This window comes from Duganella sp. BJB1802 (genome assembly GCF_013369445.1).
Classification (GTDB): Bacteria; Pseudomonadota; Gammaproteobacteria; order Burkholderiales; family Burkholderiaceae_D; genus Rugamonas; species Rugamonas vulcania_A.
Genome location: NZ_JABWEF010000006.1, coordinates 56,236 through 113,438, shown reverse-complemented (window position 1 = coordinate 113,438; position 57,203 = coordinate 56,236). Strand labels below are relative to the sequence as shown.

Annotated in this window: 50 protein-coding genes and 1 pseudogene (2 of these 51 only partly in view); 19 read left to right on the top strand and 32 right to left on the bottom strand. The window is 64.1% G+C overall.

Going from position 1 to position 57,203, the window contains the following annotated elements; translation table 11 throughout:
• Positions 1-457, top strand: a pseudogene (locus tag HUX88_RS11690) (leucine-rich repeat-containing protein kinase family protein); it begins 850 nt to the left of the window's first position.
• 6 nt (positions 458-463) lie between these two features.
• On the opposite strand, the gene HUX88_RS11685 reads toward HUX88_RS11690, so the two are convergent.
• Positions 464-1,381 (bottom strand): LysR family transcriptional regulator, encoded by a 918-nt coding sequence (locus tag HUX88_RS11685; RefSeq protein WP_117015787.1) that lies wholly within the window; start codon positions 1,379-1,381, stop codon positions 464-466.
• Between the two features lie 104 nt (positions 1,382-1,485).
• Between HUX88_RS11685 and HUX88_RS11680 the strand changes: the two genes are divergently transcribed.
• Positions 1,486-2,349 (top strand): MBL fold metallo-hydrolase, encoded by an 864-nt coding sequence (locus HUX88_RS11680; RefSeq protein ID WP_176361894.1) that lies wholly within the window; start codon positions 1,486-1,488, stop codon positions 2,347-2,349.
• A gap of 70 nt (positions 2,350-2,419) precedes the next feature.
• A complete protein-coding gene (locus HUX88_RS11675) occupies positions 2,420-2,797 on the top strand; it encodes a BlaI/MecI/CopY family transcriptional regulator (protein ID WP_117015785.1) in 378 nt (125 codons plus the stop codon).
• Between the two features lie 58 nt (positions 2,798-2,855).
• On the opposite strand, the gene HUX88_RS11670 is transcribed toward HUX88_RS11675, so the two are convergent.
• Entirely contained in the window at positions 2,856-3,065 is a 210-nt protein-coding gene (locus HUX88_RS11670; protein WP_176361893.1) for a hypothetical protein, read from the bottom strand.
• A gap of 140 nt (positions 3,066-3,205) precedes the next feature.
• Here HUX88_RS11670 and HUX88_RS11665 point away from each other — a divergent pair, with 140 nt between their 5' ends.
• Positions 3,206-3,628: a hypothetical protein gene (locus HUX88_RS11665; RefSeq protein ID WP_117015783.1), complete on the top strand. Its 423-nt coding sequence runs from the start codon at positions 3,206-3,208 to the stop codon at positions 3,626-3,628.
• 13 nt (positions 3,629-3,641) lie between these two features.
• On the top strand, positions 3,642-5,486 hold the full coding sequence (locus HUX88_RS11660; RefSeq protein WP_176361892.1) for a DUF3857 and transglutaminase domain-containing protein: 1,845 nt from the start codon (positions 3,642-3,644) through the stop codon (positions 5,484-5,486).
• Positions 5,487-5,532: 46 nt separating this feature from the next.
• On the opposite strand, the gene gltA is transcribed toward HUX88_RS11660, so the two are convergent.
• The 7 genes from gltA to HUX88_RS11625 all read right to left on the bottom strand — a co-directional run bounded on the left by gltA (position 5,533) and on the right by HUX88_RS11625 (position 11,565).
• Positions 5,533-6,834 (bottom strand): citrate synthase, encoded by a 1,302-nt coding sequence (gene gltA / locus HUX88_RS11655; protein ID WP_117015781.1) that lies wholly within the window; start codon positions 6,832-6,834, stop codon positions 5,533-5,535.
• A 62-nt stretch (positions 6,835-6,896) separates the two neighbouring features.
• On the bottom strand, positions 6,897-7,178 hold the full coding sequence (locus tag HUX88_RS11650; protein ID WP_117015780.1) for a succinate dehydrogenase assembly factor 2: 282 nt from the start codon (positions 7,176-7,178) through the stop codon (positions 6,897-6,899).
• 58 nt (positions 7,179-7,236) lie between these two features.
• Complete coding sequence (locus HUX88_RS11645) at positions 7,237-7,947, bottom strand: succinate dehydrogenase iron-sulfur subunit (protein WP_090314620.1); 711 nt, start codon at positions 7,945-7,947, stop codon at positions 7,237-7,239.
• Between the two features lie 10 nt (positions 7,948-7,957).
• Complete coding sequence (sdhA, locus tag HUX88_RS11640) at positions 7,958-9,736, bottom strand: succinate dehydrogenase flavoprotein subunit (protein WP_161095038.1); 1,779 nt, start codon at positions 9,734-9,736, stop codon at positions 7,958-7,960.
• A gap of 2 nt (positions 9,737-9,738) precedes the next feature.
• A complete protein-coding gene (gene sdhD, locus HUX88_RS11635; protein ID WP_161083430.1) occupies positions 9,739-10,104 on the bottom strand; it encodes a succinate dehydrogenase, hydrophobic membrane anchor protein in 366 nt (121 codons plus the stop codon).
• Between the two features lies 1 nt (position 10,105).
• The gene (sdhC, locus tag HUX88_RS11630; protein WP_176361891.1) at positions 10,106-10,528 is read right to left on the bottom strand and encodes a succinate dehydrogenase, cytochrome b556 subunit; all 423 of its coding nucleotides are present in this window, start codon (positions 10,526-10,528) and stop codon (positions 10,106-10,108) included.
• Between the two features lie 227 nt (positions 10,529-10,755).
• Positions 10,756-11,565: a GntR family transcriptional regulator gene (locus HUX88_RS11625; protein WP_117015776.1), complete on the bottom strand. Its 810-nt coding sequence runs from the start codon at positions 11,563-11,565 to the stop codon at positions 10,756-10,758.
• A gap of 236 nt (positions 11,566-11,801) precedes the next feature.
• Here HUX88_RS11625 and HUX88_RS11620 point away from each other — a divergent pair, with 236 nt between their 5' ends.
• From HUX88_RS11620 to HUX88_RS11600, 5 genes are all read left to right on the top strand, one after another.
• Positions 11,802-12,794, top strand: a complete 993-nt coding sequence (locus tag HUX88_RS11620) for a malate dehydrogenase (protein WP_161091419.1) — start codon at positions 11,802-11,804, stop codon at positions 12,792-12,794.
• 100 nt (positions 12,795-12,894) lie between these two features.
• Positions 12,895-13,899, top strand: coding sequence for a CoA ester lyase (locus tag HUX88_RS11615; protein ID WP_117015774.1), 1,005 nt, complete (start codon positions 12,895-12,897; stop codon positions 13,897-13,899).
• Positions 13,899-14,405, top strand: a complete 507-nt coding sequence (locus tag HUX88_RS11610; protein WP_176361991.1) for a hypothetical protein — start codon at positions 13,899-13,901, stop codon at positions 14,403-14,405. The genes HUX88_RS11615 and HUX88_RS11610 overlap by 1 nt, the downstream gene beginning before the upstream one ends.
• An 85-nt stretch (positions 14,406-14,490) precedes the next feature.
• Positions 14,491-17,199 (top strand): aconitate hydratase AcnA, encoded by a 2,709-nt coding sequence (gene acnA, locus HUX88_RS11605; RefSeq protein ID WP_176361890.1) that lies wholly within the window; start codon positions 14,491-14,493, stop codon positions 17,197-17,199.
• Positions 17,200-17,343: 144 nt separating this feature from the next.
• On the top strand, positions 17,344-18,612 hold the full coding sequence (locus tag HUX88_RS11600) for a DUF2863 family protein (RefSeq protein WP_176361889.1): 1,269 nt from the start codon (positions 17,344-17,346) through the stop codon (positions 18,610-18,612).
• A gap of 33 nt (positions 18,613-18,645) precedes the next feature.
• Here the strand turns inward: HUX88_RS11600 and HUX88_RS11595 are convergent, their stop codons facing one another.
• Genes HUX88_RS11595 through HUX88_RS11580 form a run of 4 tightly spaced genes read right to left on the bottom strand, consistent with a single transcriptional unit; the run spans position 18,646 to position 22,077 of the window.
• Positions 18,646-18,933, bottom strand: a complete 288-nt coding sequence (locus HUX88_RS11595; RefSeq protein ID WP_176361888.1) for a hypothetical protein — start codon at positions 18,931-18,933, stop codon at positions 18,646-18,648.
• 28 nt (positions 18,934-18,961) lie between these two features.
• Positions 18,962-19,426 carry a CYTH domain-containing protein gene (locus HUX88_RS11590; RefSeq protein ID WP_176361887.1) on the bottom strand — a complete coding sequence of 155 codons (465 nt, stop codon included), beginning with the start codon at positions 19,424-19,426 and terminating at the stop codon, positions 18,962-18,964.
• Between the two features lies 1 nt (position 19,427).
• Positions 19,428-20,552, bottom strand: a complete 1,125-nt coding sequence (locus tag HUX88_RS11585; RefSeq protein ID WP_176361886.1) for a carboxypeptidase family protein — start codon at positions 20,550-20,552, stop codon at positions 19,428-19,430.
• A 31-nt stretch (positions 20,553-20,583) separates the two neighbouring features.
• Positions 20,584-22,077: an acetyl-CoA hydrolase/transferase family protein gene (locus HUX88_RS11580; RefSeq protein ID WP_117015768.1), complete on the bottom strand. Its 1,494-nt coding sequence runs from the start codon at positions 22,075-22,077 to the stop codon at positions 20,584-20,586.
• 93 nt (positions 22,078-22,170) lie between these two features.
• Here HUX88_RS11580 and HUX88_RS11575 point away from each other — a divergent pair, with 93 nt between their 5' ends.
• On the top strand, positions 22,171-23,052 hold the full coding sequence (locus HUX88_RS11575) for a LysR substrate-binding domain-containing protein (protein WP_176361885.1): 882 nt from the start codon (positions 22,171-22,173) through the stop codon (positions 23,050-23,052).
• A gap of 13 nt (positions 23,053-23,065) precedes the next feature.
• On the opposite strand, the gene HUX88_RS11570 is transcribed toward HUX88_RS11575, so the two are convergent.
• From HUX88_RS11570 to cphA (HUX88_RS11550), 5 genes are all read right to left on the bottom strand, one after another.
• A complete protein-coding gene (locus tag HUX88_RS11570; protein ID WP_147330560.1) occupies positions 23,066-24,661 on the bottom strand; it encodes a sialidase family protein in 1,596 nt (531 codons plus the stop codon).
• An 88-nt stretch (positions 24,662-24,749) separates the two neighbouring features.
• Positions 24,750-25,814, bottom strand: a complete 1,065-nt coding sequence (locus HUX88_RS11565; protein ID WP_117015765.1) for a patatin-like phospholipase family protein — start codon at positions 25,812-25,814, stop codon at positions 24,750-24,752.
• Between the two features lie 118 nt (positions 25,815-25,932).
• Positions 25,933-27,396, bottom strand: a complete 1,464-nt coding sequence (locus tag HUX88_RS11560; RefSeq protein WP_176361884.1) for a catalase — start codon at positions 27,394-27,396, stop codon at positions 25,933-25,935.
• Positions 27,397-27,604: 208 nt separating this feature from the next.
• On the bottom strand, positions 27,605-30,175 hold the full coding sequence (gene cphA / locus HUX88_RS11555) for a cyanophycin synthetase (protein ID WP_176361883.1): 2,571 nt from the start codon (positions 30,173-30,175) through the stop codon (positions 27,605-27,607).
• Between the two features lie 26 nt (positions 30,176-30,201).
• A complete protein-coding gene (gene cphA / locus HUX88_RS11550) occupies positions 30,202-32,367 on the bottom strand; it encodes a cyanophycin synthetase (protein ID WP_117015762.1) in 2,166 nt (721 codons plus the stop codon).
• A gap of 261 nt (positions 32,368-32,628) precedes the next feature.
• Here cphA (HUX88_RS11550) and HUX88_RS11545 point away from each other — a divergent pair, with 261 nt between their 5' ends.
• Positions 32,629-34,902 (top strand): ABC transporter ATP-binding protein, encoded by a 2,274-nt coding sequence (locus tag HUX88_RS11545; protein ID WP_176361882.1) that lies wholly within the window; start codon positions 32,629-32,631, stop codon positions 34,900-34,902.
• 12 nt (positions 34,903-34,914) lie between these two features.
• Positions 34,915-35,382, top strand: coding sequence for a DUF1854 domain-containing protein (locus HUX88_RS11540; protein WP_161091408.1), 468 nt, complete (start codon positions 34,915-34,917; stop codon positions 35,380-35,382).
• A gap of 9 nt (positions 35,383-35,391) precedes the next feature.
• On the opposite strand, the gene HUX88_RS11535 is transcribed toward HUX88_RS11540, so the two are convergent.
• Positions 35,392-36,015 (bottom strand): 2OG-Fe(II) oxygenase, encoded by a 624-nt coding sequence (locus tag HUX88_RS11535; protein WP_117015760.1) that lies wholly within the window; start codon positions 36,013-36,015, stop codon positions 35,392-35,394.
• Between the two features lie 129 nt (positions 36,016-36,144).
• Between HUX88_RS11535 and HUX88_RS11530 the strand changes: the two genes are divergently transcribed.
• The gene (locus tag HUX88_RS11530) at positions 36,145-36,780 is read left to right on the top strand and encodes a hypothetical protein (protein ID WP_176361881.1); all 636 of its coding nucleotides are present in this window, start codon (positions 36,145-36,147) and stop codon (positions 36,778-36,780) included.
• Between the two features lie 69 nt (positions 36,781-36,849).
• On the opposite strand, the gene HUX88_RS11525 is transcribed toward HUX88_RS11530, so the two are convergent.
• From HUX88_RS11525 to HUX88_RS31825, 8 genes are all read right to left on the bottom strand, one after another.
• Positions 36,850-38,421 (bottom strand): oleate hydratase, encoded by a 1,572-nt coding sequence (locus HUX88_RS11525; RefSeq protein WP_229219300.1) that lies wholly within the window; start codon positions 38,419-38,421, stop codon positions 36,850-36,852.
• A gap of 114 nt (positions 38,422-38,535) precedes the next feature.
• Complete coding sequence (locus HUX88_RS11520; RefSeq protein ID WP_229219299.1) at positions 38,536-39,003, bottom strand: hypothetical protein; 468 nt, start codon at positions 39,001-39,003, stop codon at positions 38,536-38,538.
• A gap of 160 nt (positions 39,004-39,163) precedes the next feature.
• The gene (locus HUX88_RS11515) at positions 39,164-40,453 is read right to left on the bottom strand and encodes a sugar MFS transporter (protein ID WP_176361879.1); all 1,290 of its coding nucleotides are present in this window, start codon (positions 40,451-40,453) and stop codon (positions 39,164-39,166) included.
• A 20-nt stretch (positions 40,454-40,473) separates the two neighbouring features.
• Positions 40,474-43,011 (bottom strand): glycoside hydrolase family 3 N-terminal domain-containing protein, encoded by a 2,538-nt coding sequence (locus HUX88_RS11510; protein ID WP_176361878.1) that lies wholly within the window; start codon positions 43,009-43,011, stop codon positions 40,474-40,476.
• Positions 43,012-43,041: 30 nt separating this feature from the next.
• A complete protein-coding gene (locus HUX88_RS11505) occupies positions 43,042-44,406 on the bottom strand; it encodes a GH1 family beta-glucosidase (protein ID WP_176361877.1) in 1,365 nt (454 codons plus the stop codon).
• An 84-nt stretch (positions 44,407-44,490) separates the two neighbouring features.
• Positions 44,491-45,501, bottom strand: coding sequence for a LacI family DNA-binding transcriptional regulator (locus tag HUX88_RS11500; protein ID WP_117015754.1), 1,011 nt, complete (start codon positions 45,499-45,501; stop codon positions 44,491-44,493).
• 89 nt (positions 45,502-45,590) lie between these two features.
• The gene (locus HUX88_RS11495) at positions 45,591-46,847 is read right to left on the bottom strand and encodes an ABC transporter substrate-binding protein (RefSeq protein WP_117015753.1); all 1,257 of its coding nucleotides are present in this window, start codon (positions 46,845-46,847) and stop codon (positions 45,591-45,593) included.
• A 360-nt stretch (positions 46,848-47,207) separates the two neighbouring features.
• Entirely contained in the window at positions 47,208-47,465 is a 258-nt protein-coding gene (locus HUX88_RS31825) for a hypothetical protein (RefSeq protein ID WP_229219298.1), read from the bottom strand.
• Between the two features lie 251 nt (positions 47,466-47,716).
• Here HUX88_RS31825 and HUX88_RS32225 point away from each other — a divergent pair, with 251 nt between their 5' ends.
• Both HUX88_RS32225 and HUX88_RS32220 read left to right on the top strand, forming a co-directional pair.
• Positions 47,717-47,914 carry a hypothetical protein gene (locus HUX88_RS32225; RefSeq protein WP_229219297.1) on the top strand — a complete coding sequence of 66 codons (198 nt, stop codon included), beginning with the start codon at positions 47,717-47,719 and terminating at the stop codon, positions 47,912-47,914.
• A 316-nt stretch (positions 47,915-48,230) separates the two neighbouring features.
• Complete coding sequence (locus tag HUX88_RS32220) at positions 48,231-48,422, top strand: hypothetical protein (RefSeq protein WP_229219296.1); 192 nt, start codon at positions 48,231-48,233, stop codon at positions 48,420-48,422.
• Positions 48,423-48,645: 223 nt separating this feature from the next.
• Here HUX88_RS32220 and HUX88_RS11485 read toward each other — a convergent pair whose 3' ends face one another.
• The 4 genes from HUX88_RS11485 to HUX88_RS11470 all read right to left on the bottom strand — a co-directional run bounded on the left by HUX88_RS11485 (position 48,646) and on the right by HUX88_RS11470 (position 52,031).
• A complete protein-coding gene (locus tag HUX88_RS11485) occupies positions 48,646-48,858 on the bottom strand; it encodes a hypothetical protein (RefSeq protein ID WP_176361876.1) in 213 nt (70 codons plus the stop codon).
• Positions 48,859-49,073: 215 nt separating this feature from the next.
• The gene (locus HUX88_RS11480) at positions 49,074-49,313 is read right to left on the bottom strand and encodes an FtsX-like permease family protein (RefSeq protein WP_217916302.1); all 240 of its coding nucleotides are present in this window, start codon (positions 49,311-49,313) and stop codon (positions 49,074-49,076) included.
• 425 nt (positions 49,314-49,738) lie between these two features.
• A complete protein-coding gene (locus tag HUX88_RS11475; RefSeq protein ID WP_176361874.1) occupies positions 49,739-51,274 on the bottom strand; it encodes an ABC transporter permease in 1,536 nt (511 codons plus the stop codon).
• The gene (locus tag HUX88_RS11470; protein ID WP_229219295.1) at positions 51,267-52,031 is read right to left on the bottom strand and encodes an ABC transporter ATP-binding protein; all 765 of its coding nucleotides are present in this window, start codon (positions 52,029-52,031) and stop codon (positions 51,267-51,269) included. Before HUX88_RS11470 ends, HUX88_RS11475 begins: the two co-directional genes overlap by 8 nt.
• 468 nt (positions 52,032-52,499) lie before the next feature.
• On the opposite strand from HUX88_RS11470, the gene HUX88_RS11465 reads away from it, so the two are divergent.
• The 3 genes from HUX88_RS11465 to HUX88_RS11455 all read left to right on the top strand — a co-directional run bounded on the left by HUX88_RS11465 (position 52,500) and on the right by HUX88_RS11455 (position 56,424).
• Positions 52,500-53,774: a cytochrome C gene (locus HUX88_RS11465; RefSeq protein WP_176361873.1), complete on the top strand. Its 1,275-nt coding sequence runs from the start codon at positions 52,500-52,502 to the stop codon at positions 53,772-53,774.
• Positions 53,775-53,804: 30 nt separating this feature from the next.
• Positions 53,805-54,083 (top strand): high-potential iron-sulfur protein, encoded by a 279-nt coding sequence (locus HUX88_RS11460; RefSeq protein ID WP_117015746.1) that lies wholly within the window; start codon positions 53,805-53,807, stop codon positions 54,081-54,083.
• A gap of 922 nt (positions 54,084-55,005) precedes the next feature.
• On the top strand, positions 55,006-56,424 hold the full coding sequence (locus HUX88_RS11455; protein ID WP_176361872.1) for a site-specific integrase: 1,419 nt from the start codon (positions 55,006-55,008) through the stop codon (positions 56,422-56,424).
• 126 nt (positions 56,425-56,550) lie between these two features.
• Here HUX88_RS11455 and HUX88_RS11450 read toward each other — a convergent pair whose 3' ends face one another.
• Positions 56,551-57,203, bottom strand: the 3' portion of a protein-coding gene (locus tag HUX88_RS11450; protein WP_176361871.1) for a GGDEF domain-containing protein. Its footprint extends 640 nt past the window's final position; the window shows 653 of its 1,293 coding nt (coding positions 641-1,293); its start codon lies off the right edge, out of view; the stop codon is at positions 56,551-56,553.

Below are 57,203 nucleotides of genomic sequence, written 5' to 3'. Positions count from 1 at the left end.
GCTGATCGATCCCGGCTTCGGCAACCTGGCCGGCCCGCCCAGCCTGGAGAGCTGCACCCGCGACACCTACCCGGACGGCAAGCGCTTCAGCCCGGCGGAATTGTTCGGCATCGCGGGCGGCGTCGCCTCGGCGGCGCGGCACCTGCACGGGCGCGGCATCATGCACGGCGACCTGTACGGACACAACATCCTGCATTGCGGCCGGGGCCGCAGCCTGCTGGGCGACTTCGGCGCCGCCTCGCTGTTCGCGCCGGACGCGCCGCATGCGGCCGGATTGCAGCGGCTGGAAGTCCGCGCCTTCGGCCTTTTGCTGGACGAGCTGATGGCGCGCTGCGAACTGCCGGCCGCGCAGCAAACGGCGCTGGCGGCGCTGCAGGCGGCCTGTGTTGTGGAGGATGCCGCCGCCCGTCCGTCGCTGGCGGAAGTGGAGCGCGGGATCGCCGCGCTCCTGGCCTGACGCCGTTCAGCGCGGCGCCGTGTGCGCCAGCCAGGCCGGGTCGCCGGCGAACCAGTCCAGCAGGAAGTCCAGCATGGCCCGCAGCGCCGGCGACATGTGCTGGCGCGAGGTATAGATGCCGTAGATGCCCATCTGCTGCGGCACAAAGTCCGGCAGCAGCGCCACCAGGCGGCCGTCGGCGATCAGCGGTGCCGCGCTGTACAGCGGCTGCAGCGCGATGCCGGCGCCCTCCTCCGCGGCCTTCAGCAAAATCAGATCCTCGTTGGCCGACAAATTGCCGCTGACCGGCACCGAGACCGCCTCGCCATCGCGATCGGTGAACTGCCACAGGCTCTTGCCGAAGTAGGTGTAGGTCAGGCAGTTATGGCGCGCCAGGTCCTCGGCCGCCAACGGCGTGCCGCGCTCGGCCAGGTAGGACGGCGCGGCGCACACCACCGAATCGCATTGCGCCAGCTGGCGCGCGATCAGATTCGGCTCCAGCGCGTTGGTGATGCGCAGCGCCAGGTCGATGCGCTGCTCGACCAGGTTGACCGCGCGGTTGTTCATCTGCAGGTCGACCGCCGTGCGCGGATAACGCTTCAGGAACGCGGTGACGGCGATCGCCAGCGCCGCCTGCGCCAGCGACTGCGAACAGGTGACGCGCAACAGGCCCTGCGGCGTGTCGGCGTCGGCGCCGCTGGCCACTTCCATCGCCTCGGCCAGTTCCAGCATGCGGCGGCAGCGCGCCAGCGTGAGGTCGCCGGCATCGGTCAGGCTCAGGCGGCGCGTGCTCCGGTGCAGCAGCCGGGCGCCGGCCCACTCCTCCATCTCGGCCAGATAACGCGTCACCATGGCGCGCGACATGTCCAGCGCCTCGGCCGCCGCGATCATGCTGCCCCGCTCGGCGATGCTGACGAAAACCTGTGCCGCCGTGATCCTGTCCATCGATTCATCCGATTTATGCAATTAATAGGCGCAGATTACCCTATTTTTCTATCGGATAAAGAAATTTAAGATGCCGTCATTCCAACTCAACACGAAAGACCATCATGATCAAGCAAAGCCTGTTGTCCGCAGCCCTCGCCGCCACCGTAGCCGGCGCCACCGCCGCCCCGCTGAAACTGGACGTGTTCAATCCGGGCGAGGCCGCCATCTTCCCGGTCGCCTCGGTGATCGTCAGCGGCGCCAAGGATGCGGTGCTGATCGACGCCCAGTTCTCGCGCGGCGAAGCGCTCAAGCTGGTCGAGCAGATCCGCGCCACCGGCAAGCACCTGACCACCGTGTACGTCAGCCACAGCGACCCGGACTTCTACTTCGGCCTGGACGTGATCCACGCCGCCTTCCCTGAGGCCAAGATCGTCGCCACGCCGCAAACCATCGCCGGCATCGAGAAGAAGAAGGATGCCAAGGTGGCGTTCTGGGGCCCGATCCTGAAGGACAACGCGCCGCAAAGCATCATCGTGCCGCAGCCGCTGAACGGCGACACCATCAAGCTGGAAGGCCAGTCGCTGAAGATCGAAGGCCTGAAGGGCCCGACGCCTGAGCGCAGCTACGTGTGGATTCCGTCGATCAAGGCGGTGGTGGGCGGCGTGGTGCTGTTCAACGAGCTGCACGTGTGGACCGCCGATACCCAGACCGCCGAGTCGCGCAAGCAATGGCTGGCGACGCTGGACGGCGTGGCCGCGCTGAAGCCGGCCACCGTCGTGCCGGGCCACTTCAAGGTCGGCGCCGCGCTGACGCCGGACAGCATCGCCTACACCCGCGACTACCTGGTGCGCTTCGAAGCCGAGACCGCCAAGGCCGCCAACTCGGCCGCGCTGATCGCCCGCATGAAGGAGCTCTATCCTAGCGCCGGCCTGAACGGCGCGCTGGACACCAGCGCCAAGGTCGCCAAGGGCGAAATGAAGTGGTAAGACGGTAGAACTAGACAAATGCATCTAGATATTTTATTCTAGATGCATTGTCCCGAAGTCCATCGTCATCATGAGCACAGTCCCACCGAAGCCCACCCCGTCCGAACTGGAAATGCTGCGCCTGTTATGGCAAAGCGGGCCGGCGACCGCCCGGCAAGTGCACGAGGCGGCGGTGGAAACGCGGCCCGACATGAACTACGCGACGGTGCTGCGGTTGCTGCAGGTGATGCACACCAAGGGCCTGCTGACCCGCGACGAAAGCCAGCGCGCCCACGTCTACGCGCCGGCGCAGGAGCAGGATTCGCTGCAAACCAATCTGCTGAAAGAGCTGATCCAGAAAGCCTTCTCCGGCTCGGGCAAGGCGCTGGTGCTGGCCGCGCTGCGCGGCGGCCATGTCAGTAAAAAAGAGCGCGAGGAAATCCAGGCGTTGCTGGACCAGGAAAAATAGCAGGCAGGCTTAACGATTTACCTGCCGCTGATAACGAACCTCCAGAATCACGACATCGTCATTTTCCAGTAGCTTCACGCCGCCATGAATCGCTTTGACCATCCCTCAACATGGCCCGATAACCCTCACCATGATCCAGGTAGAAACGAATCGCGTTTTTAATGGCCTCATCCTGACTAATGCATTCCGCTTCAGCCACTCGCGCAAGCTCCAGCAAGCTGGCGCCATCCATTTCCACAGCGATACTCGCCGAGTTTAAGATATCCATCGCCATCTCCTCCATGCATCGAGCTGTTACCTTAGCATAGACCTTCGGGCACTATTCAATCCGCATCAGACACCACGGTCCGCCATAGGCAATGCTGCAAGTTCAACTACAATGAGGCCCCATTCATCGGAGCCTCATTCATGATCAGTCGTCTCAACCACTGGCCCGAGCGTCCTCATCCGGTCATCGCCGTCACGCTCGCGCTGGCGATTTGCGCCGTGCCCATCCTGCTGCCGCATTTCCGCCTGCAGGATCTGATGGCCAATCTGTTCGCCTACTTCGCCTGCTGCATCGTGGTGTATCCGGTCGCGGCGCTGCTGCGGCGTCGAGTCACCAGCCTGCCATCGATCTGGGCCATCGCCATGGTGCTTTTGCTCGGCGTGTGTCTCTATCACACCAACATCATCGCGGACACCGCCAACCTGCCCTGGCCGCAGCGCCAGCCCATCGTCATCGACAAGTTCCTGTTCAACCTGCCGCAGGTTACGCTCGGTGCGATCATCTGGTGGCTGCTGGTGGTGCGGCCTGACCGGCGCGCTCCGCAACCCGGATCCGACGCATGAAATAAGGACCGCCATGCCGATCAACTTCACCCCGCTCCTGTTACTGGCCGCCGTCATGGCCAGCGGCGGCGCGACTGCGGCGACGCCCTATTCCATCCTGCGCAACGAACACACCTACACCCTGCAGGCCGACGGCCGCTACGCGACCGGCACCGAGATGCTGGTGCGTATCGACGCCGCGTCGGCCCTTGCGGCAAACCGCGAACAGGACATCCCGTTTGACGCAGGCTTGGAACGAATCAAGGTGCTCGACGCCTACGTGGAACGCCCCGACGGCCGGCGGCGCCATGTGCCGGCGCGCGCGCCGCGCATCGTTGGCGCCGGCGAACCAACGGACGACCGCAAGTTTCGCGACCGCCGCCTGCTGCGCATCCCGTTCGACGGCCTGCGCGCAGGCGACAAGCTGTACTACAAAGTCGTCGCCACCCAGTTCAGGCAAGCCAGCCTCATCCCGCAGTTCTTCGGATCGTGGACCACACCGCCACCGGGACCGTACGGCGTCACCATCGACCAGCCCGAGGACATGCACCTGACGACACAAGCGCGCGGCTTCACCGCCGATGCGCAGCGGACCACACCCGGACGCATCATCACGCGCTGGCGCTACGACGGCGGCGACTACCCGCGCATGGAGGTGGGTTCGGTCAACCGTACGGCCTACCGCGACATGCTGGCCGCATCGACCTTCGACAGCTACGCGGCGCTGGCGCGCACCTTCGACCAGGCGGCGTCGCGCCAGAGCACGGCAGGCGAGCAGCTGGCCGCGCTGGCGCGCGCGGTGGCGGCTGGATTGCCGGACCAGCGCAGCAAGGCGCTGGCCATCCACCGCTGGGTACAGCAGCACATCCGCTATCGCGCGCTGTACTTTGGCGAAGGCGCCTGGATACCGTCGCGCGCGGCGGACGCCATCCTGCAAACCGGCTGGGGCGACTGCAAGGACCACGTCATGCTGATGGAAGCGATGTTGACGGCGGTCGGCGTGGCCAGCACGCCCGCCCTGATCGACTGGGGCGGCGACCTGTACACCCTGCCGGAAGTACCGATGATGTATTTCAACCACGTGATCACGTATGTGCCGGAGATCGACCTGTACCTCGACGCCACCAGCAAGGACATCGAAGGCGGCTACCTGCCGATGGACCAGCTGGACAAGGCGACACTGCTCACCCGTACCGGCGCCATCGGCCACACCCCGGCCCACCAGGCGGGGCGGATCGCCAAGCGCTACGAAGTTCGCCTGCGTGACGAAGGCGCGGCCACCTTCACCTATCAGATCGACTACAGCGGCCACCTCGCCGAAGCCAAGCGTACCATCGTCCGCAACGCCAGCGCTGGCGCATCCCGCGCCTGGCTGAAAAACATGCTCACAGCGCGCGGCCTCCTTGGCTCAATCAAGGCCGACTACGGCGATACCGCGACCCGCAGCGGTGACTTCCACATCGGCTACGAGGGCACGATCAAGCGCTTCCTGCCCGATGGCGGAAGCAAGTCCATCGCCGCCAGCAGCGCGCTCTGGGAAGACATCAACAATCTGGTAGCCGGCTACGAGGGCGACAAGAAACGCACGCAGCCTTTCCGTTGCGAGGAAAACGATATTGTGGAAAGCGCCAGCTATCTCTTGCCGGACACGCTGACGCTGGACTCGGTGCCCCAGGACGTCCACATCAGCAATGACTATTTCGACTACAGCGCGCGTTACGTGCGCACCGGCCGGGGCCTGGATATCGAGCGCCATTTGCGCAGCCGGCAATCAGGCAGCCTGCTGTGCACGCCGCAGGACTACATCACGGCCGGCGCCGACATCGACGCCATGTGGCAAGACCTGCAAGGCCAACTGGCGCTGCGGCAGCGGCAATAAAAAAAGCGGGCCGAAGCCCGCTTTCCTTTTTGTCGCGTAGTGCCGATTAACGCTGGTCCAGCGGCTTGACTTCGCGCGTGGTCGAACCGACGAACAGCTGGCGTGGACGGCCGATTTTCTGTTCCGGATCGGCGATCATTTCGTTCCACTGGGCGATCCAGCCGATGGTGCGGGCCATGGCGAAGATACCGGTGAACAGCGACACTGGAATGCCCAGCGCCGATTGCACGATGCCCGAGTAGAAGTCGACGTTCGGGTACAGCTTGCGCGACACGAAGTACTCGTCGTTCAGCGCGATCTTTTCCAGTTCCATCGCCAGCTTGAACAGCGGGTCGTCTTGCAGGCCCAGTTCGTTCAGCACTTCGTAGCAGGTCTCGCGCATCAGTTTTGCACGCGGGTCGAAGTTCTTGTACACGCGGTGACCGAAGCCCATCAGCTTGACGCCGGAGTTCTTGTCTTTCACTTGCGCGATGAACTCAGGGATCTTGTCGACGGTGCCGATTTCCTTGAGCATGTTCAGCGCCGCTTCGTTGGCGCCGCCGTGGGCAGGGCCCCACAGGCAGGCGATACCGGCAGCGATACAGGCGAACGGGTTGGCGCCCGACGAACCGGCCAGACGCACGGTCGAGGTCGACGCGTTCTGCTCGTGGTCCGCGTGCAGGATCAGGATGCGGTCCAGCGCGCGCACCAGCACGTCGTTGACCTTGTATTCTTCGCATGGATTGCCGAACATCATGCGCATGAAGTTGGCGCTGTACGACAGGTCGTTGCGTGGGTACACGAACGGCTGGCCGATCGAGTATTTGTAGGCCATCGCCACCAGCGTAGGCATCTTGGCGATCAGGCGGATGGCCGACACTTCACGGTGCTTGGCATCGTTGATGTCGAGCGAATCGTGGTAGAACGAGGCCAGCGCGCCGACGGTGCCGACCAGCACCGACATCGGGTGCGCGTCGCGACGGAAGCCGCGGAAGAAGAATTGCATCTGCTCGTGGACCATGGTGTGCTTGGTCACGGTCTCGACGAACTGGGCCTTCTCGACCTTGTTCGGCAGTTCGCCGTTCAGCAGCAGGTAGCACGATTCCATGAAATCGGCGTTCACGGCCAGCTGTTCGATCGGGTAGCCGCGGTACAGCAGCTCGCCCTTGTCGCCGTCGATGTAGGTGATCGACGAGTTGCATGCCGCGGTCGACATGAAGCCTGGATCGTAGGTGAACTTGCCGGTGCCGGCGTACAGTTTGCGGATGTCGATCACGTCAGGACCGACGGTGCCTTTGTAGATCGGGAATTCTACCGACGGGCTGCCATCGGAAAACGACAGGGTGGCTTTGTTATCAGAGGTGTTCATGGACTCTTCCTTCTTGGAGAGATGCGACAAATAAAAAAAACGAAACTTTTCCGGCTGTGTCTTTATGCGTGGCGCAGTCGTTGCAGCAGTGCGCGCACATGCGGCAGATCAACTTCGCCCTCCGGCTCCTTGCGGGCCAGTACCAGATCCATCAGGGCATTGTCCGACAAATCGAGGAGCCGCGTGAACGCGTCCACTTCCTCGTCGGTCAATTCGGTTTCATGCGCATCGAGAAAACGGGTCAGGATAATGTCGTTTTCCAGCAGGCCCCGGCGGGAGCGCCACCGCAGGCGCGCTCGGTTGGCGGGGTCGGCCTGATGCGCTGAGCTGTTCGGTTCAGTCATATGGATGTGCTACTTTATATGAAAACGGGCGACGAGGCCGCCGCCCGTGCGGTGCCGCTTAGATCGCGCGGCGGACCATCAATTCCTTGATCTTGCCGATCGCCTTGTTCGGGTTCAGACCCTTGGGGCAAACGTCGACGCAGTTCATGATCGAGTGGCAGCGGAACAGGCGGTACGGATCTTCCAGGTTGTCCAGGCGCGCGCCGGTGGCTTCGTCGCGCGAGTCGGCGATGAAGCGGTAGGCTTGCAGCAGGCCGGCTGGACCGACGAACTTGTCCGGGTTCCACCAGAACGATGGGCACGACGTCGAGCAGCAGGCGCACAGGATGCACTCGTACAGGCCGTCGAGCTCTTCGCGCTCGGTCGGGGATTGCAGGCGTTCTTTTTCAGGACGGATCGAATCGTTGATCAGGTAAGGCTTGATCGAGTCGTACTGCTTGAAGAACTGGGTCATGTCGACGATCAGGTCGCGGATCACCGGCAGGCCTGGCAGCGGACGCAGCACGATAGGCTCGGTCAGCTCGTTCAGGTTGGTGGTGCAGGCCAGGCCGTTCTTGCCGTTGATGTTCATCGCGTCCGAACCGCACACGCCTTCGCGGCACGAGCGGCGCAGGGCCAGCGAGTCGTCGACGTCGGACTTGATGCGCTGCAGTGCGTCGAGCAGCATCTTGTCGGTGTCCTTCAGCTCGACCGTCACGTCCTGCATGTACGGCTTGGCGTCCTGGTCGGGATCGTAACGGTAAATTTTCAGTTTGAGAGTGCGTGCCATGTTCTAGCCCTTAGAAAGTACGTGGTTTCGGTTTGAAGGTATCAACCGTCAATGGCTTGGTAACGACCGCTTTGTATTCCAGTCGGTTGCCTTCCGAGTACCACAGGGTGTGCTTCATCCAGTTGTCGTCGTCGCGCTGCGGGTAATCGTTGTGGGCGTGGGCGCCGCGCGATTCCTTGCGGGCCACGGCCGACGTGATGGTCGCTTTCGCGGTTTCGATCAGGTTGTCCAGCTCCAGCGCTTCGACGCGCGCGGTGTTGAACACCTTGGACTTGTCCTTGAACGAGACGTGCTTGCGGCGCTCGTCGAGCACCATGATTTCCTTGGCGCCCTGGGTCAGCATTTCGTCGGTGCGGAACACGCCGCAGTACTTCTGCATCGTGGCGCGGATGTCGTTGGCGACGCCCTGCACTTTTTCCGAGCCGGTCGAGGTTTCCAGCTTGTTCAGGCGGTCCATGGCGTAGTCGGAGGCGTCCTTCGGCAGCGGCTTGTTTTCCTTCTGCTTCAGGTTCGAGGCCACCACGTGGTTGCCGGCCGCGCGGCCGAAGACCAGCAGGTCCAGCAGCGAGTTGGTGCCCAAGCGGTTGGCGCCGTGCACCGAGACGCAGGCGCATTCGCCGATCGCGTACAGGCCGTTGACGACCTTCTGCGTGCCGTCGCCGTTCGGGGTGACGACCTGGCCGTGGATGTTGGTCGGAATACCGCCCATCTGGTAGTGGATGGTCGGCACGACAGGGATCGGTTCCTTGGTGGCGTCGACGTTGGCGAACTTGTGGCCGATTTCCAGGATCGACGGCAGGCGCTTCTGGATGGTGTCGGCGCCGATGTGGCGCAGGTCCAGCATCACGTGGTCCTTGTTCGGACCGCAGCCGCGGCCTTCCTTGATCTCCTGGTCCATCGAGCGGGACACGAAGTCGCGCGGCGCCAGATCCTTCAGCGTCGGCGCGTAGCGTTCCATGAAGCGCTCGCCTTCGGAGTTGATCAGGATGCCGCCCTCGCCGCGCACACCCTCGGTGATCAGCACGCCGGCGCCGGCCACGCCGGTCGGGTGGAACTGCCAGAATTCCATGTCCTGCAGCGGCAGGCCGGCGCGTGCCGCCATGCCCATGCCGTCGCCGGTGTTGATGAAGGCATTGGTCGAGGCGGCGAAGATGCGGCCTGCGCCGCCGGTGGCGAAGATGGTGGTCTTCGCTTCCAGGATCATCGTTTCGCCGGTTTCCATTTCCAGGGCCACCACGCCAACCACGTCGCCTTCGGCGTCGCGGATGATGTCGAGGGCCATCCACTCGACGAAGAAGTGGGTGCGGGCGCGGACGTTGCGCTGGTACAGCGTGTGCAGCAGTGCGTGGCCGGTGCGGTCGGCCGCGGCGCAGGCGCGCTGCACGGCTTTCTCGCCGAAGTTGGCGGTGTGGCCGCCGAACGGACGCTGGTAGATGGTGCCGTCGGGATTGCGGTCGAACGGCATGCCGAAGTGTTCCAGCTCGTAGACGACCTTCGGTGCTTCGCGGCACATGAATTCGATGGCGTCCTGGTCGCCCAGGTAGTCGCCGCCCTTGACGGTGTCGAACATGTGCCAGAACCAGTTGTCCTCGGCCATGTTGCCCAGCGAGGCGCCGATGCCGCCCTGCGCCGCGACGGTGTGCGAACGGGTCGGGAAGACTTTGGACAGCACCGCCACGTTCAGACCGGCCTCGGCCAGTTGCAGGGATGCGCGCATGCCGGAGCCGCCGGCGCCGACGATTACCGCGTCAAAGCGGCGGGTAGGGATTGCAGATTTGATAGCTGCCACGATTACACACTCCAGAGTATCTGTACCGACCAGGCGGCACAAGCGACCAACCACAGGATGGTGGCGATTTGCAGGGTCAGGCGAAGGCCGACGGCTTTGACGTAGTCCATCCAGATGTCACGCACGCCAACCCAGGCGTGGAAGAACAGGCCGAACAGGGTGACGGCGCTGATCAGCTTGAACCATTGCTGGGCGAACAGGCCGGCCCAGCCTTCATACGTGAAGTTCTGGCCGGTCAGGAAGGAAATCAGCAGGATGGCGGTGTACAGCACCATCATGATGGCGGTCACGCGTTGTGCCAGCCAGTCGCGCATGCCGTAGCCGGCGCCGACGACCAGGCGTTTAGGTCCGATGTTATTGTTTGCCATCTCAGAAAACTCCAAACAGTTTGAGGGCGACGACCGCGGTCAGCGACAGGCTGACGATCAGCACGCCAGCCGACGATTTGCGGGCCGAATCCTTGTCCAGGCCGATGTGGGCATCCATCACCAGGTGGCGTACGCCAGCGCAGAAGTGATGCATATAGCCCCAGACCAGGGCCAGGATGATCAGTTTGACCAGCGGATAGGACACAATCCCCTGGTAGTAGGCGAAGGAGATCTCGGAGCGCAAGCTCTGCTCCAGCAGATAAAGCACGAAAGGCAGCAGCGCAAACATCATGAAGCCGCTGATGCGGTGCAGGATGGATACAATGCTCGCCAAAGGCATGCGGTAGTTGGACAATTCGGTAACATGAATGTTACGGAACTCCGGCCGTTCTTTTTTTGGGGCTTCCCTTACGGCTTCTGACATAACAAGACCTCCTAAGCTTAAACAAAAATATCGAGACTGCGATTTTCGCCGATTTTCGCACTCATAACCAATATCTATTGTTACATATAACCAAAATAGTGTTTGGCAACACTATGCGACGGCTACTTTCCGTAGCTCAACGTATTATCAGCGCAACAATGCTACCGGGGTGTGACGGCGCCCTGTTTTCGCTGCCTGAAGCGGCTTTTTTATGCTTCAGGGTCTCCCTAATTCAACTCATTGTGATAGTGATGGCGCTCCGTGGAGTACAGGCCGCGGCGCAGCTCCACCGCCTTGTCGCCATACGTGAACGACACGCGCTCGGACGCCAGCAACGGCGTATCGGCGGGAATATGCAGCAATTGGGCGTCCTCGGCGCCGGCGCAGACGGCGCGGATCTTTTCCGTCGCGCGTATCATGCGGGTGCCGAATTCGGACTCGAACAGGCCGTACATCGGGCCCTTGTACTCGACCAGGCGCTCGGCGGTCAGGCCCTTGAAGGTCACGCCGGGCAGCCACAGCTCCTCGACGATGGTCGGCACGCCGTCGAACGATTGCACGCGCTTGATAAAGATGACGGCGTCGCCGGACTTCAGGTCGAGCAGGCGCGCCACGTCGGCCGGCGCGCGCATGCGCTTGACCTCGATGAATTTGCTTTCAGGGTAGTGCGGCACGCCCTCGTCGGGCATCAGCCGCAGGAAGCGGAAGTGGGCGCGCGCCTCGTGGTGGGTGGACACGAAAGTGCCCTTGCCCTGCTTGCGCATCACCAGGTTTTCCGCCGCCAGTTCGTCGATGGCCTTGCGCACCGTGCCCTGGCTGACCTTGAAGCGGTTGGCCAGCTCCACTTCGCTGGGGATCAACTCGCCCGGCTTCCACTCGCCCGATTGCAGGCTTTGCGTGATGAGCGCCTTGATTTGCTGGTACAGTGGGGAGAAAGTCGGCGACGGCGCGGCAGCGGCGCCCGCGGACGCCCCGGCAACCCCGCCGGTGCTGACGGCAGTGGAATTGCTGTTCGGATTGGGCGGGACGGAATTCATAGACCAAGATTTCACCACAAATGCCCGGTGCCGTCCAGCAAAAACAAGCAATAACTTATCTGTCTTATATAAGACATAAGATAGGATTGACAGATACCTGCCACACGCCTACACTCCCCGGCGAGACGCTTGCGCTGACGCATATAAGCACTCAATTTGCAGTATGATTACGATTTTCCCGGACCGGCACCGGTCCAGCTTCGAGAACGTTTTAATTCCCACTTTGGAGATTCATCATGGCTAAAACCCCAATGCGTGTTGCTGTCACCGGCGCCGCCGGTCAAATCGGTTACGCTCTGCTGTTCCGCATCGCCAATGGCGACATGCTGGGCAAGGACCAACCAGTCATTCTGCAACTGCTGGAAATCGCCGACGAAAAAGCCCAGAAAGCCCTGAAGGGCGTCATGATGGAAATCGACGACTGCGCGTTCCCGCTGCTGACCGAGATGACCGCCCACTCCGATCCGATGACCGCCTTCAAGGATGTCGACGTCGCCGTGCTGGTTGGCGCCCGTCCACGCGGCCCAGGCATGGAACGCAAGGACCTGCTGGAAGCGAACGCCCAGATCTTCACCGTGCAAGGCAAGGCGCTGGATGCCGTCGCATCGCGCAACGTCAAGGTACTGGTGGTCGGCAACCCAGCCAACACCAACGCCTACATCGCCATGAAATCGGCGCCATCGCTGCCGGCCAAGAACTTCACCGCCATGCTGCGCCTGGACCACAACCGCGCGCTGTCGCAAGTGGCCGCCAAGACCGGCACCGCCGTCAAGGACATCGAGAAGCTGTGCGTATGGGGCAACCACTCGCCGACCATGTACGCCGACTACCGCTTCGCCACCGTGAACGGCAAGGCTGTCAAGGAACTGATCAACGACCAGGAATGGAACGCCAACGTGTTCCTGCCAACCGTCGGCAAGCGCGGCGCGGCGATCATCGAAGCGCGCGGCCTGTCGTCGGCAGCTTCGGCAGCCAACGCAGCGATCGACCACGTGCACGACTGGGTGCTGGGCACCGCCGGCAAGTGGACCACCATGGGCGTTCCTTCGGATGGTTCGTACGGCATCCCTGAAGGCACCATGTTCGGCTTCCCTGTCACCACCGAAAACGGCGAATACAAAATCGTCCAGGGCCTGGAAATCGACGCCTTCTCGCAAGAGCGCATCAACCTGACCCTGAAGGAACTGACCGAAGAGCGCGAAGGCGTCAAGCACCTGCTGCCGGCCTAAGTTCTGACACCACCGCACGTGGAACCGGTTAATCCTGATCCGCCGCACCCGCCGCGCTGCCGAGAGCAGCGCGGCGTCCGTTCCTACTGACCTATCCCGCATGCACCCATCCGAGGTTTTATTCCAGGGCAATCGCCAGCCGCTGCTGCTGCCGGCCTGCGACCATTACGCCGGCTCCGAAAAGCTGATGCGTAAATCGATCGCCCTGCAACAAGAGCTTGGCCCCCTGTTCGACATCACCCTCGATTGCGAAGACGGCGCCAGCGCCGGCAACGAGGAAGCCCACGCCCGCCTGGTGGCGGAGCTGCTGCTGTCGGACGAGAACAAGTTCAACCGCATCGGCGCCCGCGTGCACGATGTCGCCAGCCCGCACTTCGCGCAGGACGTGGCCATCATCTGCGCCGCCGCGCCGCGCCTGGCCTACCTGGTGCTGCCCAAGGTGCACAGCGCCAAGGAGGTGGCGGCCGCCATCAAGGTGATCAACACCCACGCCGCCAAGGCCGGCCGCAAGGACCTGCCGGTGCACGTGCTGATCGAAACCCACGGCGCGCTGCGCGAGGCCTATGACATCGCCGCCCTGCCCCAGGTGCAGTGCCTGTCGTTCGGCATCATGGATTTCGTCTCGTCGCACTACGGCGCCATCCCGGCCGGCGCGATGCGTACGCCCGGCCAGTTCACGCACCCGCTGGTGGTGCGCGCCAAGCTGGAGATCGCCGCCGCCTGCCACGCGCACGGCAAGGTGCCGTCGCACAACGTGACCACCGAGATCAAGGACACGGCGGTCGCCGCCAACGATGCCCAGCGCGCCGCCGCCGAATTCGGCTACACGCGCATGTGGAGCATCCACCCGAACCAGATCAAACCTATTATCAAGACCTTCACGCCGCGCCTGTCCGAGGTCAGCGAGGCGGCCGCCATCCTGCTTGAGGCAGAGGCGGTTCAATGGGGGCCAATTTCCCAAAACGGGCGCTTGCATGACCGTGCAAGCTACAGATACTATTGGACCGTTTTACAGCGCGCCAAGCTGGCCGGGCTGAGCTTGCCCGAGTCCGCCGTCGCGCTGATCAACGGCAGCCCCACCGACCCCACACTGGAAACACCATGATGTCCATCTCCAAACTCCTTATGGCATGCAGCTTCGCGCTGGCTTCCCTGACCCTGGCCACCGGCGCGCAAGCGCAGAACGCCGCCCCAGCCAAGAAAACCGTCAAGAAGGCGGGTAAATCCAAAACCGCCGCCAAGCCGGCCGAGACCAAGGCGCCGGACGAAGACGCCGACGAGCCGGCCGTGGCCGACGCCGCGGTGACCGACTTCGACTGCGAACTGGGCAACAAGATCACCATCTACGCCAACGCCAGCGACGACGACCACATCGCGCTGCGCTGGAAGAAGCGCCTGCACCGCCTGACGCGCGTGGGCACCTCCACCGGCGCGCAGCGCTTTGAAAACAAATTGTACGGCCTGGTCTGGATCGGTATTCCCTCCAAGGCCATGCTGCTGGACTCCAAGCAGAACCGCCAGCTGGCCAACGAGTGCCGCAACGCCGAACAGCTGAAGCCGGTCACCACCAGCGCGACGGAGCCGACCAGCACCAAGATCACGATTCAATAACACGTTCCAAAAGGGGCGCGCCGGCACGGGCGCCAGCACCACGGTTTTAACTTCAATAATAGACGATACCCACGAAGGAGAGGTCATGTCCCGCAACACTCTGAACACGCTTAAGGATTTCAACATTTCCGGCAAAAAGGGCAAGTTCTACTCGCTGCCTGCCCTGGAAAAGAGCCTGGGCGCCAAAATCTCCCGCCTGCCGGTATCGATCCGCGTTGTGCTGGAATCCGTGCTGCGTAACTGCGACGGCAAGAAAGTCACCGAAGAACACGTCAAGCAGCTGGCCAACTGGGGCGCGACCGCCGACCGTACCGACGAGATCCCGTTCGTGGTCGCCCGCGTGGTGCTGCAGGACTTCACCGGCGTGCCGCTGCTGGCCGACCTGGCCGCGATGCGCAACGTCGCCTACAAGATGGGCGTGAACGCCAAGAAGATCGAGCCGCTGGTGCCGGTCGACCTGGTGGTCGACCACTCGGTCACCATCGACCACTTCCGCGAAAAGGGCGCGCTGGACCTGAACATGAAGCTGGAATTCTCGCGCAACAACGAGCGCTACCAGTTCATGAAGTGGGGCATGCAAGCCTTCGACACCTTCGGCGTCGTGCCTCCGGGCTTCGGCATCGTCCACCAGGTCAACCTGGAATACCTGGCGCGCGGCGTGCACAAGACCGCCGACGGCGTGTACTACCCTGACACCCTGGTGGGCACCGACTCGCACACCACCATGATCAACGGCATCGGCGTGGTCGGCTGGGGCGTGGGCGGCATCGAGGCGGAAGCCGGCATGCTGGGCCAGCCAGTCTACTTCCTGACCCCGGACGTGATCGGCGTGAACCTGACCGGCGTGCTGCGCGAAGGCTGCACCGCGACCGACCTGGTGCTGACCATCACCGAACTGCTGCGCAAAGAGAAAGTCGTCGGCAAGTTCGTCGAGTTCTTCGGCGAAGGCACCGAGACGCTGTCGCTGACCGACCGCGCCACCATCGCCAACATGGCGCCTGAATACGGCGCGACCATGGGCTTCTTCCCGGTCGACGACGCCACCGTCGAATACTTCGAAGGCACCGGCCGCACCAAGGATGAAATCGCAGCGTTCGCCGCCTACTTCAAGGCCCAGGGCCTGTACGGCGTGCCGAAGGCCGGCGACATCGACTACACCCGCGTGGTGGAACTGAACCTGACCTCGGTCACGCCTTCGCTGGCCGGCCCTAAGCGTCCACAGGACCGTATCGAAATCGGCAACGTGAAGAACAACTTCACCGAACTGTTCTCGAAACCGACCACCGACAACGGCTTCAACAAAAAAGCCGAAGACCTGAACAAGACCTACACCACCACCAACGGCGTGAACGTGAAGAACGGCGACGTGCTGATCGCCGCGATCACCTCGTGCACCAACACCTCGAACCCGAGCGTGCTGCTGGCCGCCGGCCTGCTGGCCAAGAAGGCTGTGGAAGCCGGCCTGACCGTCGCTCCGCACATCAAGACCTCGCTGGCCCCTGGCTCCCGCGTTGTGACCGAGTACCTGACCGCCGCCGGCCTGCTGCCATACCTGGAGCAACTGGGCTTCGGCGTGACCGCCTACGGTTGCACCACCTGCATCGGTAACGCCGGCGACCTGACCCCGGAACTGAACGCCGCCATCAGCAGCAACGACATCGTCGCCTCGGCCGTGCTGTCCGGTAACCGTAACTTCGAAGCGCGTATTCACCCGAACATCCGCTCGAACTTCCTGGCATCGCCACCGCTGGTCGTGGCCTACGCCATCGCCGGCAACATGACCGTCGACCTGATGACCCAGCCGGTTGGCAAGGGCAAGAACGGCAAGGACGTGTTCCTGGGCGACATCTGGCCGACCTCGAAAGAGATCGCCAAGCTGATGAAGTTCGCGATGAACTCGAAGGTGTTCAAGTCGAACTACGCCGACGTCAAGGGCAACCCAGGCAAGCTGTGGGAACACGTGTCGTCGACCGAAGGCAATGTGTACAACTGGCCAGCGTCGACCTACATCGCCGAGCCACCGTTCTTCGACGGCTTCGAGATGACCCCGAAAGCGGCCGCCACCGGCATCACCGGCGCGCGCGCACTGGGCGTGTTCGGCGATTCGATCACCACCGACCACATCTCCCCTGCCGGCTCCATCAAGGAAGACGGCCCGGCGGGCAAATGGCTGCTGGCCAACGGCGTGATGAAGGCGGACTTCAACTCCTACGGCTCGCGTCGCGGCAACCACGAGATCATGATGCGCGGCACCTTCGCCAACGTGCGTATCAAGAACAAGATGATCCCTGCCAAGGCGGACGGTTCGGCGGTTGAAGGCGGCATCACGATCCACCAGCCATCGGGCGAACAACTGTCGATCTACGACGCGGCAATGAAGTACGTTGCCGAAGGCACGCCAACCATGGTGTTCGGCGGCGAAGAGTACGGCACCGGCTCGTCGCGCGACTGGGCGGCCAAGGGCACCCAGCTGCTGGGCGTGAAGGCTGTGATCGTGCGTTCGTTCGAGCGTATCCACCGCTCGAACCTGGTCGGCATGGGCGTGCTGCCGCTGCAATTCATCGGCAACGACAGCGTTGAATCGCTGGGCATCACCGGCAAGGAAGTCTACGACCTGAAGGGTCTGGAAGGCGAGATCAAGCCACAGCAACTGGCTACCCTGGTCATCCACCGCGAAGGCAAGCCGGCACAGGAAGTGAAAGTGCTGCTGCGTATCGACACCCCGATCGAAGTCGACTACTACAAGCATGGCGGCATCCTGCCGTTCGTGCTGCGCCAGCTGCTGGCCGCGTAATCCGTTAGTTGTTTCACAGAGAACGCCGGCTAGTCCGGCGTTTTTTTATGCACGTTTGCCGAATCAACTACAATACGGTTCATAAGGGTTATCATCTGCATGACTGATCCGCTTTATCCACTTTTATGAGACTCTTATTGCGCTATGCGTCGTCCAAACAAAGATTCATCCCATAAGTTGTCTGCCGAGAGCCAACGCCTCGTCACCTATGCCCTCGCAGTTGGGCAGGCGGCCAGTCGTCTCGAAGAGCGGGCCTGGGAACACAGCCTCGATGCGCAGCTCCAGAAACTCCTCAAGTCCGGCCACCAGGACACCATCGACTCGACCTTGAACAGCCTGTTCAAGGAAGACCTGAACGCGTACGACGTGTTGATGGACGGCGTGGAGGCGGCCAGCGAATCGGGCACCATCACGGTCGAAACCGACGGCGTCGCCAAGCAGTACGACGTGCTGCTGGTGGCCGCGCCCATCCTGGCGTGGACCCGCTTCGCCATCGCCTCGGGCGCGATCCCGGCCGACCTGCTGACCACGCTGTCGGCGCACTTCTCCGCCCACCTGCTGGCCGACGGCACGCGCATGGCCATGTCGCCGACGCTGTTCTCGATCGACCAGCTGCCGCGCAGCCACGTCGAGACCTATGGCAAGGTGCACAAGCTGGCGCAGGCCGCGCTCAAGGGCACGACGCTCAAGGCCGACACCAAGGTGCCGGAGACCGCTCCCTTCCTGGCCGACACCCGCTACCTGATGGTGGCCGTGGTGGCGCCGGCCGGCGGCCCGCTGTTCCGCTGGCAGATGCCAGCCAACCAGGCCAACTTCGTCACCGAGCGCACCAACGCGCTGGAGCAGTGGCGCGCGCAGGTCACGCCGACCATCAACCGCCTGCTGCCGGGTTGCGGCGTGGAGCTGCTGCTGCCGGAGGCCTACTACATGGCCTGCCGCGAGGCGGACAAGCTGATCCGCCCGGTGTCGATCCGCGCCGCCGTGCACTACCTGACGCACACGCTGGCGGTCGAGCCGTCCGAGCTGCGCGCGGTGATCGCCGGCTTCGGCGAGGAAAACGCCGACGGCCAGATCGACGAATACCGCGTGGCCTTCACGCAGCGTTCGTCGCCGGACGTGATCTACGGCGTGGTGTGGCCGCTGTACGGGCAGGAGGACGAGGAAGGCACGCCACCGGAAGGTCCGCTGCAAGGCGGCCCGGGCGGCATCCTGCAGAAGCCGGTGACGCCGGTGGAAGAGATCGTCAGCCACCTGAACGCAGCCGGCATCACGCAGATCAAAAAGCATAGCGAGCGCTACGTGGCCGAGTTCTGCGACGACTGCGGCGCGCCGCTGTTCGCCGACCCGGTCGGCGAACTGGCGCATGCGGAAATGCCCGAGGACGCGCCCACCGGCACCGAGCACTTCCACTAAGCCACCAAGCAAAACGCCCTCGATGAGGGCGTTTTATTTTTGTGGCGCGGGCACGGGTTGCGGCAGATAAATGATGATGGGCTGTTGAGGTTGCGGTTGGGCCTGCACCGGCGCAGGCCGCTCTTCCAGCGACCTGTTGGCGGCAAAATACAGACCGCCGAAGCCAATAAACATGCCAACCATGGAGGCCACCATCCAGCGGTAGCCCTCCGCCGACATCTTGTGCATCTCAGCGCGCAAGACCTCGATATCGGCCTTCGTCGCTAACGTCGGCACGATCGCGTCTATATGCGCCTTGAGCGCTGCTACTTCGCTGTCCATCCTTTCAGATTAGACCAAATCCAGCGATCTACCAAGCCGAATAGGGATGCTTTATCAGGCTCGAATTGAGATAGCGCAAATCGTCGGTGACTTCCTCGCCGACCCAGTCCGGCTTGTCGAACGCCTGGTCTTCCGAGCTCAGTTCGATCTCGGCCACGACCAGTCCCGCGTTCGCGCCGAGGAACTCATCGACTTCCCACACATTGCCGGCGTAGGGGATGCGGCGGCGGTATTTTTCGATCAGCGGCTGCTCGCACAAACGGTCCAGCAACTCGGCCGCGTCGGCCATCGGGATCGGATACTCCCACTCGCCGCGCGTGGCGCCGACGTTGCGGCCCTTGATCGTCATCACCGCCCGGTCGCCCTCGATGCGTACCCGCACCACGCGGTCCTTGTGCGACGACAGATAGCCCTGGCGAAAAAACACCGGCTCGCCAAGGCTCTTCCACGCATCGCCGCGCAAGAGGAACTTGCGCTCGATTTCAACGCCCATCTCAGGCGTCCAGCAACAGCAGGATGGGCTGCAGGATCGCCGCGCCCAGCGCCGCGCTGCGGGCGCCGTTCCAGCCCACGTGCGGATCCGGCAGGTCGGCGTTGTCCTTGAACGGCATCTCCAGCGTCAGCGCCAGGCAGCCGAAGTGGTGGCCGACGTACTTGGAGGCCAGCGTCAGCATGTCCTCCTTGTACTTGCTGGCGGCGTAGCCCACCTTGTCCTGGAAGTCCGGGCTGGCGTCCTTGTAGCGGTTGATGAAGTCCTGCTGCTTGACGCGGCGCTCTTCGCTGAAGTTCTCCAGCATCTCGTTGCCGGCCACGAAGTTGTACGGCAGCGCCTCGTCGCCGTGGATGTCGAAGAACATGTCGATGCCGGTTTCGTGCATCTTCTGCTTCACGTACAGCACTTCCGGGCTGCGCTCGACCGATGGCGTCATCCACTCGCGATTGAGGTTGGCGCCCGAGGCGTTGGTGCGCAGGTTGCCGCGCACCGAGCCGTCCGGATTCATGTTCGGCACGATGTAGAACACGCAGCGCTGCAGCAGCTTGCGGGCGATCGGATTGGCGTCGTCCAGCAGCGAATCGATCAGGCCTTCGATGAACCACTCGGCCATCGACTCGCCCGGATGCTGGCGCGCGATGAACCAGATCTTCTTTTCCGCTTCCGGTTTGCCGATGACGACCAGGTTCATGTCGCGGCCATCGACGGTGCTGCCCAGGTCATGCACGCGGGCCAGCGGATGCTCGGCCACTTCACCCAGCAGGCGCAGATGGCGCTCGAACGAATACGGCTCGAAGTAGGCGTAGTAGATGCTGTCCGTCTCCGGCGTGTGCTTGATCGTCATGACCTGGCCGTCGAAGGCGGTCGGCACGCGGAACCAGTTTTCGGTGTCGTAGCTGGCCACGGCCTGGTAGTCCTCGTAGCCCTTGGCGTAGGTGGCCTGGCCGGCGTTCAGGAAGCGCATCCGCACCTGCTGGCCGCGCGCGCCCTGCAGGCGGAAATGGAACCACTGGTGGATATCGGCATGCGAGTCCTTGCGCAGATTCAGTTCGATGTCCGCCGCGCTGTCCGCGCGCAGCACTTCGATGGCGCCCGAGTCGAAGTTTTGGCTGATTTTGATGGTCATGTTGATCCAGTTTAAATGAATTCCGATGACCCTATTTTACCAGCATGCTCCCTTCGCGTTTGTAGCGGGCATGCCAGGACAAGGCCTGCTCCAGCACATGCGGCGTCTGGCCGCCGCCCTTGAGCGCCTCGGCGTAGTAGGCCCGCAGCTGCGGGCGGTAATCGGGATGGGCGCAGTGCTCGATGATCAGCGGCGCGCGTTCGCGCGGGGCGAGGCCGCGCAGGTCGGCCAGGCCCCATTCGGTCACCAGCACGTCGACGTCATGCTCGGTGTGGTCGACGTGGGCGGCGAACGGCACCACGCTCGATATCGCGCCGTCCTTGGCCACCGACTTGGTGACGAACATCGAGATCTGGGCGTTGCGCGCGAAGTCGCCCGAGCCGCCGATGCCGTTCATCATGTGCGTGCCGCCGACGTGGGTGGAGTTGACGTTGCCGTAGATGTCGAACTCCAGCGCCGTGTTCAGCGCGATGAGGCCCAGGCGCCGCACCACCTCGGGATGGTTGCTGATCTCCTGGGGGCGCAGCACGATGCGCTCGCGATACTGCTCGATGTTGCGGATGAACTTCTCGTGCATCGCCGCCGACAGTGTGATCGACGACGCCGACGCCATCGACAGCTGGCCCGAGTCGAGCAGCTCGATCGCGCTGTCCTGCAGCACTTCGGAATACATGGTCATGTCGCGGAACGGCGAATCGATCAGGCCATGCAGCACGGCGTTGGCGATGGTGCCGATGCCGGCCTGCAGCGGCCGCAGCTCCGGTCCCATGCGGCCCGCCTTCACTTCCCCTTGGAAGAAGGCGATCACGTGGCGCGCGATGGCGTCGGTCTCGTCGTCGGGCGGCAGCGCGTTGGACGGGCTGTCCGGACTGTCGGTGATGACGATGGCGGCGATGCGGTCGGGATGCACCGGGATCGAGGTCCAGCCCATGCGCTGCCACGGCGCCAGCAGCGGGATGGCGCCACGGTGCGGACGCGCACCCGGGATGTAGACGTCATGGAAGCCTTCCAGCGCCAGCGGCGCGCTCAGGTTGATCTCCACGATGATCTTGCCCGCCTGCTGGGCGAAGTTGGCCGAGTTCCCGAGCGACATGGTGGGGATGATGCCGCCGTCCGGCGTGATCGCCACCGCTTCGATGACGGCGATATCGACCGGCTTCAGGTCGCCGGAGCGCAGCTGCTCGGCCGTCTCCGACAGGTGCTGGTCGATGAACATCACCTCGCCCGAGTTGATCTTGCGGCGCAGCGCGGCGTCGGCCTGGAAAGGCATGCGGCGCGCGACCACGCCGGCGTTGGCCATCAAGCCATCGCTGTCGTTGCCCAGCGAGGCGCCGGTCAACAGCGTCAGGTTCAGCGGCTCCTGGCGGGCGCGCTCCACCAATGCCAGCGGCAGCGCCTTGGCGTCGCCGGCGCGGGTGAAGCCGCTCATGCCGACTGTCATGCCGTTCTTGAACAATTGTGCAGCCTGCGCGGCGGTCATTACTTTATCCATCAGCGCCGGGCGGCGTATGCGGTCTTCGTACATTGCGATCTCCTGTTTATTCGAATTTGATTTAGTATAGAATTCGGATATCAGTCGCTGTATGACTTAAATTCTCATCTTCCAGTCGTTTTATTCATGGATCTCAGATCGCTGCGCTACTTCGTCGAGACCGTTCGCCTGAACAGCTTCACGCAGGCGGCGGAGTCGCTGCACGTCACGCAATCGACCATCAGCAAGATGGTGCGCCAGTTGGAGCAGGAAGTCGGCGCCCAGCTGCTGATACGCGAGGGCCGCAAGCTGACGCTGACCGACACCGGCAGCGTGGTCTACGCGCGCGGCGAGGAGATGCTGGCCACCATGCGCCAGTTGACCGAGGAAGTGCGCGACACGCAAGCCGCCCAGAGCGGCCACCTGACGATCGGCATTCCGCCGATGATCAACCTGCTGTTCACACCCGTGCTCAAGGCCTTCCGCCTGCGCCATCCCGACATCGCGCTGAACTTGCGGGAGGACGCCGGCCAGGCCCTGGAGCGCCAGGTGGCGATGGGCGAGCTGGAAATCGGCATGACGGTGCTGCCGGCCGATCCGCAGCTGGCGCTGCAGACGGCGCCCATCGTCAGCTACCCGATCTGGGCGCTGGCCGCGCGCGGCACCTTCCAGAAGCACCGCACCACGCTCAAGCTGAAGGCGCTGGCGGCCATGCCGCTGGTGCTGCTGAAGGACGATTTCGCGCTGACGCGCAGCCTGCGCCATGCCTTCAGCGCGGCCGGCTTCGAGCCGCAGATCGCCGCGCAGAGCGGCCAGTGGGATTGGCTGTTGGCGATGGCGTCGGCCGGCATGGGGGTGGCGCTGCTGCCGGAACCGTTCATCCACCGGCTGGCGATCGGCCGGCTGGACGCGGTGCGGCTGGTGGAGCCGGAGCTGCAATGGCAGGCCGCGCACGTGTGGCGAGGCCCCTACCTGTCGCACGCGGCGCGCGCCTGGCTGGACGTGTGCCGCGACGTGCTGCGCGCCTGAACGAAGCGGAACCTTATTTGGCGCGCTGCTTCAGCAAGGCGTCCAGGTCCAGTGTCGAGTACTCCTGCTGCCAGGTCTTGCCGCTGTCCGCCGAGCTGCGGATGGTGACGAGTCCATTGTAGCCTTCGACGTCCAGCATCAGGCCGGACGGCAGCATCACCGGCATGCTGGAGAAATTATAATCGGCGTAAGGCGCCCAGGTCTGGCCGCCGTCGCTGCTCATCTGCAGCTCGTGCTTGCCGTACACCTGGCCGGTCATCAGCAGGCGGCCGTCGTTCAGGGGAATCATCGGCGACACCAGGACCTTGAGCGGCGACACCATCAGCGTCCAGCTCTGTCCCAGGTTCCGCGAGAAATAAGCGTCGGGGAACTTGCCCAGCAATCCGGCCGGCACCAGGATGGTCTCCGTGCCGTCATGTGCATGCAGGAAGCCGAACAGCTTTCCCTTGCCCGGCGGCTTACGTTCGGTCCATTTCCCCGAGCCGTAGTCCAGCTGGCCCATGCGGCCGTTCGGCATCGCAAAGCCCATGCCGCGCGCGTCGTGCCAGTCCCAGATGCCCGCGTCCTCACGCGACCAGGTGCCAGGCAGGAGTTCCTTGTGCACCGGTTGCCAATCGCCGCCCTCCAGCTGCCGCGCGCGGAAGATGGTCAGGTCGCGGCCCTTCCGGTGCATCACGTACCAGCCGTCCTGGGGATTGCCGCCGATGCGCAGCAGGTTCCCCGGCGGCAGATTGCCGACGTCGACCGGCACCAGGCTATCGCTGCCCGGCGCTTTGCGCAGTATGGTGCTGAACTCGCCCACCGCCACCAGCTCGGTGTCCGGCAGCGCCACAGGCAGCACGCACGACAGCGTTTCGATTTTCGGTGAATTCAGCGTGCTCCACTGCCCTTGCTTCGAACGCAGCAGGACGGCGCCCATGCGGCTGGCGGCCGCCACGCGGCCATCGGGCAATTCGGCGGCGCAGTAGGCCCCGAACGGATGGGCGCGCGCAAATTCTTCGACCTTGTCCCGCTCGCTGCGCGGCCGCGTCCAGCCCGCTGCGGCGCCGGCGCCGAACATCTTGCTGTACTCGGGCGCGAAGCGATTGATCATGTCGGCATTGGAGACGTCATGGGCGCTGCGGCCGAAATCCACGCTGAGATTGGCGCGCGTCACGATCAGGCGCCCCAGATCCGTCGGCTTGCCCGATTCGACTTTGAAGGTGCCCACGATGCCGGCCGAATACACCCGCAACAATTTGTTCGAGCTCGTGTCGATGAGTTCGACGAACTCGTATTCGCCGGGCGGCAGCGCGCCGATGAACAGCGACGTGTCGTGCGCCATGCCGGGCGCGACCCGCTTCATGACCAGGTTCTGGGCCACCAGTTTCAGTCCCCCAGGCTTCTCCCCCTCCTCCAGGCGCCGCAGCTTGATGGTATTAAAGCCGGAAATCTCGTTGGTATTGGCCGTGATGCTGACGGCAACCGGCAGGTCGGTCGATTGCGCGGTCTGCTTCAACGGATCGGACACCGCGGTATTGACGGCGCAGCCGCAGAGCTGCAATACGGCGGCGCCAATGGCCGCGGCGGCCAGCCGACGGGCCGTCACACAAAGAGATGGGGAGTTCATGGGCTTATAAATGTTTTTTAAAAGAAACAATTATAAGCAGCAAATTTAATTTCTTACAAGAATTATTTTATTGGCCATGATTCCGGGGTCACGGCAGCTCGTGGATGGCGATGCCCTCGATCGGATCGATCTCGCGGTCCCACGGGCGCAGGGCGATCATGCGCTGGGTGTCCTCGTAGCCGGCCTGCCAGCGGGCGCGGATGCCGGCGGCGCTGAAGTCGATGTCCTTGGTATGGTCCTCGCCGCCGACGCGCGGCGCCTTCAGCGACACCACGTGCATGGTGGTGCCGCAGCCCCACGAGGCCAGCTCGCGCACCTCGGGCGACATCGCCGCCTCGTCCGACAGGTGCAGCGTCAACTGGCGGATCACGTGGCGCAGCCGGTGCAGCTTGCGCTGCTGCTCGATATTGCTGGCGCGGCTGGCGTATTGGATTTCCTTGTGCTTGTCGAGCACCTGCAGCATGCTTTGCGGCTCGCTGCCGTCCGGGTTCCACACCTGCACCGAGAAGATCACCGAACTGCGGCGCGGCTCGTCGTCCAGCACCGCCTCGATCGGCGTGTTGGAGAAGATGCCGCCATCCCAGTATGGCTCGCCGTCGATGCGTACGGCGGGAAAGGCCGGCGGCAAGGCGCCGGACGCCATCACGTGCGACGCGCCCAGCGCTTCCTTGCGGCTGTCGAAGTAGCGCATGTCGCCGGTGCGCGCGTTGACCGCGCCGACGGTCAGCCGCGTGTGGCGGTCGTTGATGTAGTCGAAATCGACCAGCGTGTCGAGCGTGGTGCGCAGCGGCGCGGTTTGATAGAAGGACGCTTGTTCGATGCCGACCTTGGCGTCGGGATTCCACCACGAGGCGAGATTGGGTTCGAAGAAGGCCGGTATGCCCTGCCCCATCGTCACCGCGTTGGCCAGCGCGCGCGGCATGAAGGAAAAGCCCAGCGCGTTCTGCTCCATGCGGTGCCAGAACTGGCGCAGCCGGTCCATGCGGTAGCGCGGCTCGTTGCCGGCGATGATGGCGCCGTTGATGGCGCCGATGGACGTGCCGATCACCCAGTCCGGCTCGACGCCGGCTTCGTGCATCGCCTGGTAGACGCCCACCTGGTAGGCGCCCAACGCGCCGCCTCCCTGCAGCGCCAGCACGACTTGTCCCGGCATCGAAGGCGACGAGAGTTGGGCGGGTTTGCGATTCAAGTGTGACCTCCGGAAGAATACGGGCTGCGCTGCACTGCACCATCCGATTGTAGTGCAATTCAGCGCGACCCGCAGACTTCCTTTATGCCACCATCACGCCCTTGGCCGCCAGCGCGGCGCGCACGCCGGCGCCGTAGGCCGGGTCGGCCTGGTCGAAGTGGGCCAGCTGGCGGGCGATGATCTCGGCGCTCACCTGGCTCAACGGACCGGCGATGTTGTCGAACAGGTTCTGCTGCTCCTGCGCCGGCATCAGGCGGAACAGATTACCGGCTTGCGTGTAATCGTCTTCCTTGCCGCGGCCGTCGAAGCGGGCCGCGCCGCCTTGCAGCGCCAGCGCCGGTTCGCCGTGGCCCAGGCCCTGCGGATTGCTGCCGTTCGCCTCGGTGGCCGCGTAGTTCTGCGCCGCGCCGCCGTTGGCGATGGCCATCGCGCCGTCGCGCTGCTGGTTGTGGAACGGGCAGCGTGGCGCGTTCACCGGCAGGTGCTGGTGGTTGGTGCCGACGCGGTACAGCTGGGCGTCGTGGTAGGCGAACAGGCGCGCCTGCAGCATCTTGTCCGGCGAGTAGCCCAGGCCGGGCACCACGTTGGCCGGCGACAGCGCGGCCTGTTCCACTTCGGCGTGGTAGTTCAGCGGGTTGCGGTTCAACTCGAACACGCCGACCGGGATCAGCGGGAAGTCCTTGTGCGGCCAGACCTTGGTCAGGTCGAACGGGTTCCAGCCGGTGCGCGCCTCCCATGCGGCCAGTTCGGCCTCGGTCGCCACTTGCAGCTTGACGTCCCACTGCGGGAAGTCGCCTGCGGCGATGGCGCCGAACAGGTCGCGCTGGGCGTAGTCCGGGTCGGTGCCGGCGATGCGGGTGGCTTCGGCGGCGGGCAGGTTCTTGATGCCTTGCTTGGTCTTCAGGTGCCACTTGACGTAGACGCGTTCGCCGGCGGCGTTGATCATGCTGAAGGTGTGGCTGCCGAAACCGTCCATGTGGCGGTAGCCGTCCGGCGTGCCGCGGTCGGAGAACAGCATCGTTACCTGGTGCAGGCTTTCCGGCGTCTTGCTCCAGAAGTCGAACATCATGGTGGGCGATTTCAGGTTGGTCTGCGGATCGCGCTTCTGGGTGTGGATGAAGTCGGGGAACTTGATGCCGTCCTTGATGAAGAACATCGGCGTGTTGTTGCCGACCAGGTCCCAGTTGCCTTCCTCGGTGTAGAAGCGCATGGCGAAACCGCGCGGATCGCGTTCGGTGTCGGCGCTGCCCTTCTCGCCGCCGACGGTGGAGAAGCGCACGAAGGTGTCGGTCTTCTTGCCGACCTCGGAGAACAGCTTGGCCTTGGTGTACTTGGTGATGTCGTGGGTGACGGTGAAGGTGCCGTAGGCGCCCGAACCCTTGGCGTGCACCACGCGCTCGGGGATGCGCTCACGGTTGAAGTGCTGGAGCTTCTCGATCAGGTGGAAGTCTTGCAGCAGCAGCGGGCCGCGCGGGCCGGCGCTGGCGGAGTTCTGGTTGTCGGCGACCGGGATGCCGGAGGCGGTGGTGATAGGTGGCTGGCTCATTGCTATGACTCCTCGTTGTTTGATAGTGAAATCATTCTACCGGCGCAACGTCATAAATAAAATCTATATATATTTATTAAATCAATAGTTATTTACAATGAATACGTGCAAAAAAAATGGGGTCAAGTCTGACATTCGGACACGAGCTCTTCCGTAGCGCCTTGCTACGGAAGAGCTCGTGTCCGAATGTCAGACTTGACCCCAGGGTTTAGGCTTCGGCGATGCGCTTGGCGATGTGGGCCAGCGCTTCTTCCACCTGGTCGACCAGGATCAGGCACAGGTCGCCCTCTTTCAGGCGCGCCAGGGCGGTGTCGATGGCGAGGAACTCGCCGTAGATCTCCTGGATGTGCGTGGTGCGCGGGGCGCCGTTCAGGCCCGAGCGCAACAGACCCACCACTTCGCCGTCCACGCGGCCACGCTGGCAGGCGTCTTCGTACAGGATCACGTCGTCGAAGGCGCGACCGAGGATCTGCGTCTGCTGCGTGATGTCCTGGTCGCGGCGGTCGCCGGCGCCGCTGATCACCACCGCGCGGCGCTTGGCCGGCATGGTCTCCACCGCCTGCACCAGCGCCAGGATGGCGTCCGGGTTGTGGCCGTAGTCGGCGATCAGCGTGGCGCCCTTGTAGTCGAACACGTTGAAGCGGCCGGGCGCGTTGTCGGAATCGTTGGCGAAGGTCTTCAGGCCGAGGCGGATCGCGTCCCAGCTGATGCCCACGCCCCACGCGGCGGCGACCGATGCCATCACGTTCTCCACCTGGAAGCCGATGGCGCCGTTGCGTGTGATCGGCACTTCCGACAATGGAATGCGCTGCAGGTTCTTGCCTTCGGCGGCGACGATATGGCCGTCTTCCACGTACACGGTGCGGCTGCCTTGCGCCAGGTGCGTGGCGATCACCGGGTGGCCGCGTTCCGCGCCGAAGAAGATCACCTTGCCGCGGCAGGTCGCGGCCATGCCGGCGACGATGGGATCGATCGCGTTGAGCACCGCGAAGCCGCTCTCGGAGACGTTCTGCACGATCACGCGCTTCAGCACGGCCAAGTCTTCCACCGTGGTGATGTAGTTCAGGCCGAGGTGGTCGCCGCTGCCGATGTTGGTGACGACAGCCACCTGGCAACGGTCGAAGGCCAGGCCTTCACGCAGCACGCCGCCGCGCGCGGTCTCGAACACGGCCGCGTCGACGTCGGGATGCAGCAGCACGTTGCGCGCGCTGCGCGGGCCGCTGCAGTCGCCGCTGTCGGTCTGGCGGCCTTCGATGTAGACGCCGTCGGTGTTGGTCATGCCGGTGCGCAGGCCGCTGGCCGTGAGCAGGTGGGCGATCAGGCGCACGGTGGTGGTCTTGCCGTTGGTGCCGGTGACGGCGACCACCGGGATGCGGCCGTTCTCGCCCGGCGCGAACATGGTGTTGACGATGGCTTCGCCCACCGCGCGGCCCTTGCCGAACGATGGCGCGATGTGCATGCGCAGGCCGGGCGCGGCGTTCACTTCCACCACGCCGCCGCGCTGGTTCTCGATCGGTTGCAGCACGCCGTCGCAGACCACGTCCACGCCGCAGATATCGAGGCCGATCATCTGCGCCGCTTCCACCGCGCGCGCCGCCACTTCAGGGTGCACGTCGTCGGTGACGTCGGTGGCGGTGCCGCCGGTCGACAGGTTGGCGTTGTTGCGCAGGATGACGCGCTGGCCCTTGGCCGGGATCGAATCGGCGTCCAGGTCTTGCAGCGCCAGGCGCGCCAGCGCGATGTCGTCGAAGCGGATCTTGGTCAGCGAGGTCGAATGGCCGCTGCCGCGGCGCGGGTCGGAATTGACGATGTTGACCAGCTCACGCACGGTGTGCGTGCCGTCGCCCACCACTTGCGGCGGGTCGCGGCGCGCGGCGGCCACCAGCTTGTTGCCGATGACGAGCAGGCGGTAGTCGTGACCCGGCAGGTAGCGCTCGACCATGATGTTGTCGCGGAATTCACGCGCGGTGTGGAAGGCTTTGGCCAGGTGCTCCTTGGTCATCACGTTGACGGTGACGCCCTTGCCCTGGTTGCCGTCCTTCGGCTTGACCACCACCGGCAGGCCGATTTCCTGCGCGGCGGCCCAGGCGTCTTCGACGTCTTCCACCGAGCGGCCGTTGGGCACGGGCACGCCGGCCGCGTGCAGCAGCTTCTTGGTCAGTTCCTTGTCCTGCGCGATCGATTCGCCGATGGCGCTGGTGCTGTCCATCTCGGCGGCCTGGATGCGGCGCTGGCGCGAGCCCCAGCCGAACATCACCATGCTGCCTTCGGTCAGGCGGCGGATCGGGATGTCGCGTGCGACGGCGGCGCTGACGATGGCGCCGGTGCTCGGGCCAAGACGCACGTCTTCATCGAGGTCGCGCAGTTCGTTCAGCGCGCCGGTCAGGTCGAACGGGGTGTCGGCCAGGGCGGCGTTGATCAGGTTGTGCGCCAGCGTGATCGCCAGACGGCCCACCGCTTCCTCGCTGTATTCGACCACGGTCTGGTAGATGCCCTCTTCCAGCGTGGCGGTGGTGCGGCTGAAGGTGACCGGGCAGCCGGCTTGCGCCTGCAGGCTCAGGGCCGCCACTTCCAGCACGCGCGCCAGCGGCACGGCGTCGGTGTAGCCGGTGGTTTGCAGGGCGCCGATGGCGGGGAAGCGGGCGTGCAGGCGCTGCTCGAAGCCGGGCAGCGTGGCGATCGACTGCTCCTCGGACGGGCACGATACGATCACTTCCACCGCCGTGTGGTGGCTCCAAAGATTCGGTCCGCGCAGCGCGCGGGTGCGGATGACTTCCATAACTCTGCTTGTTCTTTCGTGATGTATCAGTGATGAGTTCGCTTCGGATTCGCTTCGAAGGTACGCAGGCCGGCGCCGATCAATTCAGGCGTCAGGCCCAGCGCCCAGCCGGCGGCGATCGCGGCCAGCACGGCTTCCGGCGGCACCAGCGGCGACAGCGGCAGGCTGGCGATGTCCTCGTGGCCCTGCGCCAGCACGATGCGCTCGGCGCGCTGGAACACCACGCGCTTGCCGTCCTGGCGGTGGGCGGCGATGGCGGCCAGGTGCTCGTCGACGCCGTAGAACATCACGTCGCCGTCGCACAGGTCGGCCATGTCGACCACTTGCGGGTCGGCCGCGTTGAGCACCGCCACGCCGCTCGGCAGGATCACGTCGACCTGGGTACGCAGCACGCCGTACAGCTTGTCGAGGCTGGCGATGTGGAACTCGGCCACATCCTCGAAGTCGCTGACGTCGGTCACCACGCCGACCGCGCATTTGTCGTAGGCCAGGCCTTCGGTCAGGATCATGCGGGCGCTTGCTTCGAACACGCCGGCTTCGACGTTCTTGTTGAGCAGCAGGCGTTCGCCGCTTTCCCAGTCGCTGAAGCCGTCGCGCGGCAGCAGGCGGCCGTTGACGAACAGGCCGTCGGCGCAGGACAGGCCGACCTTCTTGCCGCTGATCTGCAGCAGCCAGGCGATCAGGCGCGAGGCCATGGTGGCGCCGTGCTTGCCGGTGATGCCGACGATGGGCATGCGTCCGCCCTCGTCCGGCGCGAACAGGTGGTCGACGATCGCTTCGCCGACGTTGCGCGGTTCGCCGGCGGCCGGCTTGATGTGGGCCAGCAGGCCGGGGCTGGCGTTGACTTCGATGATGGCGCCGCCCTGCTCTTCCAGCGGACGCGAAATGTCTGCGGCCACCACGTCGATGCCGGCGATGTCCAGGCCGACCACGCGCGCGGCCAGCGTGGCCATCGCGGCCACTTGCGGGTGCACCTGGTCGGTGACGTCGGTGGCGACGTTGCCATTCGGCTGGATCAGCACTTTCTGGCCGTCCAGCGGGATCGAGTAGGCGGTCATGCCCTGGCGCTGCAGCTCCAGGATGATCTCGGCGCCGTGCTGCGGCGCGATGGCGTTCAGCGGCGCGTCCTCGGTGGTGCCGCGGCGCGGATCGGTGTTGATCTGGGCGTCGCACAATTCGATGATGTTGGACTTGCCGTCGCCGGTGACCCACAGCGCTTCGCCGGCGGCGGCTGCGACCAGGCGCTTGCCGACCACCAGCAGGCGGTGCTCGTTGCCGGCGATGAAGCGCTCGACGATCACGCTCTTGCTGTCGCCCTTGCGCGCGGCCAGCACATAGGCTGCGGTGACGTCGGCTTCGGTCATCAGGTTGAGCGAGACGCCGCGGCCATGGTTGCCGTCGTACGGCTTGACCACCACCGGCAGGCCGATGTCCTGCGCCGCTTCCCACGCCGCTTCGGCGCTGGTGACCAGCTCACCTTCCGGCACCGGCACGCCGCACGAGGCCAGCAGCGACTTGGTCAAGTCCTTGTCGCTGGCGATGCCTTCGGCGATGGCGCTGGTTTGTTCGGTCTCGGCGGTCCAGATGCGGCGCTGGCGGGCGCCGTGGCCCAGCTGCACCAGGTTGCCGTCGGTCAGGCGGATCGAAGGAATCTTGCGCACGGTGGCGGCGTCGACGATGTTGGCGGTGCTCGGGCCCAGGCACAGCGACTCGACCAGGTCGGTCAGCTCGGCCACGGTGGCGGCCAGGTCGTACGGTTTGTCTTCGATCATCGCCATCAGCAGATCGCGGCCGGCGGCCAGCGCGGCGCGTCCCACCTGCTCCTGGCGGGTGCGGAAGGCCATCTTGTACAAGCCGGTGTTCTCGCCGATCTGGCGCGTCTTGCCGAAGCCGGTCTTCATGCCGGCCAGGTTTTGCAGTTCCAGCACCACGTGTTCGAGGATGTGGCCGGCGTAGGTGCCGTCGCGCAGGCGTTCGAGGAAGCCGCCGTGCTCGCCCACGCCGCAGCGGTGGATGATCAGGCCCGGCAGGATCGCGGTCAGGCGCTCATACAAGCCAGGCAACAAATTCGAGGGGAAATTCTCCAGCTCGCCGATATCCAGCCACGCCTCGATCACCGGGCGATAGGTCCAGATATTGGGTCCGCGCAAATGGGTGACGCGGAGAACTTCTATGTCTTTCTTCTTGGTCATGTTTCTATTCTTGTATCTTTGTTATCAGCCGTGGCCAGCCCGCGCCGTATTTTAACCTCTGTATCACCGCCGGCGGCCAAATTGCATTTGGCCCACCCTGCGCGTGCGTTATACTTGCCGCCAACAAAACACTGGTTTTCCTTGATATCTGTCAAGGATGTGACCAGTGACAGAATACCGTAAATAAAGCGCTTGCATCAGTCGCAACGCCGACTAGTTCCACCTTTGTTCCACCTTTTCGCCACCGGAGTACGCAGCACGATGACAACAGAACAACTTTCCTCCAACACCAGCCAGAGCGAGCTTCCCGAGCGCTGGCGTTCCGAGGTGCAGGCACAACTTTCCCAAGGGGAAAACGCGGTAAGTGCCCTGGAGGTTGACTTGGATGAACAACTTCGTTTTTCCAAGGGCGCAATCGTCGTCACCGAACGCGGCGTGCTGGCGCGCGCGCCGGGCCGCGCGGACTGGCAACATTGGCCTTTCGCTAAGGACCTGGCGCTCAAGCACCACGACCACGCGGGCGTCGGCCATCTGGAGCTGGTCAACAACGGCGGCCGGCTTGGCGCCTGGCGCTTCACGCTGGGCCAGAACCTGCAGGCGATCCGCCTGGTCGAGCAGTTCAACGCGCACCGCGACAGCCATGCGCTGGGCGTGCCGGTGGTGCGCGAGGAAAAGAACGTCTGCCCGAGCTGCAAGGCGCCGCTGGAGCCGGACCAGGAGGAATGCCCGATCTGCACCAAGGTGGTGTACACGCCGCCGTCCACGTGGACCTTGTTCCGCCTGTGGCGCTTCGCCGGTCCGTACAAGCTGCAGCTGGGCTTCGGCTTCGCGCTGATGCTGCTGTCGACCGGCGCGCACATGATTCCACCCTACCTGACCATCCCGCTGATGGACAAGGTGCTGATCCCGTACCAGAACGGCGCGCCGGTCGACACCTCGCTGGTGGCGCTGTACATGTCCGGCCTGGTGGGGTCGGCGGTGCTGGCGTGGATACTTGGCTGGGGCAAGACCTATGTGCTGGCGCTGGTGTCGGAGCGCATCGGCGCCGACCTGCGCACCGAGACCTACGACCACTTGCTGCGGCTGTCGCTGGAATACTTCGGCGGCAAGCGCACCGGCGACTTGATGTCACGCATCGGCAGCGAGAGCGACCGCATCTGCGTGTTCCTGTCGCTGCACCTGCTGGACTTCGCGTCGGACTGCCTGATGATCATCATGACCGGCGTGATCCTGTTCTCGATCGATCCGTGGCTGGCGATCTTCACGCTGCTGCCGTTGCCGTTCATCGCGTGGCTGATCCACGTGGTGCGCGACCGCCTGCGCACCGGCTTCGAGAAGATCGACCGCGTGTGGGGCGAGGTGACCAACGTGCTGGCCGATACCATCCCCGGCATCCGCGTGGTGAAGGCGTTCGCGCAGGAGTCGCGCGAAGCGGCGCGCTTCCGCACCGCCAACAAGCACAATCTGGCGGTCAACGACAAGCTCAATAAAATCTGGTCGCTGTTCTCGCCGACCGTGTCGTTCCTGACGGAGCTTGGGTTGCTGGTGATCTGGGTGTTCGGCATCTACCAGGTGTCCAAGGGCCACATCACGGTCGGCGTGCTGTCGGCCTTCATCGCCTACTCCAGCCGCTTCTACGGCCGCCTCGATTCGATGAGCCGCATCGTTTCGGTGACGCAGAAATCGGCGTCGGCCGCCAAGCGCATCTTCGACATCCTCGACCACGTGTCGTCGGTGCCGGAGCCCGCCAACCCGGTCAAGCTGGCCAAGGTCGATGGCAACATCACCTTGCGCGAAGTGGGCTTCCGCTACGGGAACCGCGCCGTCAACCGCGGCATCTCGCTCGACATCAAGGCCGGCGAGATGATCGGGCTGGTGGGCCATTCGGGTTCGGGCAAGTCGACGCTGGTCAACCTGATCTGCCGCTTCTACGATGTGTCGGAAGGCGCGATCATGCTGGACGGCGTGGACATCCGCTCGTTCGCGGTGTCGGACTACCGCCGCAACATCGGCCTGGTGCTGCAGGAGCCGTTCCTGTTCTTCGGCACCATCGCCGAGAATCTGGCCTACGGCAAGCCGGGGGCCACGCGCGCCGAGATCATCGCCGCCGCCCGCGCCGCGCACGCGCACGAGTTCATCCTGCGCCTGCCGCAGGGTTACGATTCGATGGTGGGCGAGCGCGGACAGGGCTTGTCCGGCGGCGAGCGCCAGCGCATCTCGATCGCGCGCGCGCTGCTGATCGATCCTAAGATCCTGATCCTCGACGAGGCCACGTCCTCGGTCGATTCCGAGACCGAGAAGGAAATCCAGCGCGCGCTGGAGAACCTGGTGCAGGGCCGCACCACGATCGCCATCGCGCACCGCTTGTCGACCTTGCAGAAGGCGGACCGCCTGGTGGTGCTGGACCGCGGCGTGGTGGTGGAGGAAGGCGCGCACGACGACCTGATGGCGCGCGAAGGCGCCTACTTCCGCCTGTACCAGGCGCAGGCCCGCAACGTCGACACGGATCTCGACGACAGCGGCAGCAAAGATTAAGAGAACAAGAACATGACGACGAATTTTAATTTGACACGCAATCCCTTCGGCCGCCTGGTGCTGACCACCGCCGAGGGCGAGGTGCACGAGAGCGTGGCGCCGGTGCGCGCCTTCCCGGTGCAGGCGCCGGACGACGGCATCGCGCTGGTGAGCACCGACGGCAAGGAAGTGGGCTGGATCGACCGCATCGAGGATTTGCCGGCGGCCGTGGGGCAGCTGGTGCGCGAGGAACTGACGGGACGCGAGTTCATGCCGGAGATCGCGCGCATCAACAGCGTGACCAGTTTCGCCACGCCGTGCACATGGTCGGTGGCGACCGATCGCGGCGACACCGAGTTCGTGCTGCGCGGCGAGGAGGACATCCGCCGCCTGACGGTGGACACGCTGCTGATCTCCGACATCCACGGCATCCACTACCTGATCCGCGACGTGCGCGAGCTGGACAAGCACAGCAAGAAAATCCTCGACCGCTTCCTGTAAGCGCGTTTGCTAATGCGGCCGGCGGCGGAACCAGCCGGCCAGCGACAGGCGGTCGTGCGTGGCGGGCAGCACTTCATGCGGCATGTCGGCCGACAGGAACAGCACCAGCCGGCTGCCCATGGGCGCGATGTCGCGGGTGGGCGCGTCCAGCGGATGCAGGCGCAGCGCGCCGCCCTGCTCCGGCAGCCAGTCGGGGTTCAGGTAAATCACCACCGACACCGTGCGCAGGTCGTCGTCGCGGAAGCGGTCCAGGTGCTTGCGGTAGGCGGCGCCGGGCGTGTACAGCGCGTAGTGGCTTTCGTAGCTGTCGAGGCCCAGGAAGAATTCCCGGTTCAGCGCCAGGCGCAGGGTTTCCATCACCAGCAGATAACTGTCACAGGCGGCGGACTGGCCGGCTTCCAGCCACAGGATGCGGTCGCCGCGCACGTCGGCGCGCACCGCCTGCGCGGCGCCGCGGCCGACAGCGGCCAGCGCCAGCGCGCCAGCGGCCGCACCGGCGCGGCATTCGGCGGCCAGGGCCAGCGTCAAGTCATGGGACAGGAACAGGTTCTGCTGAGACCAGCCGTGCAAGGCCAGTCCATCGAGCGTCAGTTGATGCAGGCCGTCTGGCGCGGCGGGGAGTTCGATGGGCATGGGACTCCTAGTGAGCTGCCATGGTAACACCCATATGCGGCGAGCCCGCGTCGAATGCCGAGGCTGCCCCCACCACCAGTCCGCTCCGCACGTTTGACCTACCGCAGCGTGCGCCACTAAAAGCGCCGCATGATTGATGCCGTGCGCCCGCCATCGTGGCGCCGCAAGGCATACAATGAAACTGCCCGAACCAAAATCCCACTTTCCGCTACTTCCGGCGCCCGAGCGCAAACGCAAGCGGCGCAAGCCCGCCCCTGCCCAGCCGCCGGCGCGCGGACCTTTGAAGAAAAGGAAATAGTCATGGATGAGATCAAGGAAGAATTGCAGTTCAATTTGCGCTACGCCCAGCGTCTATGCCAGCGCACAGCCCGGTTTTATCGCCGGATACAGACCACGCTCACTTTCTTCAGTCTGTTGGCCGGCAGCAGCGCGGTCGCGGCGCTGGCCGCCCAGATGCTGATTCCATCCGCCTGGCTGCTGGCCGTGTTCGCGGTGTTCAGCTGCCTCAATCTGGCGATACGGCCAGCCGACAAAATCGCCGCCAACGATGCGGACGTGCGCAAGTATGGCGCGCTGCTGGCAAAACTCAACGTGCTGGACGCGCCAACGCTCCAGCAGATGCTGGACGAGGCGCGCCTGTCCGACACGATCGAAGTGGAACCACTGCGCGCGGTGGCTTATAACGACGTCGTCATGGAAATCGACGAGCCGGACTCGCTGATTGAACTGAGTCCGATGCAAAAGCTGATGGGCGTTCTAGCCTGAATGCCGCCATCGGCCGACGCAGGCAATCATGGACACTCTCCGTGTGGTGGACACGGAGAGCATAGCGTCCTACCGGAATGCCTTCACGAGGGCGTCCAGTTTCACTTTCATGGACTGGTCGTGGTGGCTGACCGGCGGTATTTCGCGCTTGACGTCGAGCAGCTGGTAGACCGCCATCTGCGCCGCGCGCACCGAGTATTCGACGGTGAACACCACGTCCTCCGGCACTTCGACGAACTGGCTGACGAAGGCCAGGTTGCGCGAGTTGGGCGGCACCGGCAGCGGACGGTCGCTCTTAAAGCGCGGCATGAACATGCTGGTGATGTAGGGCATGCGGCATGGGATGCAGTTGGCCTTGGCCATGATCTCCATGTCGAAATTCAGGTGGCCGCACAGCTCGCGCAGGATCTCCTCGCCGGTGCAATCGGCCATGGGCTTGGCGACGAAGTTGCCGACGCGGTCGGGATGCAGCGAGTAGCCCCAGAATACCTGCACGCCTTCCGGCTGGCCGGCGAAGTGCGGCTGGTGCGCCAGCACGATGGACAGCAGCCAGTTCGAGTCCTTGAACGTCACCAGGCCGCCGGTGCCGGCCACGTTGCCGCTGAACTGTTCCATCTTGTCGAAGAACGCCGGGTCCTTCAGCGTGACGGTGAACGACTCCCACCACGATTCCGGGATGCTGGAATTGAAGACGGCCGGGTTGCCGAGCTGCGGACGGTCCACCGCCAGCTTTTCCCACAAGGCCCAGCCCTGGCTGTCGCGCTTGTCCAGCTTGGGCGGGGCGCTGTGCATGCTGCCGAAGCTGGAGGCGTCGGTCATCGAGCCATTCTGGAAGAACACCAGGTCCTGCGGGCCGACGTCGATGATGGTGGTCTCGCCGTTGCGGGTGCAACGCAGCGACGTGGCGGTCAGCGCGCCGCCCTCCTCCGACAGGCCGATGTCTTCGACCTTGCAGTCGCGGATCACCTGCACGCCCTGCTGCTGCAGCCAGTGCTGCAATGGGCGCACGAAGGAGTCGTACTGGTTGTAGACGGTGCGCTTGACGCCGGCCAGCGTTTCAATGCGCGAGAACTCCATCATGAAGCGATGCAGGTAGCGCTTGAATTCCACGGCGCTGTGCCACGGCTGAAAGGCGAAGGTGGTGGCCCACATGTACCAGAATTTGGTGTCGAAGAATTCCGGCGACAGCCAGTCGGTGATGGCGCTGTCGCCCAGTTTTTCCTCGTCGGCTTCGGCCAGCGCCAGCAGCTCGGTGCGGTCCTGCATGCTGAAGCCCATCGACTCGACGTTCACGCGGAAGCGGTTGCGGTCGACCAGGCGGGCCTGCGAGTGCGACTTGTGCATTTTGTTGAAGGCCACCGTTTCGTCGTAGACGCTCTGGCCTTCGTGTTCCAGCGAGGGGATGCTCTTGAACAGGTCCCAGGTGCATTCGTAGTTGTCGGTGGTGAGCATGCGGCCGCCGCGCAGCGTGTAGCCGGTGTCCGCGTTGCCGCCGCCATCGAGGCTGCCGCCAGCCAGCGGCATCGCTTCGAAGATGGTGATGTTGCGGCCGTCGACGCCGGCGTCGCGGATCATGAAGGCGGCTGCGGACAGCGAACCGATACCGCCGCCGACCAGATATGCTTTGATGGTGTTGCTCATGGCACTGTCCTTTGTGTATGTCAGTGCCATGATAGTGCGGATCTTGAGGCGCGATATCCATGCGCCAGATCAAAAAATCAAAAAAGCGGCAACGCTCAGTCGAAGGCGACGTCTTCAAGACGGAAGCGGAATTTTCTGCGTTCGGGCTCTGTCCAGCCTTGGCCGGGGGGCAGGTCGCGGTGTACTGCTGCGGCGTATGCTGGCTCGTTTCCAGTTTTTCTCGCCGGGCATGCGGATGTAGATGTCTTGCCACGCATTGCGTACGCTGTCCGCGTGGCCGCTGGCAAATTGGTTGGGCGAAACGGAGCGGCCTTTGTACATAATGTGATCGCCTTCGACGATCGCGTATTCTTGGTCGTTGCGATAGGCCATGCGCAGCCAGGTGCCCTCAGGCACGAACAGCGTTTTCCATTGGTAGCCGCGCGGTGCCATTTCTGGCGCGGCCGCCGTGGACGCGAGCCACTGGCGAATCGCGGCGTCGACGGCTTCGGCGGGATCGATGGACATGCCGGAATCGCGCAGCCGTTCCATCAGCGCGAACACGGTGGAGGGGGAGACGTTCACACTCATTGTAGCAACCATGCTGTTCTCCTTACTGGAACCTACTGATTTCCACTTCCCGTTACTGAGTTAGACAGCGGGAGCACAGTGAAGTTCAATTCAGTAGATTTCAGCAGATGTTTCAGCAGGTTTGCCAGAAGGAGAATGCGGCTATACCCATGGTGTGTATAGCCGCAGCAAGTTATTTATCCGAGTACATGTCGGCGTATTTCAGGCCGAAGTACAGGATGAAGGTATAGCAGGCCGCCGGCACCAGGAAGGACATCTGCAGGCTCATGGTGTCCGCCAGCAGGCCCTGGCCGAACGGCACCAGCGCGCCGCCGACGATGGCCATGCACAGCACGCCCGAACCCTGGCCGGTCAATGGACCCAGCTTGTTGAGCGCCATCGAGAAGATGGTCGGGAACATGATGGAGTTGAACAGGCCGACCGCCAGCAGCGCCCACATCGCCAGATGGCCGCCGCTGAAGATCGCGGTGAGCACCAGCGCAATCACCGCCGCCGAGTTGAAGGCCAGCGCCTTACCCGGGCTAACGTAGCGCATCACAGCGAAGCCGATGAAGCGGCCCACCATCGCGCCGCCCCAGTAGTAGCTGACGAAGGGCGCGGCGTCGGCGGCCGACAGGCCCGCCACCTTGGCGTCGCCGATGAAGTTGATCAGGAAGCTGCCGATACTGACCTCGCCGCCCACGTACAGGAAGATCGCCACCGCGCCCAGCACCAGATGGCGGTGCTGCAGCACGGCCGACCAGCCGGCGCTTTCGCCGCCCGGTTGTTCGGCGTCGACGATCTTCGGCAGGCGCGCCAGCGCGAACAGCACGGCCAGCGCCAGCAAGGCCGCGGCCAGCACCAGATACGGGCCTTGCACGCTGCCAGCCTGGGTGGCATGGTAGGCCGCCAGTTGTTCGGTGGTGAGCTTGGCCATGTCGGCGGAGCTCATCACGCCGCCGGCCAGGATCAACATGCCGCCCAGCGTGGGCGCCACGGTGGTGCCCAGCGAGTTGAAGGCCTGGGTCAGCGTCAGGCGGCTGGAGGCGGTCTGCGGATCGCCCAGCACCGTCACGTAGGGATTGGCCGCCACCTGCAGCACCGTGATACCGCCCGCCAGCACGAAGAAGGCGATCAGGAACAGCGTGTAGCCGCTGGTCGCCGCTGGATAGAACAGCGCGCAACCGGCGGCCGCGATGGTCAGGCCGGCGACGGCGCCGTTCTGGTAGCCGATCTTCTTGATCAGCATACCGGCCGGCAGCGAGACGATGAAGTACGCGCCGAAGAAGCAGAACTGCACCAGCATGGCCTGGACGTAGGTCAGCGTGTAAACCGCCTTCAGGTGCGGGATCAGCACGTCGTTCATGGAGGTCAGCAAACCCCACATGAAGAACAGGATGGTGACGATGATCAGCGGACCGGTGTTGCCGCCGGTCTGGCTCTGGCCACCCGGCATAGGGACGGCTTGGGAATAGTGTTCCATGCTTTAAGAGTCTCCTGGGTTTATTTAAAGTCGCCGCACGCCAGCGCATCCTTGTCCCTGGCGGCGCCGCCAACGATCTGGATGTTGGCGAACGTCGCTGCGAACGGCGCGTCGGCGGCCACGCTGAACGGCGTGCTCAATGCCGCCAGCGACAGCCCTTTGGCGCTGAAACAGGCCAGCGGGATTTTAACCGTCTGCTTGCCCTTGCCGGCCAGGCGCTGGAACACGGCGCCGGCGTCCAGCTCCACGGTTTCGATGCCGATACTAGCCTTGCCCTGCGGCGCAGCCGACACGATAGCATCAAACTGCAGTGCGCCGTCGGCCGAAGCGAACGCCGGCAGCTTCTGCGCGTGGGCCGCCTGCGCTTCCAGCCTGGCCGCGCCGGTCCAGGTGAGGCGCTTGGCGTCCTGCTGGGTGTTGATCTGCGCGGTTTCGACCTTCACGGTCGGCAGGTTGAACACGGCGTTCAGGTCCGCGCCCAAGGCCACGCGCTGGCCGCCGCTGCTGACGTACAGCGCGTAGGTCGAGCGGTCGGCCGGCGCGTACACCGGCACCGAGGTGGCCTTGCCGCAGCCGCCGGCCGGATAGTTCGCGTCCAGCAGCGGCAAGGCGGGCTTGCCGGCCGCACCCGCGTAGGTCAGGCCGTAGCCGTATTTGAACAGCGGATCGTACGCGGCGTCGCCGACGTTGAGCGGCGACTGGCAGGCCGACTTCGGCCACGAGAACGACAGCTTGCCATGGAAGTCCACGTTGACCTTGCCGTCCGCCTTGCGGAACAACACATCGGACACGCCCTTGCCTTCGGTGCCAGGCAGCCAGGCCGCGACGAAGCTGTCCGACAGGTTGAGCACATCGTTGACGAACAGCGGACGGCCGGACATCAGCACCGTCACCACCGGCTTGCCCTTGCCCGCCACGGCCTGCAGCACGGCCAGGTCCTCGGGATGGCGGCCGGACAGGCGCAGCGTGCCCGATGGGCCGATGTCGCCGTCGCCTTCCGCATACGGCGTCTCGCCGATGACGGCGATGACGGCGTCGAACTTGCCCACGTCGACGTCGGCGGCGTTCTCGCTGAAGGTGACGTTATCCTTGCCGGCGGCTTCCTGGATGCCGGCAAGGATGGTGTCGCTGACCGGGTAGTCGCTGTTCTTGTTGTCGGTGCCCTGCCACGTCAGCGACCAGCCGCCCGACTGGTTGGCCATGTTGTCAGCGCTCTTGCCGACGACGAGGATCTTTTTACCGCGCGCCAGCGGCAGCACGCCGCCGTTGTTCTTCAACAGCACCAGCGATTCGCGCACCGCCTGGCGCGCCAGCGCGCGCGCCTGCAGCAGCTCCTGCTTGCCGGCGTAGACGTTCTGCGACGGCTTCTTGCCGTCGAACAGGCCGGCGCGCAGCTTCACGCGCAGGATGCGGGTGACCGCGTCGTCGATGCGCGACATCGGAATCTCGCCCTTTTCCACCTGCGCGATGGTGTTGGCGATGAAGGTCTTCCAGTGTTCCGGCACCATCACCATGTCGACGCCGGCGTTGATCGAGGCGGCGCAGCTGTCGTTGGCGCAGCCGGGCACTTCGGCGATGGCGTTCCAGTCGCTCACCACCAGGCCGTCGAAGCCCATCTTGGTTTTCAGCGCGTCGGTCAGCAGCTCTTTACTGCCGTGCATCTTGCCGTGGTCCGAGCCGCCCTTGACGTCGTTCCAGCTGTTGAAGGACGCCATCACCGTCTGCACGCCGGCCTGCAGCGCCGGGTAGTAGCCCTGCGCGTGGATGTTGATCATGTCCGCCATCGTGGACTGGTTCTCGCCACGGTCCTTGCCTTCGGCCGTGCCGCCGTCGCCGATGAAGTGCTTGGCGGTGGCGACCACCGTGCCGTCCGATTTCAAATCGCCCTGCAGGCCCTTGACGTAGGCGCCGGCGTAGTCCTTGACGATGGCCGGGTCTTCCGAGAAGGATTCGTAGGTGCGCCCCCAGCGGTCGTCGCGCACCACGGCCAGCGTCGGCGCGAACACCCAGTCGATGCCGGTGGCGCGCACCGCCTTGGCGACCGACCTGGCCATCTCGCCAACCAGCTTGGCGTCGCGCGCGGCGCCCAGGCCTATGTTGTGCGGGAACAGCGTGGCGCCGTACATATTGCTGTTGCCGTGCATGGCGTCGATGCCCCAGATGACCGGGACCCTGACCTTCATGTCGGTGCTCATCGAGGCGTCGTAGTAGGCGTCGGCCAGCTTGACCCAGTCGGCCGCCGTGGCGTACTTGTTCCCCTGCGGCCAGCTGCCGCCGCCGTTCAGCACCGAGCCGACGTAGTATTCGCGCACCTGCTCGGGCGTGATGAACTTGATTTCCGGCTGCGTCATCTGGCCGACCTTCTGCGCCAGCGTCATGCCGGCCACGATCTGCGCGATGCGCGCTTCCATGGCCTTGTCCTGCTTGACGGCGCTGGTGATGTGCGGCCAGTCGGCCAGTGGCTTGGCGGCTGGCGCGGCGGCGGCGATGCCGGCGGCGCCCAGCGCCAGCGTGGCGGCCAGGACGGCGCGACGCAAGATGTGGTTGTGGGTGTTCATTCGGTGCTTGTCTCCGTTGTTGATGTCGTTTTATGCGCCGCGCAGGAAGGCGCTGTACCACTGGCCGCTCTGCTTGAGGATGCGGCGCTGTGTCGGGTAGTCGATGTAGGTCAGGCCGAAGCGGCGCAGATAGCCTTCCGCCCATTCGAAGTTGTCCAGCAGGCTCCAGGCGAAATAGCCCTTGATGTTGCCGCCCGCGCCGATGGCGTCGCGCATGGCGGCCAGGTGGCGGATCAGGTAGTCGCGGCGCGCGGTGTCGTTGACCGCGCCGTCCCCGGTCAACACATCGTCGTAGGACGAGCCGTTTTCGGTCACGTACAAATCGCCGGTCGGGTAGTCGCGCGCCACGCGCTCGAGCAGGTCGACCAGTCCTTGCGGCGACACCTCCCAGCCGAAGTCCGTGCGCTGGCGGTCCTGCGGATAGACGATGGAAGTGCGCAGCGGGTACTGCTCCGGCGCGTCGCGCACCACCTCGGGGAAGTAGTAGTTCACGCCGAGGAAATCCATCGGAACGGCGATCGCCTTCATGTCGCCCGGCAGCACCTGCGGCGCGTCCTCGCCCACCAGCCGCAGCGCCAGTTCCGGATAGCCGCGGCCATACAGCGCGTCGAGGAACCAGCGGTTGCGCAGCGCATCGTGGCGCACCACCGCCTCGCGGTCGGCGGCGCTGTCACTGGCCGCCTTGACCGGATGCAGGCTCAATGCGATGCCGACCTTCGCCCCCGGCACGTTGGCGCGGATCAGCGGCACCGCCAGGCCGTGCGACACCAGCACGTTGTGGCACACCTGCAGCGCCAGCGGCAGGCTCTTGTTGCCCGGCGCGTGCATGCCGTCCCAGTTGCCGTGCATGGCCGTGCACCATGGCTCGTTGTGCGTGATCCAATGCTTCACGCGGTCGCCCAGGTGCTTGCTGATCACGTCCGCGTAGCGCAGGAAGGCGTCGACCGTGGCGCGGTTGGCCCAGCCGCCCTGGTCCTCCAGGTACTGCGGCAGGTCCCAGTGATACAGCGTGCACCACGGCTGCAGGCCGCGCGCCAGCATGCCGTCCACCAGCTTCGAATAAAAGGCCAGCCCCTGCGGGTTCGGCTCCGCGTCCACGCCGTTGAAGATGCGCGGCCAGGCGATCGAGAAGCGGTAGGCGTTCAGTCCCATGGACTGCGCCAGGTCCAGGTCCTCCTCCCAGCGGTGGTAGTGGTCGCAGGCCACCGCGCCGGTCGAGCCGTCGCGCACCTTGCCCGGCGTGGCGCTGAAGGTGTCCCAGATCGACGGCACGCGGCCGTCCACCGCGGCGGCGCCCTCGATCTGGTAGGCCGACGTCGAGACGCCCCACAGGAAGTCGCTGGCAAAGTCGCTACGCTGGATCGCGGTGGGCAGGTCGGTAAGTATCATGGTCATATTTTTAGGTGGAACTTTTTTAGTGGAATCGTTTCCATTGCACTGCAAAAAAAGAGCATGCGGCCAGCGCATACTCCTCGTTCTTTACTGCCTGGGCGCCGCCAGCGACGCGCGCTGGGTGACGTGCAGGCGGTAGTCCCGCTCCACCGGCCGCTGCAGCCCGTAGCAGTGGTTCAGCAGGTAGTTCAAGCCGTTCAAGGTCATCTCGCTCCACGGGATGTGCACGCTCGTCAGGCGCGGCGCGGTGAATTCCGCGCTGTGCGTGTCGTCGTAGCCCAGCACCGAGACCTGCTCCGGCACCGCCACCCCGGCCTGCTGGAAGCAGGACAGGGCCCCCACCGCCATCTCGTCGTTGGCGCAGAACACCGCCGTGAATTCATACCCCGACGCCATCAGCTGCTCGGCGCAGGCCCAGCCGCCCTCCGGCGAAAACTGTCCATCCTCCATCCACACCGAGGCCGGATCGATGCCGGCCGCCGCCAGCTCGGCCAGGAAGCCGGCGATGCGCTGCTGGTTGTCCGGCGCGCTGGCGCGGCCCGCGATCACGGCGATCCGCCGGTGGCCCTGTTCCAGCAGGGTGCGCGCCGCCAGCCGGCCGCCGGCCTCGTGGTCGACGGTGAAGCACTGCCCGGCGATGCCGGCGAAGCCGTGGTTGATCACCACCACCCGCGACTGGAACGGCCCCAGCGCCGCAAAATCCTCGTCCTCCAGCGCGTTGCTCATCACGATCAGGCCATCGCTGCCGCGCTCGATCAGGAAGTTGATGCCCTCGATCGCCTGCTGCCGCGCGTCGCCCTCGCCCACGCCGAAGGCCACCACCATGTTCAGGCCGGCCGCCCGCAGCGCGGTGTAGATCGACTGCAGGATGGGCGTGTAGAACGTCCCGCTCAGGTAGGGGATGTACACGCCTATCATCTGCGAGCTGCCCGACAGCAGCGAGCGCGCCGCGTGCGAGGGCCGGAACTCCAGCTCCTCGATCGCCTTGCGCACCTTTTCCAGCGTCGCCTGCGACACCGAGCCCTTGCCGCTGATCACGCGCGACGCAGTGCCCAGCCCTACTCCCGCCAGGCGGGCTACGTCCTTGATAGTTGCCACTGGTTCCCTTATCCGTTCAGTCCATGCGGCGGCAAGCATACCGCATGGCGCCCGGCGGTGACAAGCACGCCGCCGTCCGGCCCCTGCCGTCAGTCGCGCAGCGCGGCGGCGATGCTCTTCTGCGCCTTCTCCACCGGCATGCGGGTGTTCCAGAAGGCCGTCAGCACATCCTGCAGCGCGCCGTTCTGGTCCGGCGTCAGGTAGACCTCGATCATGCCGACCTGGCGCGACTTGTCCTTCATGATGGCCATGCCGGCCTGGGCGCAGGCGTCCATCGACGACACGTCGATGTCGCTGCGCACCGGCAGCGAGCCTTTGAGCTTGCTGAACTCCAGCTGCGCGGCCGGCGCCAGCATGGTGGTGGCCAGCAGCTTCTGCGCCTTGACGGCGTCGGCGTTGGCGGTCTTCGGGAACACGAAGGCGTCGCCCTGGATCAGGTAGGGCACGGCGGGGCCCAGGCCGGCGATGCAGCCGAAGTCCTTGCCGGCGCTCTGTTTGGCGGCGGCGAACTCGCCCTTGGCCCAGTCGCCCATGATCTGCACCCCGGCCTTGCCGCTGATGAGCATGGCGGTGGCGTCGTTCCAGTTGCGGTTGGGCGAGCCGGCGTCGACGTAGCTTTGCAGGCGCTTGAAGGCCGTCAGCACTTTCTTGAACGCCTCGGAGTTGAGCGCCTTGGGATCGCGGTCGCGCAGCACCTGCAGGTACAGCTGCTTGCCGCCGACGTTGGCCAGCATGGCCTGGAACAGGATGTTCTCCTGCCACGGCTGGCCGCCGTGCGCCAGGCCGACCAGGCCGGCCGCCTTGAGCTTGTCGAGCGCGGCGAACAGCTCGTCCGGCGTGGTGGGCTCGGCGGCGATGCCGGCCTTCTTGAAGGCGGCCTTGGAATACCAGATCCAGGTCGACATGTGGATGTCCACCGGCAGCGCGTAGTAGTGGCCCTTGACGCGGATGACGTCGAGCATCGGGCCCGGCATCAGCTGGTCCCAGTGGTCGCGGGCGGCGATGTCGTCGACGTTGTTGAGCGAGCCCTGGTCGATCAAGTCACGGAACTGCTTGGTGGTGTTGAACTGGGCGGCGGTGGGCGGATTGCCGCCGACGATGCGGTTGATCGCCACGGCCTTGGCCTGGTCGGCCCCGGCGATGGCGGTGTCGGCCCAGACGCCGCCGGCGGCGCGGTAGGCGTCGGCGAACTTGCGCACGGCGGCCGACTCGCTGCTGGAGGTCCACCAGTGCATCACCTCGGCGCGCGGCCCGGCGGCCGGCGCGGCCGCGTGGCTGGCGGCGGCGGCCAGCGCCAGCGCGGCCAGCAGCGAAACGGCCCGGCCGCCCCTGTGGTGCTTGTCCATCTTGTCTCCTTGCGCGCCGGTGGGGCCCGGCGCTGTGTTGGTCTGGTGTGCGATCTTACATGCTGCCGGCCGCCCGCACAAAAAATCCGGCGCCCTGTTCTGACAGGCGCCGGCAACTTCGCAATCGAAGAGACGTGGGTCGTGCAACATGGATTGAAAACGCTATATTGGAAACGTTACCAATTCATGCGGACGAATATAGCATTCATTGTTTTTGAGTGTCAACCGGGAATTGGGGCGGCCGGCGCCCGGCCGGCCGCCCCCTTCCGCACGAACGCGCAGGCGGTGGCCGTCGCGGTCGATAATGGCAGCCATGAAAGGTGTAGCCGAAGTCCATCGCCACCGGGCGCTGGGCGATGGTCACGCCAGCGCGCCGACCAGTCGGCGTACATGTCGTTGAGCACACGCTGCCACAGGTCGTCGACGCGGATGCACAGCTCGGCGCCACCGCCCGAGGCCAGCGCCTTCGGCTCGACCGTGTGGCTGACCACGGGCCAGCATCGGGCCGAGGGACAGCGCGAACAGCGAGAGGTGCGAGACGTCCACCGGCTGCTGGCCCAGCAGGTCGGCGTAGTAGGCGGCGCTGGCGACCGGGTCGTCGACATACAGCCAGGACATAGTTAGGATTGATCATGGTGTTCTCCTGGTGGGTTGGCGCGGCGCGCCATGTCGGCTTTCACATGACCCTTATGCTAATGTAGCTGCGGCAGTTTCTGTCAGGAGCGTGCCGCCCTTGCACACATTCCCGCGTGGCCGGAATCCAACGGTCGTCAGGCAGGCGGCGAGCCGCCGGCTATTGGCGGATCAGCGCGCCAGCGTATATGCTGAGGACATGGCTCTCCACCGAGCCACGCAGAAAGCCCACGAACATGAAGCCGCGTCCTCCTCCAGCTGCCCTGCTGCCATGGCTGCCCGCCGTGGCGACGGCCAAACCGTCATCAACGTCTCCCGCCCTGCTGGGCGAAGACCCGGCCACCGACGTCGCCGAACAGGTGCTGCGCGCGAAGCCTACCACCCGCCTCGGCTACCAGCTGGAGGTGCACCGTCTGCCCGAGCAAACACGCTGATCTACGCCAACGAAGGGCGCATGGACGGCGAGCTGTACCGCAAGCTGGGCATGGACCGCCTGTACCCCCAACCTCATCATCGATGCCGGTGCCGCTTTGCTGACCTACGGATCGTGGTCTTCACCCGGCACCGGATTCGTGCTCAACTTGGCTAGGGCAGCCTCAAGCCTACACCATCGGCCATGTGCGCGGGATCAAGATCGTGCAGGAGAACACCGTCGGCATGCGCACCGAACATTGCCGACCATGACACAGGCGTTCCAGAAGATGATGGTGGGCCGCACCGACCTGGTGGTCGGCAATCGCCTGTTTGGGCATGGCGGTCGATCAGGAACCTCAAGCTCAGCGGGTGCGCGTGCTCAACCCGCCGCTGGCCTCGTTCCCGGTGTACCACTACCTGAACAAGCAGCGAAGCGCTGGCCGCGCCGCTGGCGGCCGTGCTGCGCCAGATGCGCGCAGGAAAAAGGCGATCGAGGCGATCCAGCAGCGCGTGGCGAACGGTTCGTAGGCGAGCGCCCGTCACCAACCGTGCGGGCCCGATCCGTAACGAACGACAACGCCAGCCGGTTACACTCTCCATTCGCCAAAAGACAAATCGGAGAGCGCAATGCTTAACACCTGTCCAGCCAAGGCCGGACCTTCCTTATCTTCGTCGGCGCTGGACGTCGACGCCAGCGGCCACGAAGATACTCGTCGGCCTGACGCGCTGGAATCCAGAGCGACCTCGACGCTCAGGCGTTCACCGACCAGCTCCAGATCGGCGCGTGGCGCGGCCCGCTTCCTGCTGTTGATGGAACGCCACCTCCTGGCGCGCCGGCTGGCGCCGCAAGCTCAGACAATGCCGTGCAGGCGCGCTTGAACAGGCCGGCCAGGTCGATGTACCGCACTGACGGCATACAGGCCGATGCCCGGCGACGATCAGGGCGGCATACGGTTTTTTTCATGGCGTGTCCTTTCAAAAAGACTGGCAAGCGTTTGATGAATGCTGAGGCGCGAGGCCGACCACCGGCAAGCGCTCGCCAACAAGGCGCCCAGCAAGACCATGGCCAGCCAGGCCAGCGCCGTAATGACACGGTCAGCGGAAAAGCCAGCGCCGGGCAGCAGCTCGCCGAGATAAACTCGATGGCCGCCGACAGCAATGACAGGGCCAGCGCCAGCGCTACGGCTCCATCAGCGCTTCTGCGCACGCCCTCAGCCAGCACGTGCGCAGCACCACGGCCGAACTGGCGCCGATGCTGCGCATGATGCCGAACTCGCGTCCGCGCTCGGCCACGTTGCTGCCCATCGCCGAGCCGGCGAACAGGCCCACCGCCGCCATCAGCAGCGCGATGAACAGCATGGCCGCGATCAGCAGGTCGAAATGGCCATCGACCTCCTTGCGCAGCATAGGTATAATCATGTTCATGCGGACCTCGATGCCGGCGCCGGCAAGGTGCGGCCGATGTCCCGCGCCGCCTGCGCGATGGCCGCCTCGTCGTGCGCGCGCAGCGCCACGCGGTGGCGCGGCCTGCGGAGCGCCCGGCCATGCGCGCATAGGTCGGCGCCGAGACAGGCTACAAAGCCGCCGTCATGTCCTGGTGGCGCGATGCCGGCCACCCGCAAGGTCAGCGATGCGGCCATAGGCTGGCGATGCCGATGCCGCCGCCGACCCGCGCCTGCGGGAAGAACTCCAGCGCCGCGCTGTTTCGGCACCACCTCGCCGGACTGGCCGTCCGGCCGGCAGCGGCCGGCCAGCATCTCAGGCTGAGCGTGGCGTTGTGCTCCGGCACCGCCTGCACGCACCGCCAGCGTGCCGTGCGCGCCGTCGGGATAGACCGCTCGATCTCAGGCCGTCGGCGCGTTCGCGTGCCACGCTGCTGCGCTCCACGCCTCGACCAGCGCCACCTGGGGCGCGCGCCCAGCAACCGCGTGACCTTGCCTGCTCGACCGGCGCCGGGCGGGCCAGCGTGGTTTCGATGTCGTAGTGGCGCTCCGACGCCGCCACCACCAGGTGCCGCGCCGACGCCGCCGGATATTCAGGCTGCTCATGTGCATGGCGCCGGCCAGTGCCAGCAGGGACAACGTCGGCAGCAGGCGTCCGCGCCGGCTGAGGCTGTGCCGCAGCGCCAGCGGCAGGCTGCGGTCGACCAGCGGCAGGCGTTCCAGCCACGCGGCCTCCGCCGGCGCGGCATAGCGCTGGCCATGGGTGCCGGCGTCGCTGATGGCCGCCTGCACCGTCGCCGCGCTGGCCTGCATGATCGGCACCGAGGCGATCGCCAGCGGCAGCAGCACGCCGGCCGCGATCAACAGCAGATAGCACCAGTGCGGAATCGCGCCGCTGTGCATGGTGAAGTTGAGGATCTGGTTGAGCACCACGCGCGAGAACGCGCGGCCCGCCGCCAGCCCGGCCGTCATCCCCAGCGCGGTGGCGGCGCCGGCCAGCGCCAGCACCAGCGTCAGATACAGGCCGGCGATCTGCGCGCGGCCTGCGCCGATGGTCTTCATCACGCCGATCTGGCGGCGCTGTTGCTGCAGCATGCCGCCCACCACCGTGGCCGTCAGCACCGCCGACAGCAGCAGCGCCACGCCGCTGAATACCAGCAGCATGGCCAGGATCGAGGTCATGACTTTTTGATGCGGATGCTCGCCGGGCGGCGGTATCCGGATGCGTTCCACCGCGTGGCCGTTCTGCCGCAGCCAGAGCGCCAGCCGCGCCACCGTCGCCTCGATGGCGTCGACGTTCATCGGCTGTTCGCTGACGGTCAGCTTCAACTGGCGCAGGCTGCCGTCCAGTCCCAGCGCGGCCACGGTGGCCGGGGTAGCGTAGGCGTACACGGTCTGGCCGCGGCTGGCCGGCGGCAGCGCCGGATCGTGCACGGTGCCGGAGATCAGTAGCGATTGCGGCGCGCCATGGCCGGTGCCGACGGCGATGCGTTGGCCAATGCGCTGGCCGATCAGGCGTAGCGCGTCGCGCTCCAGCAGCAGCGAACCGTCCGGCGGCGGCCACGCGCCCTGCTCGCGGTAGACGGTGTTGATGCGCAGCGCGTTGAAATCGTCGACCACGAAAATAGTCAGCGGCAGCGCATCGCCCTGGGCCGCCAGCGTGACGCCGACCGTGCCGCTGGCCTGCGCCTGCGCGATGCCGGGGAAGGCGCGGATCGCCGCCAGCAGTGGCGCGTCGATGCGCTCCAGATGCAGCGTGGCCGAGGGGGGATTGGTATCGAGGTAGTTGCGTGTGGTCTCGCGGCTGAGGATCGTGTAGCTGCTCAACATGGTGGCCAGCGCGCACACGCCGGCCGCCATCGCCAGCACCATCAGGACCACGCGGCCCGGCGTAAGCGCCACGTCGCGCAACAGCTTGCGCCAGCGCGGGCTAAGCATGACGCACCCGGTTGGCGCTTTGGTCGGTGCGGTCGTCGCGGCCGATGCCGGCCGCGCCATCGCCCTGCGCGCGAATGCGGCCGTCGGCCAGCGTGACCACGCGCGTGAAGTATGGGCCGAAGTCCCGCTCGTGGGTCACCATCAGCACCGTCTTGCCCTGCCCGGCCAGGTCCGCGAACAACTGCATGATCTGGCGCGTGGTGTCGCTATCGAGATTGCCGGTCGGCTCATCGGCCACCATGATGGGAGCATCGTTGGCCAGCGCCCGCGCGATCGCGGCGCGCTGCTGCTGGCCGCCGGACAGCGCGGACGGCAGCTTGTCCGCCTGCGCGGCGATGTCGAGTTGCGCCAGCAAAGCCAGCGCCCGCGCACGCCGCTGGCGCGCCGGATAGGTGGCGCAGAAATCCATCGGCAGCATCACGTTCTCGGCCACAGTCAGCGTCGGCAGCAGCTGGAAGAACTGGAACACGATGCCCAAATGGCGGCCGCGCCAGCGCGCCAGCTCCGACTGCCGCATGCCATGCACGGCGGCGCCGTCTATCCACACCTCGCCGGAGGACGGCGTATCGATACCGCTGGCCAGGTTCAACAAGGTCGACTTGCCGCTGCCGGACTTGCCGACCACGGCGACGAACTCGCCGGCCCGCACCTCCAGATTGACGCCGTCCAGCGCCATCAGGCTGCCGGCGCTGCTGTCGTAACGTTTGCTCAAATCGCGCAAGACCATCAAGGGTCGCGCCGCTGCGGATGTTGTCATGGTGGATTCCCGTGGGGTTAATGTGGTACAGCAACCATTAAACCGGCGGGGGATTGCCGCTTTATCTCCATTGCGTGAAGATTTGTAAAGCAGCCAACTTTGAGCCCCAGCAGGGAGCAACAACGACGCATCGATTATTCCGCAATATCCAACTGGGATCAGTGCCTCTGCGACGCAGATCAAATCCACGCCGGGTTGCCATGGACTGGTTCCAACTCCCCTGTTACTCTCGAATGCCAGCCTTGTTACGGGATCGTCTGACATAGCGCCAAGGGCCTCCGTGAAGCATTCGGAACATTCTGCCGGATCGGAGGCGAGCGGACCCTCAGCATCATCCGCAACAACGGCAGGTGCGATTGAACCTGGCGAATCTAGCCAGGCATTCACAGTCGCGAACCTTCTCAATCCACCCAGAAGCAGCACGAGGAGATCATCATGAGGTGCTCCCCCAGATACACATGGCGTACGTTGTTAGCCATCATCCTGGCTTTATCTTCGATCTCCGCCAGGGCCGTTCCGAGCTTCGCGCGTCAAACCCAACTGGATTGTTTCGCCTGCCACGTGAGCTGGCCTGAGCTGACTCCCACCGGTCGGCAATTCAAGCTAAACGGCTATACATTGGGGCCGCGCCTGACGTTTCCCGTGGCCGGGATGGTCCAGCTGTCGTACTCGGAAACACGAACCACCGGACCAGATTTCGCGCAAAGTTTTCCCAAGGATCGGAATGCGGTGCTGCAAGCAGCGAGCGTATTCTTCAGCGGAAAGCTGAGCGACCACATGGGGATCTTTTCACAGTTCACTTATGACGGCGTTGAGCATCGCACCAGCATCGATAACGTCGACCTGCGCTACGCAAACCACGTCGACATCGGCAAACATGACCTGCTCTATGGTTTCACCCTCCATAACAACCCACAGGTTCAAGACGTTTACAACACGGTGAGCGCCTGGGGCTTTCCGTTCGCGTCTTCGCCAACCGCAAACGCCCCCGCCGCCTCGCCCTTGGTGAGCAATCTGGGCCAGCAAGTGGCCGGCATGGGCGCAGACATTGTATGGCGCAACACGCTCTATGCCGAACTGACGGCATACCACACCAGCAATCGGCTGTTCTCGCCATTGCGGCTTGGGGTCCCGCGTGACACAGCGGCGGCCCTTGATGGCTACAACCCCTACTGGCGGCTCGCGCTACAACATGAGTGGGATGGCGGCAAACATTCGGCCATGGTGGGGACCTATGGCCTGGTCGCCGATGTCTTCCCGGACAACAAGGTGCTCACCGGCCCGACAGATCACTTCCGCGATATCGGCGTCGATGCGCAATACCAGTACATCACGGACCGGCATCGCCTTACGGGCCAGGTTAATTTTGTGCGTGAATCAGCGACCTGGAACGCCGGCGCCCAGACCAGCAACAGCAGGGACAAGCTGTATGAATTCCGAGCAAAAGCGACCTACTATTTTGAAAAAAAGTACGGCATTAACCTGTCACGCTTCGACATCCACGGCAGCGTCGACAGTGGCCTGTACAACACGGGCGACTCGATCACTGGCAGCGCCAGCGGCAGCCCTGACAGTTCCGGCTGCATCGTGGAGTTCAACTACCTCCCCCGCCGCGACATTCGCTTGATGCTCCAGTTCACGCACTACGACAAGTTCAACGGAGCGAAGCGAAACTATGACGGTTTCGGTCGCGCCGCAACCGCCAACGACACCATATATCTGCTGGGCTGGTTCATGTTCTGACCATCCGGCACTTTTCAGGAAGAGATCATCATGAACGCACACGATACGGCCCGACGACGCCTGCTCGGCGTGTCTGCGGCCACACTGACATTAAGCGTGCTAGGCGGGGCAACCCTTGCCCGCGCTGGCACGGCAACCAAGGACGCTTTCCACTACCAGGATCAACCAAAAGATGGTCAGCGTTGCGCAGACTGCGTGCAATTTATCGCACCGGAAGCAGGCCGTCATTCCGGCAACTGTCGGATCGTCGTCGGCGAGATCAACGCAAACGGCTGGTGCATGGCATTCACGGCAAAAACACCGGATTGACCACCATTCGGCAATACCCTGGCCGGATGAAACGTGGCTGCTTGCAGGGTCATGTGTCTTTTAAGGAGGTTAGCCATGAATTTAATACTGAGGATGTCGTTGGCCGGGACACTGGCAATGATCACATTTGCCGTCACTGCCGCTCCCACCCGACATGGCGGCGCTCCACTCGCCGCGCCACCAACGGAGATGTCGACGTTTACGCCAAAAACGCCATCCCTTACTGCTCCGGTATCAACTTCAGCACGCCCTCAGCCATCCCTGCAGACGGGGCAGCCGGACGCAAGCTGCGGTAGTCCGAGTGCACCTTACACACCGGGCAATGCCATGATTGCTCCCGGTTCCGCATTTAATCCAGACGGCAAGGCCGGAACGGTTTATGCCGGCCAGCAACCGCAAAACTCGCAAAATCCAGTCAGTGTTTCCCAATATGACGCTGCCTGCTTGCACCAGTCGCCGCACTAATTCATTGGCTCTTCCATGGTGCAAATAAAAACGGCGTCGCGATAGCGACGCCAGTTTTTTGGGCCGAGAACCGTATCCAAACCGGAAAACATGGCGCCAAGGATTTGAGTTTGTTGGGGTATTTGTTGAGGTACAGACTTACAAAAACAACAAAGGCCAGTCCGAAGACTGGCCTAAGCTGTTGATTCTATTGGTCGGGGCGAGAAGATTCGAACTTCCTACCCCTTGCACCCCATGGCCGAGTTAACTCTTCCTTTAGCATCCAGGAACGTCCATCCATTGAGCAACATCATTAATAATCAATGGCTTGGCGCTACCATCCGTCTATACCCATCCGTACTCATCCAGTCCTAGCCGAGCGTCTTGTTGGGGTATTTGTTGGGGTATTTTTTGCTCCTCTTGCGACCCCTTGTAAAAACCTCCGGCCCATTGCAGGGCTGACGTTCTGGAATACAAGATGCCTAGGATCACACAGAAGGAATTGTTGGCGATTACGACGAAACAAGTCGGACTCGTCGTCCGGGATGATGGCGGACTGTTCGGGCGCGTACGCGTGAAGGCCGACAACAAACTCACGATTCCGTTTTACTACCGCTACCGGCATGGCGACAAGCTGCACGACATTTCATGCGGCTCCTGGCCGCATGACAGCCTGGCGCAGATCAGGGAAGCCCGCGATGCCGCGCGCGACCGCGCGGCCACTGGAGCTGATCCTGCCACGGTAAAAAAGGTGCAGAAGATCGAGGTTCAGGAGGCGCTGGAAGCGAAGCTGGCCCAGGTCGAGGCGCAACGCGAGGCAGGCCTGACGGTGCGCGATATGTTCGACGTCTGGCTGCTGGACGGCGTGCGGCGCAGGAACGATAACGCAGAATTGAAACGACAGTTCAATGCAGACGTCTTGCCCAAGATTGGAGGCGTCGCCGTCCGCGCACTGACGGAGCACGATCTGCGTCACGTGCTGCGTACCATGGTGGCGCGTGGCGCCAACCGCAGCGCCGTCTCGTTGCGGAACAACCTGAAGCAGATGCTGAACTGGGCACAGAAGCGTCAGCCGTGGCGCCGCCTACTGGTCGAGGGCAACCCGATGGATCTAATCGAGATCGGCCGCATCGTCAGCCCGGACTTCGATCCACGCGGCGTGCGCGAGCGGGTGCTCTCCCCTGCCGAGATCCACGAACTGCACACCGTCCTCGACCGCGCGCGGAAGGAATATGCGCAGGCGGCAAACAGGCGCATCGCAGTGCAGCCCATCGAAATCACAACCGAATGCGCGATCTGGATCATGCTGTCGACCATGTGCCGAGTCGGCGAATTGACCATGGCGCGCTGGGAACACGTCAGCTTCGAGCGGGCGGAATGGTTTATACCAAAGGAAAACGTGAAGGACCGCATCAGCAGTTTGACGATCTCGCTATCCGATTTCGCGCTGCGGTATTTTCGCCGCTTGCACGATTGCAGCGGGGACACCGACTGGTGCTTCCCGAACTACATGGGCACGCTCCACATTTCCCCGCGAGCGATCACCAAACAGATCAGCGACCGGCAAACCATGTTCAAGCACGGGCGCGACGGCGGTCCTCGCGCCAAGATGCCGCATCGCCGCCAGGATGATCGTCTTGTGCTGCAGAGTGGGAAGTACGGCGCGTGGACCGCGCATGACTTGCGCAGGACAGGGGCCACACTGATGCAAAGTCTTGGCGTCACGCTGGACGTCATCGACCGCTGCCAAAACCACGTACTGGCCGGAAGCAAGGTGCGCCGCCACTACCTGCACTACGACTATGCCCGCGAAAAACGGGATGCATGGAACAAGCTAGGACGACAGTTAGAAGCAATCGTTAATGCTGAAAATGTCACAGCTTTTCCCGACAAATAAAGAGCCGTGAGTATTCCTAATTAGCCACCTCGTGAGCTTGACCACTGTCGACTAAGTGAAGCTATTCCTACTTCAGTTGCAAAGCCAACGTCGGCTCCCCCAAACCAGACAGTCAGGGCTGCGTATTTAATACTCTTCAAAAACAACGCAATTTTTCCCCTGATCCTTTGCCCGTTGCTGCGCCGCATCCATTTTAGCAATCACGTTACGGAAGTCGCTTCCCGCCGGCACATCAACTATTCCAATACTCGCTGTGGGGAAAATATCTAAGCCCTTTTCATGCCCGAAGGATTGCATCTCAACTTCGATTTCTTTTCGTATTTTTTCGCCCAATATCGCAGCAGCTTCACCTCTTACACCAGGTGCAAAGGCGACAAGTTCATCGCCCCCCCTTCGGTAAACTTCTGCATATTCGGCCAAACACCGACGTAAGACACAACATGCAAGTTTGATTGCATCATCTCCGCCGCCATGACCAAGTTTTTCATTAACTGATTTGAAATTATCCAAGTCCAATTTAAACACTGCCAAACCATTTTTTTTCGAATCAAACTGAATTAAATTTCGCAGATCCTCTTGCCAATATCTTTGATCTAGAAGCATTCCTAATGAATCTAGCTGCCTCCATTGGCGCAACAATGGGAATGAAATATTTTTCCGCTCCCAATCTCGCAATTTCCAAAATATATCATCAGTTTCAATATCAACCAGATTAAAACTTACAATTAACATATCTAAAATATATTCAATCGTAGCTTTTCTTCGAGCCAAAATTCCAT

Excerpts from the sequence above, each read along its gene's own strand:
- cphA (WP_117015762.1), bottom strand. The coding sequence starts at position 32,367 with ATGACCAAGAAGAAAGACATAGAAGTTCTCCGCGTCACCCATTTGCGC.
- HUX88_RS32220 (WP_229219296.1), top strand. The coding sequence starts at position 48,231 with ATGGCGGTCGATCAGGAACCTCAAGCTCAGCGGGTGCGCGTGCTCAAC.
- HUX88_RS11455 (WP_176361872.1), top strand. The coding sequence starts at position 55,006 with ATGCCTAGGATCACACAGAAGGAATTGTTGGCGATTACGACGAAACAA.
- HUX88_RS11660 (WP_176361892.1), top strand. The coding sequence starts at position 3,642 with ATGCCGATCAACTTCACCCCGCTCCTGTTACTGGCCGCCGTCATGGCC.
- HUX88_RS11585 (WP_176361886.1), bottom strand. The coding sequence starts at position 20,552 with ATGACCATCAAAATCAGCCAAAACTTCGACTCGGGCGCCATCGAAGTG.
- HUX88_RS11495 (WP_117015753.1), bottom strand. The coding sequence starts at position 46,847 with ATGGACAAGCACCACAGGGGCGGCCGGGCCGTTTCGCTGCTGGCCGCG.
- HUX88_RS11570 (WP_147330560.1), bottom strand. The coding sequence starts at position 24,661 with ATGAACTCCCCATCTCTTTGTGTGACGGCCCGTCGGCTGGCCGCCGCG.
- gltA (WP_117015781.1), bottom strand. The coding sequence starts at position 6,834 with ATGAACACCTCTGATAACAAAGCCACCCTGTCGTTTTCCGATGGCAGC.
- HUX88_RS11525 (WP_229219300.1), bottom strand. The coding sequence starts at position 38,421 with ATGAGCAACACCATCAAAGCATATCTGGTCGGCGGCGGTATCGGTTCG.
- HUX88_RS11580 (WP_117015768.1), bottom strand. The coding sequence starts at position 22,077 with ATGTACGAAGACCGCATACGCCGCCCGGCGCTGATGGATAAAGTAATG.
- HUX88_RS11665 (WP_117015783.1), top strand. The coding sequence starts at position 3,206 with ATGATCAGTCGTCTCAACCACTGGCCCGAGCGTCCTCATCCGGTCATC.
- HUX88_RS11510 (WP_176361878.1), bottom strand. The coding sequence starts at position 43,011 with ATGAACACCCACAACCACATCTTGCGTCGCGCCGTCCTGGCCGCCACG.
- acnA (WP_176361890.1), top strand. The coding sequence starts at position 14,491 with ATGTCCCGCAACACTCTGAACACGCTTAAGGATTTCAACATTTCCGGC.
- HUX88_RS11650 (WP_117015780.1), bottom strand. The coding sequence starts at position 7,178 with ATGACTGAACCGAACAGCTCAGCGCATCAGGCCGACCCCGCCAACCGA.
- HUX88_RS11685 (WP_117015787.1), bottom strand. The coding sequence starts at position 1,381 with ATGGACAGGATCACGGCGGCACAGGTTTTCGTCAGCATCGCCGAGCGG.
- HUX88_RS11620 (WP_161091419.1), top strand. The coding sequence starts at position 11,802 with ATGGCTAAAACCCCAATGCGTGTTGCTGTCACCGGCGCCGCCGGTCAA.
- HUX88_RS11470 (WP_229219295.1), bottom strand. The coding sequence starts at position 52,031 with ATGACAACATCCGCAGCGGCGCGACCCTTGATGGTCTTGCGCGATTTG.
- HUX88_RS11670 (WP_176361893.1), bottom strand. The coding sequence starts at position 3,065 with ATGGATATCTTAAACTCGGCGAGTATCGCTGTGGAAATGGATGGCGCC.
- HUX88_RS11535 (WP_117015760.1), bottom strand. The coding sequence starts at position 36,015 with ATGCCCATCGAACTCCCCGCCGCGCCAGACGGCCTGCATCAACTGACG.
- cphA (WP_176361883.1), bottom strand. The coding sequence starts at position 30,175 with ATGGAAGTCATCCGCACCCGCGCGCTGCGCGGACCGAATCTTTGGAGC.
- HUX88_RS11530 (WP_176361881.1), top strand. The coding sequence starts at position 36,145 with ATGATTGATGCCGTGCGCCCGCCATCGTGGCGCCGCAAGGCATACAAT.
- HUX88_RS11545 (WP_176361882.1), top strand. The coding sequence starts at position 32,629 with ATGACAACAGAACAACTTTCCTCCAACACCAGCCAGAGCGAGCTTCCC.
- HUX88_RS11515 (WP_176361879.1), bottom strand. The coding sequence starts at position 40,453 with ATGGAACACTATTCCCAAGCCGTCCCTATGCCGGGTGGCCAGAGCCAG.
- HUX88_RS11680 (WP_176361894.1), top strand. The coding sequence starts at position 1,486 with ATGATCAAGCAAAGCCTGTTGTCCGCAGCCCTCGCCGCCACCGTAGCC.
- HUX88_RS11560 (WP_176361884.1), bottom strand. The coding sequence starts at position 27,396 with ATGAGCCAGCCACCTATCACCACCGCCTCCGGCATCCCGGTCGCCGAC.
- HUX88_RS11565 (WP_117015765.1), bottom strand. The coding sequence starts at position 25,814 with ATGCCGGGACAAGTCGTGCTGGCGCTGCAGGGAGGCGGCGCGTTGGGC.
- HUX88_RS11540 (WP_161091408.1), top strand. The coding sequence starts at position 34,915 with ATGACGACGAATTTTAATTTGACACGCAATCCCTTCGGCCGCCTGGTG.
- HUX88_RS32225 (WP_229219297.1), top strand. The coding sequence starts at position 47,717 with ATGAAGCCGCGTCCTCCTCCAGCTGCCCTGCTGCCATGGCTGCCCGCC.
- HUX88_RS11615 (WP_117015774.1), top strand. The coding sequence starts at position 12,895 with ATGCACCCATCCGAGGTTTTATTCCAGGGCAATCGCCAGCCGCTGCTG.
- sdhD (WP_161083430.1), bottom strand. The coding sequence starts at position 10,104 with ATGGCAAACAATAACATCGGACCTAAACGCCTGGTCGTCGGCGCCGGC.
- HUX88_RS11645 (WP_090314620.1), bottom strand. The coding sequence starts at position 7,947 with ATGGCACGCACTCTCAAACTGAAAATTTACCGTTACGATCCCGACCAG.
- HUX88_RS11475 (WP_176361874.1), bottom strand. The coding sequence starts at position 51,274 with ATGCTTAGCCCGCGCTGGCGCAAGCTGTTGCGCGACGTGGCGCTTACG.
- HUX88_RS11485 (WP_176361876.1), bottom strand. The coding sequence starts at position 48,858 with ATGAAAAAAACCGTATGCCGCCCTGATCGTCGCCGGGCATCGGCCTGT.
- HUX88_RS11600 (WP_176361889.1), top strand. The coding sequence starts at position 17,344 with ATGCGTCGTCCAAACAAAGATTCATCCCATAAGTTGTCTGCCGAGAGC.
- HUX88_RS11610 (WP_176361991.1), top strand. The coding sequence starts at position 13,899 with ATGTCCATCTCCAAACTCCTTATGGCATGCAGCTTCGCGCTGGCTTCC.
- HUX88_RS11675 (WP_117015785.1), top strand. The coding sequence starts at position 2,420 with ATGAGCACAGTCCCACCGAAGCCCACCCCGTCCGAACTGGAAATGCTG.
- HUX88_RS11520 (WP_229219299.1), bottom strand. The coding sequence starts at position 39,003 with ATGGTTGCTACAATGAGTGTGAACGTCTCCCCCTCCACCGTGTTCGCG.
- HUX88_RS11505 (WP_176361877.1), bottom strand. The coding sequence starts at position 44,406 with ATGACCATGATACTTACCGACCTGCCCACCGCGATCCAGCGTAGCGAC.
- HUX88_RS11480 (WP_217916302.1), bottom strand. The coding sequence starts at position 49,313 with ATGATTATACCTATGCTGCGCAAGGAGGTCGATGGCCATTTCGACCTG.
- HUX88_RS11575 (WP_176361885.1), top strand. The coding sequence starts at position 22,171 with ATGGATCTCAGATCGCTGCGCTACTTCGTCGAGACCGTTCGCCTGAAC.
- HUX88_RS11625 (WP_117015776.1), bottom strand. The coding sequence starts at position 11,565 with ATGAATTCCGTCCCGCCCAATCCGAACAGCAATTCCACTGCCGTCAGC.
- HUX88_RS11460 (WP_117015746.1), top strand. The coding sequence starts at position 53,805 with ATGAACGCACACGATACGGCCCGACGACGCCTGCTCGGCGTGTCTGCG.
- HUX88_RS11595 (WP_176361888.1), bottom strand. The coding sequence starts at position 18,933 with ATGGACAGCGAAGTAGCAGCGCTCAAGGCGCATATAGACGCGATCGTG.
- HUX88_RS31825 (WP_229219298.1), bottom strand. The coding sequence starts at position 47,465 with ATGTCCTGGCTGTATGTCGACGACCCGGTCGCCAGCGCCGCCTACTAC.
- HUX88_RS11590 (WP_176361887.1), bottom strand. The coding sequence starts at position 19,426 with ATGGGCGTTGAAATCGAGCGCAAGTTCCTCTTGCGCGGCGATGCGTGG.
- sdhC (WP_176361891.1), bottom strand. The coding sequence starts at position 10,528 with ATGTCAGAAGCCGTAAGGGAAGCCCCAAAAAAAGAACGGCCGGAGTTC.